Here is a 57,671-nt window from a genome sequence, read left to right as displayed (position 1 = left end):
ATTCAGCAGCTGGTGTCATTAAGCAAAGCCAAAGTTAAAGAAATGGCGAAAACGGTCAATGCGGCGTTGCAGGGGGATTTTTCCCAGGCTAACCGTATTATCGATTCAGACCGGGGGCTGGTGCTATACGACCGATTTGAGCGGGTATTTGAGGATATTGACCGCTCGGAGCGTATGGTCCAGGGGGAACACTTATCTAATCTGATGAAACTGCGCAGGGATTCGGTCAACACGCTTATTATTTCAGGTATTACTACCGCGTTTCTGATCATCTCTATTTTTGTGCTGATAAAAATGAACATGCGGGAAAATCTGCGGCATCAGCGCACCCTGGAGGGGGTTAACGAGGAGCTGGAATTTAAGATTAATCAGCGTACTCAGGAGCTCCAAATTTACTCCGATGAGTTGGCACGAAGTAATCGCGAGCTGGAAGATTTTGCTTTTGTCGCTTCTCATGATTTGCAGGAGCCATTACGTAAAATCCGGGCCTTTGGCAATCGCATTGATGATGGTTATGCCGACGTTATTGATGAGCGAGGCCGGGACTTTTTGAATCGTATGCTCAATGCTGCAGAACGTATGTCTATGCTTATCAGCGACTTGCTGGCCTTTTCACGGGTCTCTACCCGGGGCAAAGATTTTACCGAGGTTGATTTAGATGAAACGGTAAAATCGGTGTTAGACGATTTGGAAATTGCCATTGAAGAATCGCAGGCAACCGTGGAAGTTGACGCTTTACCGAGTATTCAGGCGGATAAATCCCAAGCCGAACAGCTATTTTTGAACTTGTTGTCAAATGCCCTGAAGTTCAAACACCCCGATACGCCTCCGCACATCAAAATTCTAAGCCGGGCCGCTGAAGCGGAAGAAATATCAACATTTCATCACAAAGACGACTTTGAGTGGGTTACAATTTGTGTACAAGACAATGGAATAGGCTTTGAACAATCTTTTGCCGAAAAGATTTTTGCACCTTTCCAGCGCTTACATGGTCGTAGTTCTTACAAGGGAACTGGTATCGGCCTGGCGGTTTGTCGCCGTATTGTGGAACGTCACAATGGTCAAATTCGCGCGTTCAGCGAACCTGGCAAAGGCGCCAGATTTGAAATCATATTACCGGTAAACGGCGAACCGTTTGCCAACCTGTCGAGTCAAGGAGTTGTAGAAAATGACCATTAAAGGACCGTTACCCATTAATATCCTTATGGCAGACGATGATGAAGACGATCGTCTATTAACATTGGATGCACTAAAAGAAAGCCGGGTACTGAATAATCTGTTCTGTGTGGAAGATGGCGTAGAACTGCTGGAGTTTTTGCGTCGTGAAGGCAAGTACGCAGATCCGAAAGATGCCCCTCGTCCCAGCCTGATATTGCTGGACCTGAACATGCCGCGAATGGATGGTCGTGAAGCATTACAGGAACTCAAAGCCGACCCGGCCTTGCGAGGAATACCAGTGGTCATTCTGACCACTTCCAAGGAAGAGGAAGACATGTTGCGTGGTTACGACTTAGGATGTGCTTCTTACATTACCAAGCCGGTTAATTTTGAAGGCCTGGTTGATCTAATGCGGACCTTAGGCCGTTATTGGATCGAGTTTGTAGAACTTCCCCACGACTAACCAGCCGAACTGAGACGTACTGTGAGTGACCTTATCCGTGTATTACTTATCGAGGACGATGAGGATGATTATTTTTTAACAGCCGACTACCTTTCACAGTGCAAGGAGCCCAGGTTTGACATTACCTGGGTGACTAACAGTTCGGAAGCGGTTGCCGCCTTCCGTTGTAAAATTTTTGATATCTGCTTACTGGATTATATTTTAGGCTCTGAGAACGCCCTTGATGTTCTCAATGTCATTAAGTCCAAAGGCATTAGCATTCCTGTGGTCATTTTAACCGGCCAAACCGATACCAAGGTTGATGAAATGGTTATGCGCGCAGGCGCGGCAGATTATCTTAATAAAAGCGAGATTGAGACACCCCGTTTTATGCGCACCATGCGCTACGCTATGGTCCGGCGTGAAATTGAAAACGAACGTATTGAACGGCATAAAGTCGAGCAGCAGAACAAAGCGAAAGATAAGTTTCTGGCTCATCTTGGCCACGAGCTTCGCACTCCCCTTACCTCAATTTTAGGCTACACCGAGTTATTGCTCGATGATGCCAATAATGAGCAAATTGACAACGAATTATCCATCATTCATACCAATGGCAAGCATCTGTTGAGCCTGTTGAATGACCTTTTGGATATGTCGCGGATTATGGCCAATAAGCTGGAGCTGTCGCCCAAAGATGTCGATTTAGCCGGCTTTATGACTGATGTTCATTCGCTTATGAATCTGGCAGCCAAAGATAAAGGGCTGCGGCTGTCGATAGATTGTCAGACCCCGGTTCCGGAAGTGATCCGCGCCGACCCCACCCGTTTGCGGCAGGTGTTAATAAACCTTATCAGCAATGCGGTGAAATTTACCGATGCCGGAAAGATCGAAATTGTTATCGATATGCTCCCTGCGTCAGCGCAAAAAAATCGAGAGATGCTGCGGTTTCAGGTCATTGATTCAGGCATTGGGATGCCTCCTGATAAACTCGACGATATTTTTCATCCATTCCAGCAAATTGAAGATGTGATGCGTGCCAACCATGGCGGCGCCGGTCTGGGACTGGCCATTTGCCGTGAATTAGTACACAAAATGGATGGGGAAATTAATGTTGAATCGTCTTTTGGCAAAGGCAGCACCTTTACCTTTGCGATAAATCCGGGCGATATTGCCAGCCAGCCCAGAGAATTGCTGAATCTTTCGGCTCCGGCGGCGCGCAACACCCCTGAGATGAATTTACATGTTTCCGGACGCGTTCTCATTGTGGACGACTTACGTGAACTGCGCCGCCTTACCGGGCATCTTGTGAGTCAGTGTCACGCCCAGGTTGCCTACGCAGAAAATGGCGTGAAGGCCTTAGAAGCGGTGCTGATAGCAGAGCAGGAAGGACACCCCTTCCATCTGGTGCTGATGGACATTCATATGCCGGTGATGAACGGCATTGATGCGTTAAAAGCGCTGCGCAAACACAACTGTCAAACCGCGGTGGTGGCGATCACCGCGGCAAGTCGCAAAGGCTTAAGACAATCATTATTGGATGAGGGGTTTGATGGTGTCCTGGGTAAACCCATCGAAAAAAATGCGCTGATGGAAGTTTTGGACCAGTACCTTATCCGTTCAGGCGGCGTCGAGGCCGATTTAATCGCTGGTCCTGTAGAAGATAACGGCTCCCCCTCATCTGAATCCGAAGAACCTGCTACGAGTGAGCCTGAGCCCATGCTGCAGACTCATACTTCGCCCATCCGTATTTTGGTTATCGAAGACGACACTGATGCGGCAGAACTGATGCAGTTGCTGCTTATTCATCAAGGCCATGAGGTCGAAGTAGCTCAAAACGGGGAAGATGCTTTGAAAATGCTTGATAACAACGGCTTTCAGCATGCCCTGCTTGATCTTAGTCTTCCCGATTATCATGGCCTGGAGCTGGCCCCAAGGTTGCGCGAAATTAATCCTGATTTGAATATTATTATTGTCAGCGGCCGGGAGCCTGATGCTCACAAATTGGAAGCTGTAGGTATAACTCAATCATTGTTGAAGCCGGTTAGTAAAGCCGACCTGACGGCATTATTTGCGAACCAGTAAATAGTTGCGAAAATCTTACAAGGACGTGCAGGAATTACCATTCCAATTCAGCTGAAAAGCTATAGCATTAAAAATAATTAATGTTTTTCAGTAAGTTATAAATTCGTAGCGAGTGGTATATGACTTGCAGACCTTCTTGTGCACACATTTGTTAATCAAGGAGATATGTATGGCTACACAAGCTCGCGCGACTACTGCAACGACAGCTAATACCGCAACAGACAAATCTAAGGCGGCCGACGACTCAACGCATCCTATGGTTGATAAAGTTCAGGAAACCTTGCATGCGTCGGTAGATAAACTGGCTTCATCAGCAAGCCGCGCAGAAGAGAACCTTCGCACCACAGCCGCTGACTCGGCTGAAAATATGTCAGCGCAAAAACGCCTGGCACAGAAAAAATGGTTAGCATCTCCCCTTCGCAGATATGCGATTGAAAACCCGGTAGCAACCGCAGGTATTGCATTTGCTGCAGGTATGTTAATCACATCACTTATGCGTAAGAAGTAACGCTTATGCCGGGTAAAATGTCACCTTCTGACTTTGCCAGGGCATCCTTCAGGCCAGAGCGGCCTGTTTCGTTCTGCCCAACCAGTGATACTGGTTGGGTAAGCGATTGCTCCAAAGACGTCTCTATCCATGACGATCCCACCTTCAGTGAAACCAAAGCTGCCATTGAAAATATGTTTGCCCATAAACGTGATCAATTCGATTCGTTTAAAACGGTATTGGGCGCTGAAACCGCATTAGTCAAAAAGTCGTTTATCATTACCGCAGTCGGACTGGCTGGTGTATTTATACTGGCGTGTTTTTGCTGGCTGATTGTTGGTGCTGCAATTGGTATCGGCCTTGACCGGGCAGGCACTCCTTTATGGGGTACCACGCTTATTTTGCTGGCAATTAATGGTGTGGGCATAGCGGTTTGCACTAAAGCGGTTAAAGAAAGTTATCGTCATGTCTCTTTTATGCCGATTCTGCAGGCCCTGACCGGTCATGCGGGAAAGAGCCAGAAGGAATAGTTCATGGGTTTGTTTTTATCTAATGAGCTGCGTCAGGTTGATGCGGCCCATAAAGAATATGCACTGGTAAAACAGCGTGCGGATTATATGCAAACGAGCGCTAAGCGAAGAGTTCAGCTATTATTTGGAAAACCTTCGGTATTGTTTGGTATATTCGCAGCAGGCGCATTCAAAGGCCTGACTACGGACAATCCAAAATCTAAGAGAAAAACAGCCATTAGTTCGTTTATTCGTACCGCGTTTTTCCAGATTATAACTTAAGGATATTGCTATGGCTGCTTGCAGCAGAACCTTTCGTCACGTCGCCGTGGCTGCCACGGCCCTGACGGCGATCCTGGGCTTAACAGCCTGTGCCACCTCCTCTTCGACTGAACCTACTCCCTACATCAAAGCAAAGTCAGCAAACGGCTATGGTTACTCGAGCATGGAGCTGAGCGAAAACGAATATCGCATCATGTTTAAAGCTACCGAGGCCACTGATGCTGCCAGGGTCCAAGAGTACTCCCTGTTTCGGGCAGCCGAACTGGCGAGTGCCCAGGGTTATGACTGGGTGGCAGTGGTCAAAACCGACGTGGAACGAAAGCTGCGTGATGGTAAAAAGATTGTTCGCGAGAGTAATAACACCGCACCGCCGGTGTTGCGCGAAGAGCAGTGCACCATGTCAGGTTGCTATGAGGCGGCCCAACCCTTTGAAACCAGCGATGCTGATATGCGGGTAGAGAAAACCCGCACAAAGGATATTTATTATTCTATTGTGGCACGTATGGCAAATAGTAAAACTGCTCTGGGCGAACGAGCCTTTCGCACTCAGGAAGTACTTTCCCGCCCTCCCGGCGAAGATAACTAAGGTTATGGGTAGCTGATATAGCCTAAGGGCTTCCTGCTACCTTTTTACATCAATCTGGCAAAATGTTCGCAGTCTTCTCCACCTACATTAAGAAACGCTCAGTTATATCCTTTGGAGTTTTTCTAAGCGACTATTTTTAAAACATTTTATTTTATTTATTAAGAAAGAAATAATTGCCTGACATTGGAATACCCTTTGCAATCTTTTTCTGGTAACCGATGAACAGTTTGGCATAACTATCTGCAACAGGAGCGGTAAGATGAATCAGCTACCCGCTAATATCGACAAGATTTCCGATATTATCAAAGTTCTTAATGGTGGCATTGAGTTTTATAAAGACGGAATCAAGAAAGTAGCTGGTCACAATATCCAGGCCATGTTCAATCGCATGCTAGAAGAAAAGCAGCAAGCGGTACTGACTTTACAGGCTTATCTTCCTGAACAAAAAAGTGCGAAGGTTAGTGGCAATACTGATTGGTCTATTGGTGTTAGAAATATGTACACCAAATTACTCGGGGCGCTGAATCCGATAAATGATCATAATTATGTCAAACAGCTGGAAAGTGTCGAAGATAAAGTTTTGGCAAAAATAAATGATGCATTAGAGGAAAAGCCACCACAGCAGTTTGCCTGCGAGTTGCGTCGTATCCGCTCACGTATGCAGCAATGTCGTGAAGAACTTGGGTCATTCCACCATGCAACAGCCATAGCGGGCTAATGCCCGCTGGCGTGGTTGCTCCCCTACCTCGCGGTTCTCTTTTAAAAGCTTTTTTCGGTTGCTACCCGTCTTAGTGACATGACTCAACTTTTCTCCCCCTCCCACCTTGCTCATCTCATGACAACAACCTAGCTTGCCGAACGCTGACGTTATCGACTGTGGCACTGCCGAAGATTCAAATAGCGCTTGTGCCTGTGCGGTAATCACATGATTTTTAAATTCGTGCCGCATGCCGGTATAGCTAATTCTCTGCAGATTATTTCCGGCAAAGCCTGAAATGTAATCTATTCTTAAATTTCAGTAATATATCTGTGTAAAAAGTGCAGAGTAACCCGTTCTGACAGTCCATTTTTGCTTCAATCATTTTTTATAGCGTAAAAAAGTTAACACTTTAACTATATTAATCAATAGCTTATATTTTTGGCACGGTTCGCGCATAACTTATAATGAAATTAAGGAAGCTAAACGAGGATGAAATTATGTTAGGTTGGGCAGTTACATTTTTTATAATCGCCATTATTGCAGCAGTTTTTGGCTTTGGCGGCATTGCCGGTGCAGCGACAGGCATTGCCCAATTCTTATTTTTCGTGTTTGTAGCATTGTTGGTCATTTCGTTAATCGCCAACGCGCTTCGTGGTAAATCACCGAAAGTATAAAAAATTTTATTAAAGGAGCAAGAACTATGATGTCGTACAAGAACTTACTGAAGACACTTTTGGTAGCTGGTTTTGCATTTTCTCTAAGCGCGTGTGATGACGGCGGTGCTGAAAATGCGGGTGAAAAAATTGATGAAGCAGTAAGCGAAGCAGGTAATGCAGTAGAAGATACCTGTGAAGATGTAAAAGAAGGTATGGAAGCAGAAGATAAAGACTGCTAATTACGTATCTTGAAAGATTTGGCGTGTAAGCCAACCATAAATGCCAGCCAGGGTAACTGACTGGCATTTTTTTATGGGAAATAACTGACCACCAGCGTCTTGTCCCACGCAGCCATCTGAGCAGTATCTGAATAGAATAACCCCACCCTCACCTGAGTCCCCCTCACATAATGCTTTCCAGCCTCATCCGCCTTTAGCTGTGACTCCAATACGAATTCGCTATTGTTATTCTGAGGGTTCTACCTCGCCATGGCCAGGGTTTGCTATCCGTTACCAGGCCTCAGCACTTCCTCTATACTCTTTTGCCAACCGGTTTGCTCTTAGTATGCCCTGCATGACAACTTATCTGTGTCTGACGATAATGGCTATCTGCGCAGCGAAGATTCGCTGTGCTTTCTGATGCAACTCTCTGGCGTAGCGTACCTTGGCCGATCACACCCATTGGTAGCGCGTTAAAACGGGATAAAGGCCAACACGGCCATGGGAAAAATATACCAGCGAGTGTTGTCGTTACGGATTTACATCACACTTTGCATGACACTTTACAAGATGCAGGGCCATTGCGGCTTTTTCCTATGAATAAGACAGCCGCTGTCTATTTGACGGTCTGCCTCTGGGCAAGTGTGTGGCTCATCTGTTTACCTAAGCTAGTTAAAAAAGCGAACCGTAGTTCCATTTTGCTGACAGGCCATCGGGCAATATGATGCTAGCTGCTGCAGATTCAAATTAGGTAGTGTCTTCGCAACCAGCGCATTGTCGCCCGCTTCAATGTTCATGTTGTGTAATGAGTAGTGGTTAGACAAAGAGCATGGCTGGAAGCCCGGGTTGCGCTGTTTATCTGACCAACACAAAAACACTGAAAGGTCGGGAAAACCGCGGTGCAAAGTTTTTTATTGTTACGGGTTTGGTTAGGTGATGGCCCGATATGCAACGTTATATACCACAAGTCACCCTGGCCTTATTGCAGCAAGCATGCAACGCCGGGCCGCTACCATGGTCCTTCGTCATTGGTTGGGTGGAAAGCGAAGGTGCCACGCTGACTCTGAGCCTGCCGCCTCACGGCTCTTCTCGTAAAGGAGACAAAAACACGACGCCATGGCATCGTGTTTTTGTTTGGTAATAAAGTGAAAATACCGATTATTCAGGCTTTGATTTAGCCACAAATTTATTAAGCAGGGCAGGCAGCAAGGTAATATCAGTCACTAATGCTATGATCATCGCCGTGGCGGTAAGCAGCCCAAAATTAACACTGGGGATAAAGTCTGAGAAGCCGAACAATGAAAACCCTGATGCAATAATAAATGTAGTGAACAGAATCGCCAGGCCGGTATGACCAAAGGCTAAGCGCCCTGCACGTTCGGCCAGACTAGAATTGTTAACATCATTGCCTGGTGCATGCGACTCGTTGTCCGATCTCATCCCTTTTAAGTAGGCATGCAAAAAGTGGATAGTGTCATCCACCGCAATACCCATAGCGATGGCGGCAATGGTGATAGTCATGATATCAAGGGGGATCCCGAGCCAGCCGATGATGCCCAGAATGCCTAATGTGGTCAGAATATTGGGTAACAGCGCAATCAGGGCTATTTTCAGGGAGCGAAAAATCGCCAGCAGTACCAGCCCCAGAACCACATAGACAATACCCAGTGTTTTAATTTGCGAATCAAAAAGCCGGCTTAAAATATCCTGGTACAGCACGAATAGGCCGGTAAAGCTGACCTTATCGGCTGACATGCCCACAGTCTCAATATCCTGCTTTAAATCCTCAAGAAACTGAGCACGATCCAGGCCTGCCGTCGTATCCTGAATTCGGACAGCGATGCGCATTTGCTCATCGCTGGCAGAAAAATAAGAACCAATCAGTTGATTCACCACTTTTTTGTCGAGCAAATGATAGATGGTGGTCAGTTCATACTCGGTAAGCGGCCGGTTGTCGTTTAACTGTCGGGCAAGCTGAGTGAAATTAACAATGGAGGTAACACTACCGGTTGCGTCAAATGCATTAACCGCGGCCTGAACCAGCTGTAGCTGGTTTACACTGCTGGCATCCAGCACCAGTTGGTCGTCCTGTGAGCTGGCGTCAGTTTGTAAAATAATGTCCAGCGGCGTTGAACCTCCGAACTGTTTATCGATAAAAGCCAGCTCCTGATATACCCGGGTATCCTTTGCAAAATAATCAATAAAAGAGTTTTCGACGTTTAATCGGGTGATACCTGCAGCCAGTCCTGCAAAAAGCGCCAGCATCACCACACTAATAGTCACCGGCCGTTTAAGATTCAGCCGTCGCATCGCATCAAAAAAACGGGTGACAAACTGATACTCGCTGGTTTCTTCTCGCGCCCGCAACAGCGATAACACCGCCGGAAACAACAGCAGGCTTACCAGCATAGTAATAACCATGGCTATCAGCATCATATAGCCGAATACCATTACCGGCTGCAGACCACTAAAGATGAGCGCGCCAAAACCTACTGAGGTGGTCAGCGTGGCAAAAAAGCATGGGGCCAGCTTATCGTTCAACGTGGCAACAATTCGCTGATGTTTATCCAACGCCGGATCATCCCGGCTGATTTCCCGATAGGCACCAATGAGGTGAATCATGACGGCCAGGGTCAGAATAAGCTGCAAAGCTACAAAGTTAGCGGAAATAACCGTGGTGCGTAAATCCAGAAACCCAAATAACCCCATCGTTAAAACCACACTGATGGCGCACGCCGCCAGCGGAAACACCACCCAGCGCACGGTGCGATACAGCACCAGTAATAACAAAGCTATTACCCCCGCAATGGCGCTACCAAAGGTTTGCAGATCGGACTTTATAATATCGATTAAGTGCTGCCCAACCACATACGAGCCGCCCATATAGGTATTGGCCCGTCCATCAACCTGAGCAGCAATGGTACTTAGCTGTTCAATTTCTTGCTGGCGCTGCTGGTTAAGCTGTTCACGAATTGGCTCAGCCTGTTGTTCCAGTTGGGCTAACTGTTGCTGTTGTTTATCACTGAATTCGCCGTTTAACAGATTAGCCTGAATGTCGGTTATCTGGGTTTCCAGTTCACGTAATGCAGGGTTGTCTTTGAAAACAATCTGTATGGCGGTGGCGGTATTTTTCTTGTTAACTAATAAATCGGTGAAAATAGGATGACCTGCGATCAGAGATTTCATCTGAACGGGCGAGTAGCGCTGCGACTCCCAGGTAAGGTTGCTTACCTGCGTCCCCGAAGTTAATACACTTTTATCCTGAATCAGGGGCACGGTCAGAATGGAGGTAACAGCCCCCACCCGCTCCAGTTTTTTAATTTCCTGCGACAACCGCTGCAAGTCTTCGAAGGTCTGATTGGAAAATAACGCATGGTCAGTAGGCTCATAGGCCAGCAGAATAAATTCATCCGGGGCAAACACCTGATTAGCCAGCTGGCTTTTAATATATAACGCGTTGTCTTTAACCAGCAGGGTATCGGCCGAAGCGTCAATCTTGAATTTTGATAACTGACTTATCGCTAACGCTAAGGCAACGGCAAATACGCCCATCACCGCCCAGCGGGCCCCTACAATCCATTGGGCCATTTTATTCTTCATCCTGCTGCCCTTGATACTGGAAATATTCGTCGCGACGTTGGCCCTGAATATACTGATTACGGAAATACAAATAGGGATCGTCTGCTTGCTTATACAGATTTTGGTAGGTTTCTGCCTGTCCCGAAAAGTCATCAAAACCGTCAAAAGCCCGTAAAAAATAAGATTCGGGTGAATCGGTCAGTTGATTTATCGGATGGATAATCCCCTCGGTGACAGTCGAAAATGCGCCACGGGAATCGCTGGGCCCCAAAAATGGCAGCACCAGATAAGGGCCCGAATCTATATCGTAATAAAACAGAGTGTCGGCAATAGTTTGCTTTTGTGCGCCAATATTGAACCAGTGTGTCGCCGGGTCAAACAGCCCGAATAAGCCCAGGGTACTATTGATGAAAAAACGACTTAAATTCGCCCCGGCCTGTCTGAATTCACCAGCCAGTGCATTGTTCAGCAGGTTCAGTGGCTCCCGGATATTTTCAAATGCATTGCCAATTTTGTCCCGGGCCGCCGCGGGGACGAGCCAACGATAGCCGTCAGCGGCAGGAATCAGGACATACTGATACAGCTGATGGTTAAAGCCAAATATTGTGCGGTTGAAGCTTTCCCACGGATCGTTGTAAAACACCTCGCCGGCGAGTTGGTTGGTATCATTGCCGGCCTGTGCGTCAGTTATGGCTACTACCGTGGGCTCGACATTGATTTTTCCCTGACTGGTCTCAACCGATATCGATTCGCCGGCATTGAGCCGGTCGACATCAGACGGTGTTTCAGACTGGGATTGTTGCTTCTCAGAAGAGGTAACAGCTGGATGCTGAGGTGGCGCCGAATTGCTGCAGCCGGTCACAAGTATTGCGCAAAGCCACCACAGACCAAGGCTGAATCGTGTCGAAGTCATCACAAACAAAATTCCCTATTGCAGATTCTGGGGATTGTCTGACATTTTTAGTTACGCCAGACGGATTTAACATCCTGATTCATACGCTAATTATCAATACTATGATCGATATATTTTTTTGGCTTTCACCGGTCTGGTATATCTTTGCCTAATCCATTATAGAAAGGATTAATTAACAAATGTAGAGGAAGGTGTGAGGTATTGCCGACAAGTTCTGATAACAACTTTTCCTGGTCTGGTCACAGAGTTGGCATTAATTTGCGCATCACGCTGTAACCAGGTATCAGGAATTATCGGCCCGACAGACAATGAATTACTCGCCTACCCGCTTCGCAATCCAGCTGACACTGCTGCTGGTATCGTTGCGTATTGGTGCCTCATAGGCTTTTTTGTCTTCGTAACGATCAAACCAGTTAAATACAGGCTGACTTTGCAGGTATTGCTGAAAACGATTCTCAGGCTTCGTAAAGCGCTTGGTTCTTAACAGTTTCATAGAATTTCCTTCAATACTTATTCTATCGATCCTTGAGTCGCTATACCGCTGTTCAGTACAGTGGGACTCTGGTTTCCTTTAACCATTCAACTATTGAACCAAGTTTGCAAAAATTTAATAAAATCGCTGTAAGCCTTATACATCAAGTACTACATAAAAAGTTGCAGTTTTGTGACAGCTGCTACTGCATATGCAAGTGGGCATTATTCAAAACGCACCGGGAAATTTTTACAGGATGTGGGTACCTCAGGTAAGATTTGCAGATGCCGGCTGACCGAAACTGTAGCAATCAGCCACAAAAAAGCGGCGTGATAACGCCGCTTGAATATGTCTTGTCTATGGCCTGAGACCGTCCACCTTTAGTTCATGGTTTCCGGAGTCTCTATTTCCAGGTTGTCTTCAACATTTTTCACGTCCGTGGCATTTTGTGCAATCTCAACGGCCAGCTGCCGCTCGGCATCGGATTTCACCGTACCGGTTAAAGTAACATTGCCTTCTTCCACATCCACATCAATATCAAATCCAGAAATATCCGAGTCCATGAGTAATCGGGTCTTGATTACGGTAGCAATCTTCGCATCGGTAAGCTCACTGGTGGCTTTTTTGGACTTGCTTTTCATGCCCTCTTCCCTGTCACCACTGTTACCTTGTGTTGCCATCATGGCGTCTTTACCCATTACCACCAGCTGATTATCCACCGCGGTCACCCCGTCGATATCCACTACCAGCTCTTCCGCAAGTTTTTTATCTACTGAGTTTTTAACCTTGCCGGTTAGTACCACCGTGCCGTTTTTGACATCCGTATTGATATCAAAGGAGTTGAGGTTGCCATTAAATAGCAAGGTGGCTTCGGCTTTGCCATCAATCCAGGCGTCTTTCGCCCCCTTCTCCCATTTGTTTTCAGACTTCATGTCTGCCGCTACCGCGCCGGTACTTACCAGACCAGCCACCATCAATGATAGTAATGTGCGTTTCATTGCATACTCTCCTGTTAATATTACTTTAAGACTGATGCCAGAGTTGTGCCATCAAAATTTTCACCTAGTCTATTGTTTTTAAAGAAATATAAATGAAACCACTAGCAATCAGTAATGCCTAGCGTGCAAGGTTTACCAAAGTTCGGCAAAAAATTCACCTAATATGTTCAGTTGTTATACAAGTGCTGCTTTTGGGTGAACCTAAGCTTTTCGGGGTCGTAAAGAGTATAATTATTATGTACCCCTCTACTACATACACCGCCGAGGCACGATTGCTGTTATAGGAAACATTCCATGTTTGAAGTCTTAAGTTTACTGAGTTTAGCGATGATCTTTACCACCATCGCCCCTCACCTCCCTGGCGAACACTGGCTAATCAGAGTCTGGGAATTTCCTCGTGTACAGCAGATCTTTATTATTGCCGCCATCGAACTGGGATGGGTTGCATATATAACCGCGATAGGGCCCACCATCGCCAGCATCGTCTTTGCGGGGCTGCTGTTACTGGCGCTGGGGTATCAGATAAGCTGGGTCTACCCTTACACTTTAATTGGCCCTAGAGAAGTCACCCGGGTAAAGCAACCTCAGCAAGACCGGGTTTTCAGCATTATGACCAGCAATGTTTATATGCATAACGATAACTATCGGGGGCTGATTGACCTGGTTAACCAGCATAAACCGGATATGCTGGTGACCCTTGAAAGTAACAAAGACTGGGAAAACGCGATGACCCCGATACATGAAGATTACCCGTATCGTCTGGCGTGTCCCCTTGAAAATCTCTACGGCATGCATCTTTATAGTCGGTTGCCCTTTAAAGAGGAAGAGATTCGCTACATCATTGAGGACGATGTACCTTCAATGCAGGTCACAATTGAAATTGAAAATGAGCCTGTAGTGGTTTATTTACTGCATCCAAAGCCGCCAAGCCCCACCGAAAATAAAAGTGCCGGCCCTCGTGACGAGGAGCTGACATTAGTGGGTCAGGAAATTGTTGATGAGGATCGGCCGGTGATTATCGCCGGAGATCTGAATGATGTGGCCTGGTCTCCCACTACCCGCAATTTCCGGAAACATAGCCGGGCCAGAGATCCCCGTCTGGGTCGCGGCTTTTACAATACCTTTCATGCGAAGCATCCACTGGTACGCTGGCCATTAGATCATGTGTTTCATTCTGACCACTTTGATTTGGTCAAAATCCAGCGCTTGCCAGGTTATGGTTCCGACCACTTTCCGCTATTCACTTCGTTACAGCTTACCCGCAACAGCGAACATTGTGAATCCTCTTCGGCGCCCGAGACCAGCGACACCAGTCCCGACGCCAACCGGTCTTAATCAGGCACTGATTGCTACTGCGCTGGCTGCGGCCAGCGTCTGGCAGCGGCTGACGATATCTCTGGTGTCCGTGGCATCAGGCACAAAGTCATCACCCGGCAGCAGCTGAATATCGGTGGTTTTATCGCTGATAGCATTAATCAGCAGCACTGGTAAATTTGAACCATATTGTTGTTTGAGCTGCTCGTAAACCCGTGTCCCGGCAACATCCGGCAGTGTTACATCAAGCAATACCACATCATACTGTTGTTTTTTCTGTAGCTTCTGTGCGGCCCTGCCACTGGCGGCAAAGTCAACCTGCCAGCCCAACCCGGTCATAACACTGGTGATCACACTGGCCGTTACCGGTTCATTTTCGACCACCAGAATTCGCAGCGCTACTTTCTTATGCGTATTATTTCCCGCCGATGATGTCATATTCTTGCTCTCCTTTCGCGAGACAGACGCATGTATTTATAAACGTAATCTTAGGTAAGCATTGGTATAAGCACAAGGCAGGCCAAGATCTCTCAGCTTTTGCATAAAAGCGTCGATTATTCCTTAAAAATTAGAGAATTAAGAAAAAGCGAATATAAAAAACCCGTTATAATGTATTTGTAAGTTATTAACAAGCTTATGATTTTTAATTAACGTGGCGGATAATCTTAGAAAACTTTGTTAATCGGGTAGCACCTTATGCTTCGTTGGGAGTGATTCACTAAGCGCGGATGAGCCGGATCTATTAACAATAGTGCTGTCGGCAATGACGGACAAGAAAATAACGCATACGCAATATTTACCCCATTATGTTACCTGATGGCGTATAAAGGCATTTAGGTTTTCACAGGCTTTATCCCGACTGATGAAGTGAGCTAAAGCCAACAGCCGGTCTTCCCGGGGCCACACGGCCTGATTAAGCATATTGATATCTTCCTGGGCCAGCTGCTCAGTGTGCAATACCAATGCAATTGCTTTTTTATTAGGTTTGATTAGAGTGCCTTCGACATGAGCCACCAGCTCAGGCGATAAGCGAAAAAACTCACGCTTATAAGGATCGCGCACCACATGCAGCTTATCATCTTCTACTAAAACCGCCGGCCAACCTTCCCCTACCCGGCTTTGAGCAAACATCGCAATCGTGAAAACCACCAGCACCAAGGCAGTGCTAAGAATAAAGGTACTGCTGAGGCCCGGCGCAAACATAACCAGAATCCATACCAAAATCGCGAAGATCACCCAGGTGCTGAAAACCCGCCGCATTGCTTTGGGGCTGATTCCGGAAAACACTTTTGCATGGCGAATTTGTGATTTTTGTAACTTCACTAGTTCTATGTGAGTAGAGCTCTTCAATACTACAGTTCCTGATCTCGGCGATGTCATCTGGTTTAACCGCTGCGCTGTAACAATACATCTGTAAATGAGGTGGCGGGCAAAATAGTCACTTGCAGATAAAGACAGCAAACAACACTTTGACTAAGTCTACACAAATTTTGTAATGCATTGATATATAAATCAACACCAAACCCGGTCAAAAAGGATCATTCCGTTAAAATGCACACCAATGTGCTTAAAAACCCCTCACCAACACCCTTTGCAGGTTGCCCTTTCCAATAGTCATCCGCATATCTTTAAAAACGACGTTAACTTAAAGGTGAAGCATGACTGCAATAACAATCGATTTGGTCTCTGATATTGCCTGCCCCTGGTGCGCGATTGGCTATGGCCGGCTTCAACAGGCTTTGAACACGCTTCCACAGATAGAAGCCACGCTTACCTGGCGGGCTTTTGAGCTCAATCCCGATCCGGACGCGCAGCCCGAGCCTATTGTTCCGGCGCTGTGTCGTAAATACAACACCACCAAAGAGCAAATTGATGCATCTCAACAGCAGATGATGGCCATTGCGGCTGATTTGGGTCTCAATTTTGAAAAAATGGAAAGCCGCTATACTACCAATACCTTTGATGCGCACCGCTTGGTTAAATGGGCGCACCAGTTCGATAAGCAAACGGCAATGAAGCAGGCATTATTTGATGCCTATTTTGGTGAAGCCCGCTCCATACAGGATCAAGAGGTGTTATTAGACTGTGTTGAACAAGCCGGTTTGGATCACGAGAAGGCCCGGCAGGTGCTCAATGGCGACGACTTTGCCGATCAGGTCCGCCAGGAAGAGCAGCAATACCAGCAAGCCGGGGTGACCTCGGTGCCAGCCTTTGTAATTAATCAAAAGTACCTGATTTCAGGGGCTCAGGAACCGCAGCAGCTGGCCCAGGCGCTCACACAAATCGCTGAAGAAGATAACGCTTAACGCACTCATTCAGGCAGACCAGGATGGCACCGTGGCTATGGTCTGTCTGTTTTGATGCTGCGTATTCAAGTCACATTATCCCAGGAGGCTATCATGTCAAAAAATACCGAAATTCTGTTAAAACAACGCCCCGATGACGGCAAAATTGGTGAGCATCTATTTGAAGTTGTTGAAAATGAAATCCCTGCTCCAGGGGAAAACGAGATACTGGTAAAACAAACCTATATGTCGCTGGACCCGGCCATGCTGGGTTGGATGACGGCCGATGAAGAAAGCTATATCCCCCGGTAGCGCTTAATGACGTAATGCGTTCCAGTGGTGTGGGAAAAGTGGTTGAGTCAAATCATCCGGACTTTGCGCCAGGCGACCTGGTTATGGGCATGATGGGATGGCGCGAATATGCAGTGGCCGATGGTCAGAGCCTGACCAAACTTCAGGAAGGTATCGATGAAGAAACTGCGTTGTGTGTGTTTGGTTTACCCGGGCTTACCGCCACTCAGGGGCTGATGAATATTGGCAAACCTCAGTCAGGTGAAACCCTGGTGGTTACCGGCGCAGCAGGGTCTGTGGGTTCGATTGTCGGTCAGATTGCCAAAGCTAACGGATTACGTGTTATCGGCGTAGTGGGCAGCGACGAAAAAGCCGACTGGATCACCAATGAACTTGATTTTGATGGTGCCATTAATTATAAAACCGATGATTTGGAACAAAAGCTTGAAGAGCTGACGCCGGACAGAATAAATCTTTACTTTGAAAACACCGGGGGCGAAATTCAGCATCATGTGATGAACCGCATGGCTGAGCATGCTCGGGTGGTCGTATGCGGAATGATTGCGGATTATCAGAAAGACAAGCCCTCTGCGGGTCCCAACTGGTTGCCGCTAATCAAAAAGCGGGTAATGATTCAAGGCTTTGCCATGCCTGACCACTTGCACAAATCTAAGGAGCTTACTCAGCAGCTTGCCCCTTATGTGCAAAAAGGTCAGATCAAATACCGCTCACACATTATCGAAGGCCTCACCAGCGCCATGGAGGGTCTGAACCTGCTTTTCGATGGTAAGAATAAAGGCAAACTGATGGTCAAACTGTAACACGTTACGTAAATCTATTTTCATCATGCCGGTCCAGGTTATTCTGGGCTGGCATTTTTTTGTGTTTACTCTACGACACAACCCCTTGCTTTAGGTTTGCCTGTAGCCTCCCATCTGCTTCCTGCTGTTGCCGTTCTCCCCCCGCAGTGTTATAGCAACTGGAAACCGCCTTTTGGCAGGCAGCTTGGTGAGTAATTGCTTTGCGAGCCCGGTTAACTATGTGTGGGGTAATAATGTGCGGGGTGACTACATCCGCGTTAAGTAAGCCCCAGCAATTAAATCGCCGGTAAATAAGCCCCGGGGAAATGGAGCGGCAAACCCACCAGGTTATTAATCCAGGTGTAACGCTAACACCAATGTCAGTCTGGCGCAGATGACTTAATCCCGTGCAGGAAAGAATTATATGGAAATGCTATTACCGTTCGCCTTACTGTGCCTGCTAATGGCCATTCACATCGTAATTTTTAAACGACTTTGCACCTACCTGGCTGGGATCTATCCCGAAAAATGGCAATAGCTTGTCCGCCCGAAGGCGGTATGCCCTCCCACCCAGCCATGAATGCCGGCTTAAAACATGCTTTAGAATCAGGGCATTTTTCAGGCCTTGCAGCCCGCACTATTGAGCGCTTCAAACTGTTACGAACCATCAATTCTGCATGCATAGTAGCGGTAATATTGTTCGGCTTTCTTCAGGCCCTAATCTACTGACCACAAATTGTTAGCGTAAACGCTTGTCAACGGCGTTGAGCTGAACTTCCCCGGCCAACACCCAAAGCGCTCCGTAATCTTTTTAAAACCACGGCGTGTGTACGCCCGCCATATTTATGCCCGTAGTTGCTACCGGTGATTGCGTACCCATCAGCCCTGGTTCAGGCCCGCTCATCCTTGGCAGAGTCCATAACCACATGGGTGGTTATGGTGCTGACCTGCACAATCGCGCCCAGTACATCTGCGTGAAATTGTTTATAGGCCTGAATATCGCTGGTTTCTACCCGCAGCAGATATTCAAAGGCGCCGGTAATATTATGGCATTCGCGTACTTCGCGGCTTAAGGCCACCGCGTTTTCGAACGCCCGCTGCGAGGCAGTAGTATGCTCATTAAGACCCACACTGACATAGGCCACAAAGCCTCGTCCCAGTTTCGCCTGGTTAACAACCGCCCGATACCCACTGATGACTTTGCTACGCTCCATCTCCTGTACCCGACGTAAACAGGCAGAAGCTGACAAGCCGATGCGCTCGGCCAGCTCAGTATTACTGATACGGCCATCTTTTTGCAGAATTTGCAATATCTGGTCTGTATAATGGTCATATTTCATAAATAATTGCGCATCCCATCGATTAATTATTTAATTTTGCACACTATGCGCGAAATAATCGAGTTAAAATTGCATTAATACTTAATGAAGTCCCTCCTGTTATGAACTTTGAATTTCTGTATCCGCTGACCCTGTTTGCGCTGGTCTCGTCAATCACCCCCGGCCCGAATAATCTGATGCTGATGAGCTCCGGAGTGAACTTCGGGTTGCGCGCGACTATGCCCCATATGTTTGGTGTAGCGATTGGCTTTACCCTGATGATTTTGGGGGTGGGCCTGGGCGTAACCCAGCTGTTTCAGTTTTATCCTGAAGCCTTTGTGGTATTGCGTGTAGTGTGTGGGGTATACCTGGTGTATCTGGCCTGGAAAATTGCGACCTCTGCCTCCAGAGTAAAAAGTACCGAGAATGCTTCTCCCCTTACCTTTATGCAGGCCGCACTATTTCAATGGGTTAACCCGAAAGCCTGGGCAATGGCCATCACCGCTACCAGCATCTATGCTGCTGACACGACCCTAGCCAGTGTACTGTTTGTGGCCATTGTATTTGGTACGGTTAATTTGCCCTGTATCGGGGTATGGGTAGGAATGGGCCATCACCTGGCGGGTTTTCTTAACAACATACAACGCTTACGCATCTTCAATATGGCCATGGCGGTGCTGCTCATGGCGTCGGTTCTTCCTGCCTTGTTGCGAGGGCAAGGCTGACCCAGGGTTTTGACTAACTTATTCCCCCCGCCGAACCGGATAAAAACACTAAAAATATCTTTTGTGCGTAAAAGCCTGCATTCTATATTTGAATTTTTAACCTTAAGATACAGGCCCTTTTTCTATGAGCGACTATTTTCTACAGGCGTTTATTTATCTTTTAGCGGCGGTGATCGCCGTACCGGTAGCAAAAAGGTTGGGACTGGGTTCGGTATTAGGCTACCTGGTGGCCGGCGTTATCATTGGCCCAGTATTAGGCGTGGTGGGTGACGAAACCGTGACCATTCAGCATTTTGCCGAATTTGGGGTGGCGATGATGTTGTTTTTAGTCGGTCTGGAACTGGAGCCAAAAGCTCTATGGGCCATGAAAAGCCGTTTGCTGGGATTAGGCGGGTTACAGGTCTTCCTGACACTTCTGGCGGTCACAGGGCTTGCGATTGCGTTTAACCAACGCTGGTCAGTGGGCATCGCCATCGGTTTTGTGCTGGCTTTATCTTCGACTGCCATTGTATTGCAAACCTTGCAGGAAAAAGGCTTACAAAAAACCGATGGGGGCAAAAGTGCTTTTTCGGTTCTTCTGTTTCAGGATATTGCGGTGATTTTTATGCTGGCGATTATTCCTTTGCTGGCGTTGCCCGATAGCAGCGCAGCCGATACCGGCGCCCACAGTGTCAGTCTGGTGGCTGATTTACCGGCCTGGGCACATGCTCTGGTCATTCTGGTGTCGGTGGCGGCCGTCATCAGTGCGGGCCACTACCTTAGTCGTCCTCTATTCAGATTTGTGGCTTCCAGCGGCTTAAAAGAAGTGTTTACTGCCACCGCTCTGATGCTGGTCATCGGCATCGCCGCGTTAATGAATATGGTGGGTCTATCGGCTGCCCTGGGCACCTTTTTAGCCGGGGTGGTATTGGCAAATAGTGAATTTCGGCATGAACTGGAGTCCAGCGTCGCGCCTTTGAAAGGGCTGCTTCTGGGCTTGTTTTTTATTACGGTGGGCGCCGGTATCAATATGCAGGTTCTGAATAATAGCCCATGGCTTATCATCGGTCTTACGCTTGCGGTGATGCTAATTAAAGCGTTGATTCTGTTTGGAATTGGAGGTTTTTTCGGTATCCACGGAACCGACCGCTGGTTGCTTACCCTGAGTCTGGCTCAGACCGGTGAATTCGGCTTTGTGCTGTTAAGTTACTCAGAACAAAATCAGGTTATTCCTGGTTCGCTGGCAGAGGTGCTGGCGCTGGTGGTGGCCTTGTCGATGTTCTTAACCCCAGCCTTGTTCATTTTATTTGACAGGGTCATTTTGCCCCGTTATCGCCATCATTCTAATCAGCGTGTGGCCGACCCTATCGACGAGCAGGGTACGGTGATTATAGCCGGTATTGGCCGGGTCGGACAGATTGTCAATCGCTTGCTAATGGCCAATGGCATCAAAACCGTGGTGTTGGATATCAGAGCGGAGCAAGTCGAATTGATGCGACGAATTAGCACTAAAGCCTACTTTGGTGACGCCACCCAGCACGATATTCTGGCTACCGCAGGCATTGAAAAGGCAGCAATGCTGGTGGTGGCCATCGACAATCAGCAGGCCGCTATTGAAATGGTACGCTATGTTAAGCGGACCTACCCCAAGGTCAATATCATGGCCGCGCGTTTGATCGCGGCCACAGTTACCGGTTACGTCACGCCGGGGCCAATGTCTCGGTGTCAGAAACGTATTACTCGGCTCTGGAGCTAGGGGCTCAGGCCTTGCACTGCAGTGGCTTTTCGCCTGAGGAAGTAAGCCGACAAACCACAGCTTACCAGAACATCGAACAGGAGCAGTCAGATACATTGTACCGGGCATGGGTGGATGAAAAAGCGGGTAAACATCTGGATAATGATTACCTGACGCTGTTTATGCAACTGGAGGGGTTAATTGAGCAGGCTTTACAACAGGAACGCACTGCTGAGCCCCCGTCCCCACAATCAAACCGAGCCACCCGAGGTCAAGCAGCCTTAAAATGTGCGGCTATAACGGTTCCGGGCACATGGCTGACGCGGTACTTCAATGGCTTAAACACCGGTGCACACTATGTGTGCGGTAAGGTTGTTACAGGCAGGGTGAGGGCAAAGTAAAATTGCGAATAAGAAACCACCCGTGGCAGATGACCGCAATGGGTGGTTCTCTTTAACCGGTAATTTAACTTAGTTTGCTAAGTAGGATCGTTAACATGCGACGTAAGGGCTCGGCTGCGCCCCATAACAGCTGATCACCAACGGTGAAGGCGGAAATGTATTGCGGCCCCATAGCCAGTTTGCGAATCCGGCCTATAGGGATAGACAGGCTTCCGGTCACACTGGCCGGGGTCAGTTCGCGCATAGACTGCTCACGATCATTAGCAATCACTTTCACCCACTCGTTGTGAGATTCAAGAAGATCTTCAATTTCATCCAGCGGCAAGTCTTCTTTAAGTTTAATGGTTAACGCCTGACTGTGGCTTCGCATCGCGCCTACCCTTACGCACAAACCATCAATAGGCACCGGCGTGTCCATCCGTTGTAGAATTTTATTGGCTTCAGCACCGGCCTTATATTCTTCGCGGCTCTGCCCGGAAGGCATCTGACTATCAATATAAGGGATCAGGCTGCCCGCTAAAGGAACGCCAAACTGGTCGCAGGGATAGTCTTCACTGCGAATAAAATCGGCCACCTGCCGGTCAATATCCAGAATCGCACTGGCCGGGTCCTCCAGCGACTCGGTTACCGAGGTATGAATAGCGCCCATCTGACTGATAAGTTCACGCATATGTTTGGCGCCCGAGCCCGACGCCGCCTGATAGGTCATAGGCGAAACCCATTCCACCAAATCTTTGGCGAATAACCCGCCTAATGCCAGCAGCATCAGGGAGACCGTGCAATTCCCGCCAACAAAGGTTTTGGTACCACTGTCTATAGCATTATCGATGTGCGTACGATTTACCGGGTCTAATACGATGACGGCATCGTCGTTCATTCGCAGCGCTGAGGCCGCATCAATCCAGTAGCCATTCCATCCCTGCTCCCGCAGGTCCTGGTACACTTGCTTAGTATAGTCGCCACCCTGGCAGGTAACAATAATATCCTGTTGCGCCAGGCTATTGAAATCAAAGGCATCTTCAAGCTGGCCAGCGTCTGTCTGACCAAACTGGGGGGCCGGCTGGCCCGCCTGGGAGGTGGTAAAAAAGGTCGCGGCAATATGCTCGAAGTCATTCTGCTCCTGCATGCGCTGCATCAACACTGAGCCAACCATACCTCGCCAGCCAACAAACCCGACTTTTTTCTGTGTCATAATAAACCTGAATGTGTAAATGGGTGAATACTGCGGATAATCGGCTATCGGCAGCCGAGTCTCTGTCGTTTTATTGTTATTATGAGGCCATCGAGTGTAGGCAGATTTAGCGGCAAACACCAGACCCGTTTAACCTGCATCGCCGCCCGGTTACCTTATCAGGGGGCTGGTTCAGGCACTGAACCGGCCGGTCTCACGAGCACTGATGTCAGCCCACGGGCTTATACCGGCTGACTCGTCGCGGCTACACCATCATCGCTACCACTGGCGGCAGATAGGTTAGCTTCAGCAGTGTACTGGCCCAGCAACGGATGTTGTTGAAGATACGCCTTTAACTGCGCTTCTCTGGCCGTTGAAAAATGCAGCCCCTGTTTGGTCCGGCGCCACAAAATATCATCCGTGCTGACCGCCCACTCCCGTTCCACCAGATAGTCTACCTCGGCGGCAAATAATTGTGAGCCGAAGTCTTCACCCATATCCGATAGTGCGGTTTTATGTTGCAGGAATTCCTCACATAACGTGCCGTACTGGCGGGTATAGCGTCTGGCCAGGGTTTCTGGCAACCAGTCAAAGCGGCGTTGAAGCTGTCTTGCGTAGGTGCGCGGATCGGAAAAATCGCCACCAGGCAGTGTTGCTTTCGCGGTCCACGGCCCTTGAGTAAGGTTATAACAGGCGGCCAGTTTATCGACCGCCTGTTCAGCCAGCTTTCGATACGTTGTTATCTTGCCACCAAAAATATTCATCAGCAGCGGCTCGTTGTCTTCATTACGCAGTTCGACCTTATAATCACGGGTCAATTCCTGTGCTGAGGCATTTTTTTCTTCCAGCAATGGCCGTACACCACTGTAACTGTGAACAATATCCGGCTCACCGATGTCAGTTTTGAAATAAGATTTTACGACTTTAAGTAAGTATTCGGTCTCTGCGACCGAGATGCTCGCCGCTTGCGGATCACCGGTATAATTTTCATCCGTGGTGCCCACCAGGGAAAAATCATTCTCGTAAGGAATGACAAATACAATCCGCCCGTCTTCATTTTGCAGAATATAGGCTTCCTCGCCCTCGTACAAACGAGGCACCACCAAATGGCTGCCTTTAACCATCCGCATGGTGCCAGGAATATCGGTGTTTTCCATCCGTTCTAAAAACGAGGTTGCCCAGGGGCCGGTCGCATTCACCAGGGCCCGGGCGCTCACTGTAAACGTTTTACCTTCTGGCCCGCGCAAAGTGACGAGCCAGTAATTAGCCTGTTTTCTGGCGCTGATACATTCAGTGCGCACCCGAATATCCGCGCCTTTGTCGCGGGCGGCCATCGCGTTTAACACCACCAGACGGGCATCATCCACCCAGCCATCTGAATATTCAAAACAGGTGGATATTTGCGGTACCAGCGGGCTGTCCTTCTGCATTGTTAATTTCTTTGAACCCGGTAGCACATTTCTTTTAGCCAGTGAGTCATATAAAAACAGGCCAGCCCGCAGCATCCACGCTGGTCTGAGGTGTTTTTGATGTGGCAGGCGAAAACGTAACGGCCACATGATATGAGGGCTTTATTAAGCAAAACTTCCCGTTCGGATAAGGCTTCTTTGACTAACCGGAATTCGTAATGTTCAAGGTAACGCAATCCACCATGAATCAGTTTGCTACTGGCAGAGGAAGTGGCCCCGGCCAGGTCGCCTTTTTCACAGAGCATTACCTGCAAACCGCGCCCCGCTGCATCCAGCGCTATGCCGACGCCATTCACCCCGCCCCGATAACCAGCAGGTCGGTCTCGTGATCAGGTTGTTGGGTTTGATTTGCCATAATGGGCCCCTTGAGTATGGTTGTAGAAATGCTATTTCAACGGTATTGACCGCGCAAGTCAACACAAAACGAACATTATCGAAAACAAACGAAAATGCATATTGAGGTTTTATATTGCTTATCAGGCCTCAATAAAGCCAATCTCATGCTCGTCAATGATGGTCATGATCTGATCCGGAGGTCTTTGATCACACACCAGAAAATCAACCTGAGATAAATGCCCCTGCTCCACCATCGCGCGCCGCTCAAATTTGCTGTAATCCGCAGCCAGAATGGTGGTTTCGGTATTTTGGATAATCGCCTGAGACACCTTTACTTCCCGAAAATCAAAGTCCAGCAGCGCGCCATCTGCCGAAATCCCGCTGATACCTATAATGCCGTAGTCCATCCGGAACTGACTGATAAAATCACAGGTGGCCTCGCCGATAATCCCGCCATCTCGATAGCGTACCTCACCGGCCGCGATGATTACCGAAAAGTCTTCTTTCGAGGAAAGCAGTGTGGCCACATGAATATTATTGGTGACCACATGTAGATTTTTGTGATTCAGTAAATGCTGAGCAATCAGTTCGGTGGTGGTGCCAATGTTAATAAACAATGAGGCTCCATCGGGGATCATCTGCGCCACCGCTTTGGCAATACGGTTTTTAACCCCTTCGTTTTGTGCTTTACGCTGCTGATACGGGGTGTTTTCCCAGCTCCGGTTCAAACCGGCGCCGCCATGGTAACGACTAAGGACATTGGCCTCGGCCATCTGATTCAGATCGCGGCGAATGGTTTGTGGGGTTACCGCACATGCTGTGACCAGATCGTCAATCGACATAAAACCATGCTGCTTCAATAAACCGACAATCTTTTCGTGGCGCTGGGTCTGATTCATAACTACTCCTGACTTTTCTACCTTCAGTATACGGTTTAAAACTCACTGCGCCTATGCCGATATGTTGCAACTATGTTCGTTATCGAAAACAACCATTGTTAATTGTCTGTGAATAATGCAAACTCATTAAAAAAGCGTGCTAAGGAGTGATATTTTGACCCAGCATTTACTGGCTATCGACCAGGGGACCACCAGTTCCCGCAGTATTGTTTTTGCCGATGACGGTTCTATTATTGCCATGTCTCAGCAAGAATTTACGCAGCATTACCCCAAAGATGGCTGGGTGGAACATCAGCCTGACGATATCTGGAACAGCGTAACCCACACATTACGTGACGTGTTGCAAAAGTCGCAAATCGATGCCGGTGATATTGCTGCGCTGGGCATCACCAATCAGCGCGAAACCACACTGGTATGGGATAAACATACCGGAGCGACTGTGTACCCGGCTATTGTCTGGCAGGACCGCCGCACTGCGCCCTACTGTCGGGAATTGAGCCAGAATGAACAGCTGGTGAATTATATTACCGACAATACCGGCTTATTGCTGGACCCTTACTTTTCGGCCACTAAGCTCAACTGGATTCTGAATAATGTTGAAGGAGCCCGGGCGCGGGCTGAAGCCGGTGAGTTACTTTTCGGGACGGTAGATACCTATTTAATCTGGAAACTGACGGACGGCGCATCACATAAAACCGATGCCACCAACGCCTCGCGTACTATGCTATTTAATATTCACACTCAGCAGTGGGATACAGAACTGCTTAAAGCCTTTGATATTCCAGCCGCGATGCTACCAGAGGTTATGGATTGTGCCGCCGACTTCGGAAATACTTCTGCGGAGCTGACAGGAAAACGTATACCCATCAGCGGGGTGGCCGGTGATCAGCAAGCGGCGCTTATCGGCCAGGCCTGTTTTGAAAAAGGCATGGCAAAGAGCACGTATGGCACCGGGTGTTTTATGATTTTAAACACCGGAGATACCCCCCTGGTGTCTAAAAACCGCCTGCTGACCACCGTTGGTTATCGGCTTAACGGCCACACAACTTATGCGCTGGAAGGCAGCATCTTTATGGCCGGCGCGACCGTGCAATGGCTGCGGGACGGTTTAAAGCTTATCGACAATGCGGCCGAAACCGAAGCCTTGGCAGCCCGGGCTCGCGAAGACAATGGTGTCTATCTGGTGCCCGCCTTTACCGGCTTAGGCGCACCGTACTGGGATCCAGATGCCCGCGGCGCTATGTTAGGCTTAACCCGTGATACCGGCATTAATGAAATTGTGGCGGCGGGGTTACAGTCGGTTTGTTACCAAACCAAAGATTTACAAAAAGCCATGGAAAGTGATGGCGCGCGCCCGGTCTCACTGCGGGTGGATGGGGGGATGGCCAACAATGACTGGGTAATGGGCTTTTTAGCCGACATTTTGGGCGCTGAAGTAAAACGCCCTGCGGTCACAGAAACCACCGCCGTCGGGGCCGCTTTTCTGGCTGGCTTACAACAGGGGATCTTTACCGACCTGGATACTCTGACTCAATGCTGGCAATGCGACAGCGTATTTGAGCCGCGTCTCACCAAAGCACAGCGCGACACCGCATACGCAGGCTGGCAAGAAGCGGTGACCCGAATTCGCTGTAGTTAAGCCCTCCGTTTTTCACCACGCCGTGTCTGATATTTCCTGAAGCGCAGTTTACACTGCGCTTTTTATGTAAAAAAACTTTACAAGTCTGTCACATTATATTTTTTTTATGATAGGATAATTTTCAGTTAGGAAAACGTTTCACCTTTCTTAACCTGGTTTGCCCTCAAAAAATATCTATCGCCCCGGGTTGTATAGGCGGTTTGCTGGTAAACGAAGGCAATGTTAACGCGCTGACGATTTCCCTCCCTACTAAAATGATTAAGGGAGTCGTTAGGTTAATAAATCCATATGGAGAGAATACCGTGACAAATCATAAGCACACATTCAAACTCGTACCCGCAACAAAGCGTACGCTCCTGGGTATCGCTGTCGCCTCTGCCCTTCACTCGCCCATTTCGTTTGCCCAGGAAGCCCAATCTGGTCCCGCAGATGCAAATGCGGACGTCGAAGTTATCGAAGTAAGAGGTATCGTAAGCAGCCTGAAGCAGGCCATGACGAATAAGAAGGAAGCCCTGGCGGTTTCTGATGGCATTGCTGCAGAGGATTTAGGTAAGTTTCCGGACCTGAACGTAGCAGAGTCGCTGCAACGTATCACCGGCGTTTCAATCGACCGCAGCGGTGGCGAAGGACAACAGGTTACGGTTCGAGGCTTTGGACCTCAGTTTAATACGGTACTGGTTAATGGCAGACAAATAGCTACGGATTCAGACGGCCGGGCATTTAATTTCGACGTGCTGGCAGCCGACCAAATCACTGGTGCAAATATTTTTAAAAGCGGTGTGGCCAGTATGCAGTCAGGCGGGATTGGCTCTACCATTAACATAACCACCGCACGCCCCTTCGATTATGATGGTTTGCAGTTGGTAGGAACCGTAAAAGGCGTGTATGAAAGCTTGTCTGAAGAAACCTCTCCCCAGGCTTCTTTTTTAGCCAGTAATACTTTTGCTGACGATAAGCTTGGGTTGTTACTTGCGGTATCGCATCAGGAACGTGATGTACAAATCAACAGGATCCAGACCGCTGGCTGGCGTCCAGGTCTGACTCTTTCAAATCGCAACGATGGCGTTATTGCTGACAATGTTTACTTCCCCCGTAACTGGGACCAGATCGTTGACCAGCAGGAAAGAACACGAACCAATGCCTCTTTGGTTGCTCAGTATGCGCCATCGGATGAGGTGACGATTACCCTTGATGGGTTTGTTTCTAAGTTTGAAGTTGACTCGCAGGTGACCGACTTAGCCTCCTGGTTTGAGCCCGATCGCGTAGGCTCTGCCACTATCAATCCTGATACCAATACTGCCACCCAGTTCACCCAGGAAATCGATTTGCATCAGGGTAGCGGTAACCCGGCATCAGATTTTGTATCAAGTACCCGCAATATTCGTGAAGTGACCAATAACGGGTTCGGACTGAACATTGATTGGCAAATAAACGAGGCGCTGGTAGCAAAATTCGATGTTTCCCACTCCACCGCTGAAAATGATATCGCGGGTGATGCCCGCTTTAATGTTATCGGCATTATAAATAATTACGAATTTGATGGCTCTGGTGAGACACCCACCGTATTACATGATGGTTTTAATGATGGCGAGTTACCTGATGTATCGTTAAACCGTCTGCATTACAACGAGCTAGGTAACCCACGGGCGTCAGAAGACGAAATCACCGAGTATAAGGCTGATTTCACCTACCTGTCTGATTCAATTGTCTTTCGAAAAGCCGATTTCGGCATTCTTTACTCTGAGCGTGAAAAGTACAGTTACCAGCTTTTTGCTTCCCAGTGTGGCTTTTGTGGATATAACGAAGCTGCGCCGGTAGATACGCTGAACATTCGTCCTTTCACCGCCAACAACTATTTTGATGGCCTGATCGACACCTGGTATACCTATGATGGCGACGCGTACCTGGATTATCTGGCTTCAGAAGGTTTTCCGGTCGTCCCCACGCTTCAGCCGAATCATTATACCGTAAACGAAGATGTTACCGCCTTGTATGCTCAGTTTGAGTTTGGCTATGACATCGGTGATATGCCGCTGACGATGAACGTGGGAGCAAGATACGAAGAAACCGATGTCGAAGTTGCCGCGGTCCAGGCTTTCGTATCCGATATTGTGCCTACCTCAGATTTAACTCTGTTCGCTAACCAGTTTGGGCCCGAACAAGATATTACGGGCTCAACCTCCTACAGTAATTTGCTGCCAAGTGTAAATGTCAAACTTGAGCTTAAAGATGACATGATTCTGCGTTTTTCACGCTACGATTCAATCACCCGTCCTACCATGTCACAAATGTCCCCGGCCACCACCTTTGGTGAGCCGCGCCGCCAGAACCTGCAGGCCAGCGGCGGTAATCCCGGATTAGAACCCTTCCAGGCTGAAAACTGGGATTTGTCTTTTGAGTGGTACTACAGTGACGTGTCGGTTTTCTCGTTCGCTGTATTTAACAAAGAAGTCGAGAACTTCATTGTTACGCTTTCTGGTGAAGAAACTTACTCTTTGAGTGCCCGCAGTGCGGATAACGGCTATCGCTGTACTGATGCGGCGTGTGCTACCGACGTATCATTAGATCCGCAAAATCCGGATACCGATGTGGTCGCCAGTACTGAAGAGTTAAACGGCGAAAGCGAAGTGTATACGGTTTCGCGTCCACAAAATGGTGAAACGGCGACCGTGAACGGTTTTGAAGTCGCATTAACGCATATCTGGGACAATGGCTTTGGTATTACCGCTAATGCCACTGTGGTCAATAGCGATGCTGAAGTCTCTGGCGATACCAGTCAGGCTTTCGCGTTGGAAGGATTAGGCGACTCTCAAAACCTAATCGTTTTTTACGAACGCGATGCATTTCAGGCCCGGGTGGCGTTTAACAACCGCGAAGCATTCCTGTTTGCTTTGGATAATACCTCCGTGGGCGGCGCTACCGCAGAACCGGTAACCACCGAAACCTATGGTCAGTGGGATATGAGCGCCAGTTACGACATTAATGAGAATCTGTCAGTATTTGTTGAAGGTATTAATGTAACCGATGAAGAGCTCAGACAGGTTGGCCGCTTTGCCGACCAGGTCTACTCCATTGAAGATAACGGCTCGCGTTACTCAGTTGGCTTGCGCGGTACATTTTGACAGGCGCTGATGATTAGTAATTTGATGGCAGGCTCATACCTGCCATTTATGCATAGCTTTAATAGGCATCTTGTTGAATCTATGCATAAATGTAGTCAACTTTTAAAATAATAGATGAACCGGGTTTATGATACATACCGAACAGGCATCGGCGAAACAACGCATTGTAATCGTAGGCGGTGGTACCGCGGGCTGGCTTACCGCAGCCATAGTGGCGGCCAAACATCGAATAGGCAAAGGCGAGTGCGGGATAGACATCACGCTGATCGAGTCTGATGCTATACCAACCGTAGGTGTGGGCGAAGGCACCTGGCCGACGATGCGCAATACGTTACATGATATCGGGCTATCTGAAAAAGAAGTCTTCAGACGCTGCAATGCTGCATTTAAACAAGGCGGGAAGTTCGTAAACTGGGTTTCAGCAAACGGCGATACTTACTATCACCCTTTCACTGTGCCATTAGGCTACGGACGGATTGAGCTTGCCCCTTACCTGGATAATATTACCGACTTTGCTAACTCAGGTAATTTTCAACAACATATTTGTGAGCAAAATCTTGCCCCCCGCTCGTTAAGTGAAGATGAATACAGCAGCGCCCAGTCTAACTATGCCTATCATCTGGATGCCGGTGCGTTTGCGGAGCTTTTAAAAGAATATTGCCTAGAGCATCTTGGCGTCACTCATAAAGTGGCCACAGTTAAAGCGGTAAATGTGCTCAGCGATACCCAGATTTGCGATTTGATATTGGATGATGACACCGCCATCAGTGCTGATTTATTTGTGGATTGTTCCGGCTTTCGGGCACGATTACTTGGTGAAGCATTAGGGTCGTCGTTAACCCGGACCAATGATGTGTTGTTTAATAATGCCGCACTTGCGTTGCAGGTTCCTTATCAGGGCGACTATGAAATCAAACCCTACACGCAGGCCACCGCACAATCAGCCGGCTGGATATGGGATATTGGTTTAACCTCGCGCCGAGGTGTAGGACATGTCTACTCCACTGACTTTATGTCCGATGACGAAGCTGAATCTGTACTAAGAGATTATGTTGGTTCGGCCGCTGATAACCTTTCTCCAAAGGTGATCAAGTTTGACTCCGGCTACCGAAAAACGGCCTGGAAAGGAAATTGTGTGGGGTGGGATTAGCGGCAGGCTTTGTCGAACCACTTGAAGCCACGGCCCTGATGTTAATCGAAATTTCAGCCCGCTATATTGCTGAGCAGATGCCGGCGCCCAAATCTGCCATGACAATTATCGGCCAGCGGTTTAATCAACAGATGCAATACCGATGGCAGCGTATTATCGACTTTTTAAAGTTACATTATATTTTTAGTCAGCGCAGCGAACCTTACTGGCAAGCTATCAGAGCCGAAAGTACCCTGCCGGAAAGCCTTAAAGAAGATTTAGCCATCTGGCAATACCGGGGCCCCCAGATTTCAGACTTTTCAGCCTCTGTTGAGCTTTTTCCTGCCGCCAGCTATCAATATGTTCTTTACGGTATGGGCTTCTCACCAGACTTCTCACTGCAGTCACATCGATACACTCAGACGTCTGTAGCGCACTCACTTATCAGACAAAATCAGTTGATAACACAACAAAAATTAAATGACCTGCCTAATCACCGCGATTATATTTCGCAGTGGCTGGCAAGCTAACGGAACAGACATAATGGCAGATTATCAACGCCTTGACCCCGCTAAACATAGTGATTTTCGAATTGACGAGGAGCAGCGCACGGCTCTTTTTGCTGAACGCCATATGGTCAACATTGAATTAAAGGAAGTCGTGCAGGCAGCGGCTGATTTTCCTCTTTTTATCAGTAAGATCTCAGACAGTTCACAGTGGGCAGTGTCGGCATTGTGCGGGCTGGCCCCGCCGAGAATGTTTTTTTTCACAATAATCAGTGGCTGGCGCAATACACGCCGTTAAGTCTTCAGACTTTGCCATTTATTCTGCAAAGACAGGGGTCGGCAAGTGAAGCCGACATGCTGATAGATTGCCATTGTCCGGCGCTGTCAAAAAGCCAGGGCGAGGCTCTGTATTTGTCCTCTGGCCGCGCCACTGTGTATCTGAACAATAAGAAAAAGCTGTTGACCGAAAGGGTAACGGCGATGACTCAAACCACGGATTTGTTGCACGAAATGGCGAACCTAGGCCTTTTCAGACCGGTAGATCTTGTACTGCTCTTTACCGATGGCAGTCGCCAAAGAATAGGTGGATTGTACGGTGTTGATGAACACGCTTTACACGCTTTGTCTGCAGATGATTTAAAAATGTTAAACACCAACAATACGCTGGCCGCATTATTCAATATTCTCGGTTCTGTGTTTCAGGTCAATCGTCTGATTCGCTTACATAACCAAAAATTCCCGAATCGTGCTGTTAGTAACATTAAGCTCGAAACTAACAAGCAGTAATTTATCACCTAAGGAGCATCTCAATGTCGTCCAGCACTATTCAGGTGTCTGTTTTTGTTTTCGTAACCGCCCTTATCGGCTTCTTAACGTACTTAAGCTGCCGGGGCCACAACCGCAATGCTAACAATCAGAATCGTGAATACTTTTTGGCAGGCGGCGGCCTGGCCTGGTACTTTGTGGCAGGCAGTATTACCTTAACCAACTTAAGTACTGACCAACTGGTAGGCATGAACGGCAACCAGATGGCACTGCTGGCTTTGTGGGAATTTTCGGCCGTCGTGGGATTGTTTGTATTAGCAAAGGTTTTTTTGCCTGTCTATTATCGCTTCAAGTGCACTACCACCACTCAGTTGCTGGAACAGCGTTATCACAACAAACATATCAGAGCCGTAATCAGCGCGTTGTTCTTTCTGGGCAGCGCCCTTATTTTTTGCCCCGCTGTCATTTATTCTGGCGCTTTGTTTATGAAATCTATGTTCAATGTTGAAATGCCGATCATGTACATTTCGGTTATGTTCATCATTGTTGGAGCGCTATACGCCATTTTCGGAGGCCTTAGAGCGGTCGCGGTGTCAGATACTTATTCAGGGGTACTGCTGCTGACCATGGCAATTATTGTGGTAATTTTAGCGCTTCAGGCTATCGATTTTAATTTTGATGGTATTCCGGCAGAACGATTAACCCTTATTGGCGACGACCAATCCCCCATTCCATGGCATACCCTGTTGACCGGTATGATATTTATACAGATGTTTTACTGGGGCACAAACCAGGTTATCACCCAGCGTGCCATGGCCGCGCCGTCTTTAAAAGAGGCACAAAAAGGCGTGTTCGCAGCAGCCGGGATCCGGTTGTTAATTGTGCCCTCAATCATTGTTATTCCAGGAATCGTTTCGTACAAACTGTTTGGTGATGTCGGTGACAGTGCTTACGGCATGATCGTTGCCCAGTTGCTGCCGGACTGGCTATCAGGGATTTTTGCGGCGGCGATGGCAGCGGCAGTGTTAACAACATTCAATAGTAACCTTAACTCGGCCACCGCCTTATACGTGTGTGATATTCACGAGGCTTACATAAATAAAGCCCCTAATGTTCCTGTGTTAAGTGGGTTTGTCACTGTAGTGCTGTGTTTCCTCGCGCTTGCGCTCATTCCGGTTTATCAGCAGGCGGAAAGTATTATCAACCTTATACAGGAACTGTACGGACTGTTAAGTATGCCGATCCTATCAGTGTTTATCGTCGGTATTTTGTTCAGAAATGTTCATGCGAATGCTGCTATTGCAGCTGTGATCTTTGGGGTAACCCTGTATGCCTCAATGGCATTTAAGTTCTCACCGCTTTATGCCCCTTTGGTTTGCACTATATCCATTTGATGTTTATTACACTTATTGCCTGCATTGTATTTGCGCTAACCGTGAATCGAATGTTATTTGGGCAGAAAGCGCAATTCTCGCTAGCCATTGACGCGGACGAAGAAGTGGTATCGTCACCCGGTGTTGCCGATTAACCTGGTTTAAGTGTCATTATCAGAGTTTGTTTTTATCAGTAAAAAGCCTCGGGCGGCTCTATCTTCAGAGCCGCCGGCCCATTTTTCTTACTATTTTACTGCGAATTTTTGACAACATCAGCGGTACGAGATGTACGCTCGGGGATAGCTATCTGTCAGGGTAGCACTACCAACTGACCGTAGTCTTACCTTCAAATTTACTACCATCATGGCCCCTATCGCTTTAGGTGAGAACAGTTTTTGGTGAGTACAATTTTAGGTAAGTACAGTCTTAGGTGAGTACAGTTTCAGGCCAACAAGGCATTTTGCCGGAACCGGTTTCTTATTCCGGCAAAATGCAAGTCATCAGGCTAGCCTCTCTTCATAACTGCGTAGCTATAGCCAGGCAACTCATTACTGCCGATCACAAACTCACGGTCTTCAAAACCATCTACCCGCACCGCGTCGGCGCTATAATTAAACAACAGTCGATATTCGCCCCGGGCCACGGTCCGCACATCTTCAGGCAATGTGAAGGTAGTCAGGCCAGCGGCCTTAGCCAGCATTTCAAGCAGTGCACGGGTAAAGTCGGCGCATCCCAGTGTACCTACATAAACGCGGTTGCCAGCCTGCACTACTGCCGGCGAGTGGTCATGATAGGTGGCCAGTACCTTGGTACTGTCACTGGCACCTAGCTCTTCGCGCCAACGATTGCTGTGAAAGGTTTCGCCTTCATAGTGCAAGGTTTCACTGATATCGCCACGCAGAGTTTCCACCGACAACACCTGCACCGGTATCAGTTGCTGTAGCTTACCCGGTGCAAGGTTCGACGGGGTCTGAAATTCATCGGTTTTACTGCCACTGCGCGGGCCGAAGACAAGGGTTGCGGTGGTCTGTTTGCAGTTTTCAATAAAAGCATCGCTGATCACCGGCATGGTGGGCACCACCACCAGCGCATAGTCGGCTAACGAGGCCTCCGGCGACACAAATGCAACATTAAGACCCAGCATTCTTAATGCGTGGTAATACTCAAATTCTACCTGCTGATGCTGATAGCTTTGTCCCTGCTGTTCTATTTCGGTGACCCACTGATTCGTAGTGCTACTGACAATAGCCACCTCATAATGCAGTGGGTCGTCAGCCTTAATATTGAGTTTGTCCAGTTCGGCTTTAACCTGCTGAACTTGTGCATAAGCGGCTGACGGCGAGTTATCAGTACGCTTTAACCCCGCATGCATTTGTTCCTGGGCAAACGGCGCCTGCCGCCAGCGAAAATAACATACTGTATCAGCACCATGGCCAAAGGCGACCCACGACCATAACGCTATCATACCCGGCGCCGGGCGCGGATTATGAACCGCCCAGTTTACCGGCCCAGGCTGCTGTTCCATTACCCAGAAATTTTTCTGGCATAACCCCGGGTCTGATCAAAATAATAGCTGGAAAAATCAGGATGACCGGTTCGCATATAGCGCTTAAATTGTGTGGTGTCCGCGTCTGCAAAAAATAAGTCCGTGCGGCCTAGCGGGTAATTGTCGTAGGCAGCAAAATCCAGATCCCGGGCCAGCGCATAATTATCGGTCTGGGTGTCTGCCATGGGTATAAAGTTATGCGTAACAAAACGCCCCGGGGCATGCTGGCGGATGATAGCCACCATATCATCATGAAATGCAATCACCTGATCAGAGCTAAAGCGTCGAAATGCCAGCTGATGGGCCGGATTGGTTTCGGTAACCGCAAAATAAGGGGCGCCAATGCTGTCAAACGAGGGGTATTCCATCGACCAGAACACATTGCCCCAATCTTCATTTAACTTTTCGATGGTTTGATAACGGGCTTTACACCACTGCTGAAAGGCTTTGACCGCACTCGCCGAGGCGCTTGGCGTCGTATCGTGACAGGCCAGTTCATTGTCGGTTTGCCAGCCCACCACCGCCGGATGTTCTCCATAACGCTTGGCCAGTACTTCGCTAATACGCATTGCCTCACGGTGATAATCGCTACTGGAGAAATCATAATGCCGACGCGAACCAAACCCGCGGGTATGGCCGGTGTTAACATCAACTGCGAGCGCTTCTGGGTAAGCTTCTATCAACCATTTGGGAGGCGTAGCAGTTGGTGTGCACATGACCACCTTTAGCCCGCGTCTGCCAGGGTATCAATGGCCCGGTCCAGCCAGTCAAATGTATATTGCCCGGGTTCGGCTTCAAGACGTGACCAGGCGAACTCGGCAATACGGACATAGGTCAGCCCCAGCTCGCGCATTTCCTGAGCATCACTGGCCCATTGCAATTCAGGCCAGTGTTCAGGGTAATAACAAATTCCTAGCATGGTTTCTCCGGCGTACATACAGGTTTAAAGTAACAAAAAATCAGGTTATGATAACAAAAAGTAAAACGTTTACCCTTCTACTTTACACATAGGAGTGAAATGTTTGTTAACCATAACAGGCGCTGCGGGTTTTCGCACGCTCAAACCTATACATAAGGCTGATATGACTGACTTTGCGAAATTTATCACATTGCAAAACCCGTACACCTGTTTGGTTTTTGACTGTAGCCGTCAGACGCCATCGCTGCTTTATTACGGCAAACCATTACCGTCCTCGACAACCCCACAGATGTTAAAATTGTTGGGCACCCGCCAAGAAGCAAAATGCGCCCCGGCTATTGAATCGCCGGTATCGTTAGTGCCGACTCATGGTGAAGGTTTTACCGGCGCCCCTGGCTTGGAGGTCTTTGGTCTGGCAGATGAATGGGCAGCAGGCTTTTCGCTGGCCCATGTCGAAGCAGATGAGCTACAGGTTCGCTTTGAGCTGAAAGATACCCGTCGCCAGCTGTATCTGACCTTACAGATAAGCCTGGACACCCACACCAGTATTTGTACCTTCTCCAGTAGTCTGAAAAACATTGCATCAACGCCGGTAAACCTGAATTATCTGAATGCAGCCACCTTAGAGCTGCCTGCCCATGTTGATACGATCCGGGCCTTTGAAGGTCGCTGGTCAAATGAATTTCAGACTCAGGATCATGCTCTGTTTATGGGCAGCTATGTGCGGGAAAACCGTCGTGGCAAAACCTCTCACGATACCTTTCCGGGTTTACTGGCCTTTAGCGAGCCCACCCGTGAAAACAGCGGCGAATGCTATGGGTTCCATCTGGGGGCTTCGGCCAACCACAAGCTACGCGCCGAAATGATGGCCGACGGACGCCGGTATGTGCAATTTGGCGAACTGCTGTTTCCAGGCGAGGTAGTACTGGAACCACAGCAATCCTATTACTCGCCGGTGTTGTACTGTGGCTATTCGGACCAGGGTTTTTCCGGCCTCTCTCAACAGTTTCATGAGTACATCAGAACCCGGGTGCTTCGCGATGCGATGCGTAACAAGCCCCGGCCGGTACACTACAATACCTGGGAAGGCATTTATTTTAATCACAGTACCGAGACGCTATGCGAACTTGCCGATACTGTGGCGACGCTGGGTGTAGAGCGGTTTGTACTGGATGATGGCTGGTTCAAAGGCCGCCGGGGCGATAACGCAGGGCTGGGTGACTGGCAGGTAGATGAAGCCATTTATCCTGAAGGTCTGGATGAGCTCATTGGTCATGTGACAAATCTGGGGATGGAGTTTGGTATCTGGTTTGAACCCGAGATGGTCAACCCTGATTCAGATTTGTACCGTGCTCATCCGGAATGGGTGTTGCAAACAGCGAACAACCCCCAGGTCCCGTTTCGTAACCAGTATGTCCTTGATCTGACCAACCCGGAAGTCGTGGAATATTTGTACAAGGCCATCGACGCCCTGTTGCAGCGCTATCCGCAGATAAGCTACATAAAATGGGATATGAACCGTGATGTCAATCATCCGGGAAATCTGTCCGGACGCCCGGCCATGGTGGCCCAGACCCGGGCGTTGTATAAGTTGATAGGCGCCATTCGACACGCTCACCCTCAGCTTGAAATTGAAAGCTGCTGTTCCGGTGGTGGCCGGGTGGATCTGGGTATATTACAGCACACCGATCGTTTCTGGACCTCAGACTCCAATGACGCCCTCGACCGGCTTGCGATCCAGCGCGGCTTTTCGTTCTTTTTCCCTAACGACGTTATGGGGGCCCATGTAGGCCCACGGGATTGCCATATTACCGGCCGCACGCTTAGCGCCGAGTTACGGTGCGCCGTCGCAATATTTGGACATATGGGCATTGAGATGGATCCGCGGGAACTGACTGCCCACGAACAGTCTGTTATTAAAGAGGCCATTGCCCTGTACAAGCAATTTCGCGACTTACTTCATAGTGCTGAGCTGTATCGCCTGGACCCGGACGGCCTCAGTATCTGCTTTGGCTATGTGGCTAAAGATAAGCAACAAGCCCTGTTTGCTTATAACAGCATAAAAGAAACGCCTCGCACTACCCCGGGTCGATTCTATTTTACCGGACTCAATCCGGAGTTAACCTACACCCTGAGCCGAGTGTGGCCGCAAAAATTAGATGAATATTCTGAGTCTGTTTTGCAAGCGGTGGAGAAACAACAATTTAGTGGGCAGGCACTGATGCAGATAGGTATGCAGTTACCCGTATTATTTCCGCAAACCAGTCTGATATTTCATCTTACGGGTAAATAGACAAACTTTTAACCATCACCCTGGGTGCCCATAAGGCAATGACGGCCTCAGGAAGATCCCACCGCTGGTTTTTACTGCCAGCGGTGCTTTATCCGGCTCCGGCGTTATTTGTGCTCCATGCTCATGCCTACTGAGTAGCGGTTATCAAAACCCGTCCAGGGCTCGGGGTCTTATCATTTTGGGATGTCTGATTACTATTGCCCGCCACCTCCAGCATTTGGCAATCCTGCGGCTGCTCTTTGATATGACAATTCATCATCGCCAGCACAAAATGTTTGGTTATGTTGTTAAGCGTTTGGGTATCCCACGCGGGCTCATAATAATGACCGATATCCATTTCATTGCTTCGCGCATTGGCCGGCGCCGGGTGGCCAGCAATATTATGACGGGCATTGTGAATGGTCAGTAACTGGCTACCGGCACTGCCGGTATGGTGAAATAACCATCGAATTCCATCATATCCGGAGATATCATCCTGGTCTCCGGCTACATACAAAACAGGTGTTGTGATGCTATTTAGTGAAGACTTACTGACAACCTTATCCTGTCCGCCCCAGGGGGCAAGCGCCACCCCGGCGGCCCAGCGTTTATCCGGCTTTGCTTCGGCATTCTGACCGGCAGCGCAGGTATTCAGACGTGTTGCCACCGTAGCAGCCCGAGCTGGATCCTGAATTCCGGTAAAGCGACCCGCGGCTTCGGCGGAGAAGTTGAAGCACCCGCCCAGGGTACTGAGCAATCCGTACCCGCCCATCGAATACCCCACCAGGCCCGCTTTGCCTTTGGCAAGATAAGCAACAAAGAACTCATGGTTGGCCATTGCATCCAGCGTAAATTGCTGGTCACGAGCGCGGTTGTACAAGGTCGACGGAAAACCGGCATAGGGCGCGCGGGCAAAGTCGATTTCCTGATTGGTGGAATCGGTATGATCAACCGCTGCTACAATATAGCCATGACTGGCCAGATGCTCCCCCAGATAAAACATCAGATGCCGATAGCCCGTATAGCCGTGCGACAAAATTACCAGTGGATACTGACCTTTGGCAATTGCCGTGTCCCGGCTCGCCTGTCCTTCAATTCGAAACTCATTGTGACTGCGGGTCACATTCTCATACACAGCGCGTTCGCCTTTCTCTATGGCCGGATACCAGATTTCAAGGGTCAGTAAACGCGATGTGGTCTTTGCTGACAATAATTGCGGGTGCTGCCTTGATACCACGGTTATAGTTTTGACGCCTACAGGATGGGACCCGGATGCGCTTAGCTGCGGGGTAACCTCAGCTGGCAAGGGCTGATACAAAGCCTGCTGGGCCTGCGCGGTGGTCCCATAAAACCATAGTATTGTCGCATACAACAAAAGGTTAAACGTTTTCATATTTAGGTCTGCTGATAGACGATGGTTTGATAGACGATAATTGGATAATAACAGGTTATGGTGAGCAAACAATAACCAGCCCCTGCCATTATCTTATTGGTCTATCCCTGGTTCGCAGCTGACCAGCGAATACAAAAAAAGCAGCCTGAGCTGCTTTTTTTATCCCAACAACCGCTTTAGAAGCTGGTGTTAACCTGCACACTGAAAATATGTGCATTAGCAGACTGGGTACCACTTACATTGGACGTCAAAGCCCCGATTTCGCGGGTTTTGTCTACCACTGCTTCGCGACCTTTCAAATACGCATAGCCTACATCGATATCAGTGCTATCAGTAACAGAATGCGTCAGACCTGCCGTTACCCAGTGGCGATCCGTATCTGGAATACTCAGCGAACGGTTTTCGCGGGTAACCGCGCCGTCATCATACGCATAGCCCGCCCGCAAGGTCATGTCGTTGTCTACCTTGTAGGTAACGCCGAACGCCCCGCGCCAGGTATCTTCAAAGTTTTCCTGCTTAATCAGAAAATCGTCGCCGCTTTGCAGGTTCGCTTCCAGTTTATCGAACGTGCTCCAGTCGGTATAAACCACGCTGGCTTGCAATGACCACTGCCTATCCAGTCTGTGGTTTACCGCCAGTTCGGTAATGGCGGCCAGGTTTAGATCAACCTTACCAGGCTGATTCAGATCCGGCTGAATTTGTGAGCTCACCTCACCCTCCAGTTCCAGTTCGGTTTCGGCGCGATAAGACAGGGCAATATCGGTGCTGTCAGTAGCCTGCCAGAAGACCCCGGCATTCCAGCCATAGCCCCAGTCATCACCTTCCAGCTTAAATAATGAAGCATTGGCAGGTAGCTGTTGCTGTAGCGCCTGAGATAAAACCGGTCTCAGAGAATTAGAGATTGCTGAGCTGATTTCCGCTTCAGCATACGTTGCGCTCACCCCAAAGCCCAGACGCAGAGTCTCGGTCAGCTTGTAAGATACAGCCGGATTGATGGTAAAGGATTTTACTTCGGCGGTATCCGCAAAGTGCAGTGCTTCGAAGTCCTGACTATAATCGGTACGCAAACCATAGGTGGTGAAGCCACCCACACCTACTGACCACTTGTCATTAACAGGTGTGGTGTAAAATAAGGCCGGAACCAGTGCGGTATCCGCAATATCATCTTCACTGGACTCGGCAGAGGCGACCGGCACATTGCCCTGTTCAGTCATAAGTGAGGTGTTAGCCTGTGCGCTTACATCCACATTAGGATCGATAAAGCTTACCGCACCGCTGAATTCCGATTTTTTAAACAACCCGATAGCAGCCGGGTTAGTCGCTAAAATAGACGCATTTTCAGGCGTGGCAGCCTGACCTGCAAACGCGCGGCCCAGACCGTTAGCGCTATGCTCATTCACCTGGAAACCGGCAGCCATTACCGAAGAAGACAGGCAGGACACAGCCATACCTACAGATACGAATAATTTTGAATGTCTAAACATGAAGCTCTCTGGTTTTTATAAATGTAAATAAACGGCACTCAGCATTGCAGCGATTTTTGATGCCTGCAGTTGTCTGCCGGGCGCATACTAAGGCAGAGATTACGGCGAAGTGGTACGACCTGCAACCTATCTATCGCTGACTGCCGACAAAATAAACAAACAAGCTGTGAATCTTTTATTTAAGAACATTTAACAAACATTTAGCTAACAAATTTAACATTTTAGGCGAACTTAAGATTCGTCAACCCTTATATATTCAGCCTGTATTTCAGCCTATTTGAGACTCCCGATATAGTTTTGTCAGCCAGAACTTTGCCGCCTCCAGCGCACTGTCCTGACAAACTGGACAGCTATGCATTAAGCCTTCGCGAATAAGCAGCAAATGATGGTCGGCTGCCTGGCTATCGGGAGTGCGGGGGCCGCTATTCCTTCGGGCTGGCCCGCCACGCTGGTTGTCTTGATTGCAGCGCCTCAGCTAATTGCGACCGTCGCTCTTGCAGGTCCGGCGTTGAAACAAGGTGTGGCTAAGCTGCCATGGCTGGGATTGGGGGTCGGCTTTATCGGGGTGGCCGTTTCGGTGGCCGGCAACCTTGAAAAAGCCTCTGCCCTGGGCTTTGGCCTGACCCTGCAGAGTATGCTGTGTTTGGTGGCCGGTACGCTTCTTACAAAGCGGGTTAAATTTGCCCCCTCATTAGGCAGTTCCATGATCATCCAAAGCTTTACCACCGCAATATTGTTCGCACTGTTAGCCCTGTACATCGATAACACCCTGTTGTTTCCAATGGAAATCGGGTTCTGGAAAGCAGTAATGTGGTTCGTATTATTTTCCACCTTAGCCGCCTATGGTCTTTACTGGGGCTGTCTAGAACGGATAGGCGCCGTTAATATTGCCTGTCTGATTTACTTGTCGCCACCGGTCACAACCTTGTGCGTCCGGGTTATGTTCGGGGAAGCGATTGCCACGGCGACCATCGCAGGGGTTGTGATAAGCGTGGCAGGTATCATGCTGTCGCAAGAAAACAGTAACCATGCCTCTGGGGCCAGTGGCTATGAAGGCGAAGATTGCCGAGCAAACGAAGCACCCTCAGGCTCTCACCAGAATTGCTAAAAACATCCCGCTGCGGCCATATGTAGCTGGTCAAACCTTAACCAAAAGTATAAGCCTATGGTCGCATTGTTAACCATTTGTGACAAATTTACACTGCGTGCATTACATTCAATTACGAGGTGCGCTGTGTCTCAGGAAAATTCACAACAATATGCGTCGTTATCACGACCACGAGCAGAGTTTCCCAGCCGCGAGGCTTACTTAGAACACGAATTACAGGTTATGTCGCCCCGGCGCTGGCGACCCAATCTGCCCATGCGGGACTACCGGTTTGAATGGGAAGACCTGGTCCCGGGCATGGCCGCCACCATTGGTAAGATTGTAATGGTGGCCGCTATTGTGGGCGCCTTCGCCGGCCCATTGGGGCTGTCTCAGGAATTTGTGATTGAGAATGTGCGCTTTGAGTTACTTATTGCTGCCGTGTTGTTTGTTATTCTGATTTCAGGCTTTTTAAATCCGTCAGCGAATCTGGCCGGGACCCATGGTCCGCTGATACCGCTGGTGCCATTAATCGTCGCCTCAGGGGGTCATCCCATGGCCCTTGGATTATTAATCGGGGTGTTTGGTTTCTTGCTCGGGGTAACCCGCGGGGGCAGCTTACTGGCAAAGCTCACCAGTAACGGGGTCTGCGGGGGCTGTTACTGTATCTTGGGTTTATTGGCATTACCGGTCAGGTGCAAAAACTGTTTACCTGGGCGGAAAGCTTTGGCATGTCCTACATTGCCTTTGTGGTGCTTATCGCCACCATTATCATGTACGCCTGGCTGGAGCATATTCAAAAACGCTGGCTGGCAATTCCGTTGGGCGCGGGCATGGCGGCCGTTATTTCGCTGGCGTTGGGCGCCCCATTTGAATTTACCACCAGCCCCGGCATGCCTAATCTGAGCCCGGCTTACTGGTGGGGTGAAAGCACCGGCTGGCAGCTGGGCTGGCCAGACTGGTCGCACTTTGTAGCCGTCATGCCTTTCGCGGTTTTGGCAGTAGCCATGTGGTCGCCTGACTTTCTTGGCCACAAGGTATTCCAACAGCTCAGCTACCCCAAAAAGACCCAAAAAGTACAGATGAACATTGACGATACCATGATGGCAGCTTCAGCCCGACAGGCAGTTGGCAGCTTTTTAGGCGGCGGCAATATATCATCTTCCTGGGGGACGTATATTATTCCGGCGTCTATTGCCCGTCGACCCATTCCTGCCGGGCCATTGTTACCGGTATCCTGTGTATTGTGGCGGCATTATGGGGCTACCCGATGGATTTGGCGGTATGGCCCCCGGTATTAAGCGTAGCGCTATTGGTCGGTGTATTTCTACCGCTGATGGAAGCTGGTATGCAAATGACCCGCGAAGGCAAAACTGCGCAGTCTGCCGCCATGGTGGTGATCTCGTCGGTACTGGTTAACCCTGTGTTTGGCTGGTCGCTAACCCTGCTGATGGACAATCTTGGCCTGGTAGGTTGTAAAGAACGTGCCGAGCAGCTGGGTAAAGCCGGTCGCTGGATCATCCCCGGCATTGCGTTTGTGGTGCTGTGTACCGTGATGGCGATTATCGGCATGTTCCCCGGCGTTCCGGCCCTGGTCGATACCTTCAACTAATCCCCAACCCTAAACACACTCGTGTGTTATCGCCCCGGCAGCTTGTCGGGGCGTTTTTATTTGTGGCTCCGGGCCTTTGATTGTAAAGCAGCCCCACTCTGCCCTTATAAGAAAGTTACTGTTGAGGCCTTATAAACGACCAGCCATTTTGGCTATCCCCGCTGCGATGAAAACCCTCAGGTGAGCGACACTTGTGACTATGAAAACGCCAGCTACATTAAGAAAAAACCTAACCGGCACTACGTTCCCAATCTTTTGCAATTTTGGTGCTGGTCCATAAAAACACCAGAATAGAAAGGCCATAGGGTATTAGCAGATACATCAACGCCTGACGCAAAGCCTCGGTTTCGCCCAGCGCAGGCACCAACGCCTGACTGACAATCCCGGTCAGCGTCGGCCCGCCTCCCAGGGCAATAATATTGAGCACAAAAAAGAACAGCGCGGTAGACATAGCTCTGATATTACCCGGTGCCAGCGTTTGCGCCATGGCAAAACACGGTCCCAGATACGAGCCGCTGGTAAACAGTAAAAAGGTAAGCAGCCCCACCGACAGCCACAAGTCCTGCACCTGCAGTGAAAAATAAAAAGCCGGTACCCCAATCATTAGTGCCAGGGCCGGCAACAGCGCATAGGCACGTTTGTTATATCGTCCCCACCTGTCGGCAACTACCCCGCCAAGCCATACACCCAGCGCATAGGCGGTGCCGTTGATAATCCCAAACACTATCAGCAGTTGTGTTATATCCAGCCCCGCAAACGCCCGTACATAGTAATCGATGATCCAGGTTGAGATGGCGTAATTGCCAAACGAACCAAAGGAAATTCCCAAAGCCATGCCCCACCATGTGGGTATTTTTAAAAGGGCCCGGATTGAAGTAAATGCGGCCGGTTGCAGCGCTGCCGTGGTCGGTGATGTTTGTGCTGCGCTGCGGGCAGGTTCTTTGACTGTAAACTTTAGCAATACTGCCAGCATAACCCCGGGTAAACCGACGCTTATCATAACGGTTCGCCAGTCAGCCGTACCGCCCTGTAGAAAAAACGCCGAAGCAAAGAATGCCAGCATGATACCAAACGGGATCCCCAGTGAATAAATAGCCAGCGCACCGGCCCGTTTTTCTTTAGGGAAAAGATCAGCAATGATGCTATGCGACGGCGGGCTACCACCCGCCTCACCTATCCCAACACCAATTCGTGCTACTGCCAGCTGCAGGTAATTGGTCGCCAGTCCGGACGCAGCGGTAAACCCGCTCCACAAGGTCAGCGATACGGCAATAATATTTACTCTGGAATAGCGGTCTGCGAGCCAGGCGATGGGAATGCCCACCAGGGTGTACAGCAGAGCAAAGTAAATCCCCTTAAGCCAACCAAGCTGGGCATCATCCAGCCCCAGATCGGCCTTAATAAATGGCGATAAGATTCCCACAACCTGCCTATCTATAAAGTTGAAGGCATACACCAGCGTCAATATAAACAGGACATAATTTCGATAGTAGCGGGAACTGTCGCAGGTATGTTGAATAGTATCCGGCTGCGCCTTCGAATGTGAAAGTGCCATAGCACCGCCTGTGCAAAGCTCGTTAGATTGCTCAGTTTATGCACAGTAGGGCACCGGCCACCACTCAATGCTATTTATTTATTAACATAACACTGAGTGTTGAAAGCGTCCGCCAGTTCGGGCGGCCTACATTATCCGGCTTGGGGCTGTTTCTACGATGGTTTTTTCAGACGGTTTCTACGGACGGTCTTTAGGGCCGCTGCTTTTTGCCGCCCAGTTTAAGGGTATTACGCGAGCGGGTCTCGGCTTTGGGCTTATTGCCTGGTTTGATATCAATACGTTTTTTCGGCTGTCCTTTCGGCTTGGGCCGGGTGTTGCGATGATTGGCGGGCGCTTCCTTGGAGGAATGCTCTACCGATTTCAAAAGCGTACTTAATTCCTCTCTGGTGAGCTGACGCCATGCGCCGGTTTTTAAGCCGCGCAGATCAACATTCATGATCCTGACGCGCTCCAGCTTTTTCACTTCATAATCAAAATACTGACACATACGCCGTATCTGCCGATTTAATCCCTGAACCAAAGTGATGCGAAACTCCAGACGACTTTCTTTTACCACTTTACACTTTTTGGTTACCGTGCCAAGAATCGGTACACCGGCGCGCATGCCATGAATAAATTCATCGGTAATGGGTTTATTTACCCGCACCACATATTCTTTTTCGTGATTGTTACCCGCTCGCAGGACTTTATTTACTAAGTCGCCATCATTGGTTAAAAATATCAGCCCCTGGGAGTCTTTATCCAGTCGGCCAATAGGAAAAATCCGCTCTTTATAACGTACATAATTGACGATATTGGCCCGCTCAGCACTATCGGTGGTGCTTACCACCCCTACCGGCTTATTCAGTGCCAACACCACAAAAGCATCTTTATTGGCAGGTTTTATCAGCTTGCCGTTTACCTTCACAATGTCGCCGGGCATAACTTTGGTCCCAACCTCGGCGCGCTGACCATTTAACTGAACACTCCCCTGCTCGATAAATTTATCGGCATCGCGCCGCGAACAAAACCCACTTTCGCTGATAAATTTGTTTAATCGGGTCGAGCTGGCGGTTTCCATAACATCTCATTTTGACAAAAGCGCTAAGACAAACACAACACGCTAAGCGCGGGTCGCAGGTTATGCGGGTAATTATCTCTGGCCTCGAACGAAATCTCAAGCCGGCATTCTATGATATGCCCGTTATCCTGGCTTTTGGGTGGACCTGGCCGTGGTCACCCATAGGTTTAGTACCAACACCCTGATTATTAACCTTGGAACGCTATTAATTTCACAAACATTAAATTACTTCAGACAATCAAAAAAAGCGGTCAAGATGCTCCCGCCAGTGCCGATACGCGGTCTCGGGTTCACCAGGTTTGATGCCCGTATTTAAATTCACTTTTGGGCTGTGCATGCGTTTTTCCTAAGCCAGCCAGCTAATTTACATTCGTTATAAACAGGGCCGCTCATTCCATGAAAAAAAGTTTGTCACTTTCCTTAAAACTGATGTCAGTTGTGGGAGTGTTATTCACACTGCTTGCCACAGTGTTTATTTTTGTCAGCTATCTGCTACTTGAGGATGCCGAAGAAAATATTAATCAGCATGTCAGCCAAGAAGTAACAACTCAGATTGAAGCTACCGTGTCTGCCAAAGCCGCCCAGTACGCTGCTCAGACGCAGTCATTAATAAATGCAGCACATCAGCTTCCTAATACGCTGGCAACGCAATTATCTGCAAGCATTGCGGCGGCTGATGCAGTGTCGTTGGATCGCGACCAGACGCAGCGTTTGGTCGAGGGTATGCTAGATACCGGCTTAACCTCCAGTATGTACGCTCAGTTTGAGACAAATCAATTCGACGGACGCGCGGATGAGTTCACCAATGGCCCGAGGCACTCGGTACCTGGCACCGGTAGCCTTGAGGTCTATTTTGTGCGCAATGCGGACGGTCGTATTCAACAGGTGCCCATTGTGGATGCCGGGGTCAAACATGATAACACCCTAGATGAGTTTGGCTTTCGTGCAGCCGAATGGTATTTGTGCAACAAAGAAAAAATGAAACCGTGTATTTCAAACCCCTATCAGTATGAAATTCGCCCAGGCTATTCCGAATTAATGACCAGCCTGACGGTGCCGGTTATTGCCAATGGCAGATTCAGGGGTGTAGTCGGCACCGATCTCAATCTGCCTATTTTGCAAAAACAGGCCAACGCTCTGAAAGCGTCGTTATATCAGGGCCAGGCCGAAGTTTATATTGTCAGTCAAAATGGCCTGGCGGTCGCCGCCACTAACGCCAGTGACAAACTGGCCCGCCCTTTTTCAGAAATCTTTGCTCAGGACAATGCCAGCCAGGAGCTTCTGGCTATTTCCGGGCAATCCAGCTCGGTGATGCTTAACAATATGCTGTATGTAACCCGACCCATTCATCTGCCCTTACCCGGCGTGCAGTGGCAAATGGTGGTGGGGGTTAATGTAGAGTCGGCCCTGGCCCCGGTTACCACCATTGAAATGGTGATTTCCCAGGCGATCACTTCTTTGCTCACCACTCAATTTGTGGTGGCTGTTATCGCGACCGTAATTGCCTTGCTGTTCATTTACTTTTTCACCCGCAGTATTATTCAGCCGGTTAAACAGGTGGCTGAGCGTATGGAAGAGTTGGCTGGTCAGGGTGGCGATCTGACCCAGGATCTTCACATTGAATCCCATGCCGAGCTTATCCAGCTAAGTCAGGCTTTTAATCACTTCAAAGATAAAGTGCGTGAGCTGCTGGAACAGGCCAAGGGCTCTTGCCGGCAGGTCATTGAGCATAGCGGACAAACCCAGCATCATGCAGTGAACACCAATGAGCAAATCCAGGTTCAGCAAGCTGAAATTGATAGTGTGGTCACCGCCATCACCGAAATGTCGCAAACAGCCCAGGAAGTCGCGCACACCGCTGCCGATGCGGCGCATAATGCAGATAATGCGAATCAGTCGGTGAAACTAACCGAAGAGGAAATTTCACAATCGACCTCCACCGTTACCGAGTTATCTCACGAAATGCGCACCGCTTCGTCGGCGGTAATGGCGGTGTCGGAGCGAAGTACTGATATCAAGAAAATTCTGGATGTGATTGATGTTATCGCAGAGCAAACTAACCTGCTGGCCCTCAATGCCGCCATCGAAGCAGCCCGGGCGGGTGACAATGGCCGCGGGTTTAGCGTGGTGGCCGACGAAGTACGCTCACTGGCCTCAAAAACCGCCGATTCGGTAGGTGAAATTGGTAAAGTTATTACCGCCTTGCAAAGTGAAGTAGACAATACCGTTGATATTATCAGAAAAGGTAATGAGAAGGCCGAACAGGCATCGGTGAGCTCCCAGTCTGCGTTACAAAAAATGCAGCATACGGTCTCGCAGATTGATGAAATCAGTCAGCGTATGACCCAAATGGCCGCCGCCGCTGAAGAGCAAAGCCAGGTCAGCGAAGAGCTGAACCGTAATATGGTGATTATCGGCAATGCCACCGAAGAGGTATCAGCCAACTCGCAGGCCTCTGAGCAAAGCTCTAAGGAAATCTTCAACGCGGTCAACTCATTAAACGAATTACTGGCCAGGTTAAAAACCCGCTAATCAGTATCGGCCCTGAATTAAACGCGAGCCTGAGGTGCTCGCGTTTTGATTGTCTGGTACGTGCAACAAAGTCGCAAAGCGATTGCCCCTGGCAATCTGCGGCCGGCTATTTCTTCCCACCGTCCTAATCCACCGCAACAACCATTGCCACCAGCCCCGACAGCAGATGCGCATGAATAAGAGCAGACTTTTGCGGTCGCTCAATACGGCTCTTTGTGAGGCTCTTCATGCGACTCTTTGTGCACTCACCTCCCTTCAAATACTGCCCCAAAACCACAAAGTCACGCATTTATAGAAATGCTTGATTAATGACTCCTTGACTATCGTTAGCGGCCTACCTGCATTGTGGTCCTGGCTTTTTGAACACAAAAGCCAGTCGGCATTTTGCTGTTTCATCTAAACCCATCGCCTTCCCCAATGCATAGCCTGGTGCATCGCCCCTTAAATCCATGTAAGGCCGGTAACCATGGTAGCGCCCGCTATTGAAGCTCAGCCGGTACCAACTGATTACCGCCCGGGCCGCGCCTATAACGTTCCCGTCACTGTCACCGTTACTTTCACTCTGCAAAGAAAATATGCGCTGCAGCTATCGTTTTTATTGCTGCTATGTTGATCTCCGCACAGATTTTTTCATAACTATTCTTATGCAGCTTCCTAAGCTTTGCTGCCTTTGCTGATAAAGCAATAGAAGTATAGCGTTAGTAACACAACCGCGAACCTGTACCAGGTATCGGTTATCGGTTATCGGTTATCGGTTATCGGTTATCGATAAAATCCTGGTGTTAGTTTTTAGTCAAGCGCGCTACAGTAAAATCAGTTTTAACCACCTTATTCAAAGGAACCCCTATGACCCGTCTAACTTCGGCTTTTATATTAATCGTTGCCATGAGTCTGACCACTGTCCAGGCCGGTGAGTCTGCATTTAAGGCCGGGCCGGTATTCGAAAAATTTGGCAAGCACGCCGCAGTGCCGGGCGTAACGATAGCCCCTGAGCAATCCTTTAAGGTGGCCTTTGATGTGGCAGATGGCGCCCAAACCGGGGCATTAAATCAGCATTTTAATAAACTGGCCCGCTTCATAAATATGCATGTGGCCAATGGCGCCCGCCTGGAAAATCTGCAACTGGCGCTGGTTGTACACGGCTCTGCCACCTTGGATGTGGTAAACAATAAGTATTATAAAAAACGCACCGGCGAAAAAAATGCTAATGCTGAATTGCTAAAAGCCTTACAGGAAAAAGGGGTGAGAGTCATTGTGTGCGGACAGTCTTCGGCCAAACATGGGGTCTCCAAAGACATGCTTATCGAAGGCGTTGAAATGGACTTGTCAGCCATGACTGCTCATGCCCGACTGGCCCAGGAAGGCTATACCACGAATCCATTCTAGTTTGCTGAAATTATCCTGTCGGTGCGCCTTTGGTCTGTTCTTGCCGAAAGGCGCCCTTCGCAAAACCTATGCTGGTGAATTTGGATATCGATGCCCTCTTTTTTGCGATGTCGATGGGATCAAATTTACTGTAATTCGCTGTCCGCGCCCATCTAAAATTACCGCTGGTTCCCATTCAGTGGTGTGCGTAGCGTGTTTGCTTACACTCTAGCTATGACGCTCTAGCTATGATTCTTTATCTATAGCGTTCTTCTGACGTTGAACAAATCTCATCCAAACAGGCTGCTACGCGTACACAATAATTATTGCCGTCTAACGCGCTAATGGTTCACCATTAACACTTCAGGGAGAATAAATATGACATTTCAGGGCGAAAAGAACGAGCGTCCCGACTATGACCAGATAATCCAGGATATTGCCGATTATGTAATGCGCGACGATATCGCCTCCCCCGAAGCCATGGAAACTGCCCGTTACTGTTTGATGGACACGCTTGGCTGTGGCGTACTGGCGCTGAGGTTTCCCGAATGCACCAAACATCTGGGTCCGCTCGTGGAAGGCACGGTGGTGCCAAACGGGGCGCGGGTACCTGGCACGCAGCTGCGTCTGGATCCGGTAAAAGCGGCCTGGGATATCGGCTGTATTATTCGGTGGCTGGATTACAATGATACCTGGCTGGCCGCCGAATGGGGTCATCCCTCAGACAATCTGGGTGGCATCCTGGCCACGGCCGATTATTTGTCGCAGATACGCCGCGCCCAGGGCAAAGCGCCTCTGACTATGGATGATGTGTTACTGGCGATGGTCAAAGCCCATGAAATTCAGGGCGTACTGGCACTTGAGAACAGCTTCAATCGAGTAGGCCTGTGTCATGTCCTGTTAGTACGCGTTGCCACTACCGCAGTTGTCACACAATTGATGGGCGGAACCCGGGAGCAAATTATGGCGGCCGTCTCCCATGCCTGGGTAGACGGTTCGGCGCTGCGCACCTATCGGCATGCCCCCAACGCCGGTTCCCGTAAGTCCTGGGCCGCAGGCGATGCAACTTCAAGAGGGGTAAGGCTTGCTGATATAGCCCTTCGCGGCGAAATGGGTATCCCGGCGGTGTTAACCACCCCGCAATGGGGCTTTTATGATGTGGCCTTTAGCCACACCAACAAAGATTTAAAGCAAAAGCCGACAGAGCAAAGACAATTTTCCCTGCCCCGTCGCTACGGCAGCTATGTGATGGAAAATATTCTTTTCAAGCTAAACTTTCCGGCTGAGTTTCATGCACAAACCGCCTGTGAAGCTGCGGTCACCCTGCATGAAGCAGTAAAAGATCGTATCGACGACATCACTAAGATTGAGCTGACCACCCACGAATCTGCAATCCGGATTATTTCGAAGCAAGGTACGCTGGCTAATCCGGCAGACCGGGATCACTGTTTGCAATACATGACCGCAGTGCCGTTACTGTTTGGCGAGCTGAATGCAGAGCATTATGAAGATGCTTTTCACGCGGCAAATCCCGCCATTGATACCTTGCGTGAAAAAATGCATATCACCGAAAACGCCGACTATACTCAGGCATATCATGATCCGGATAAGCGCGCTATCGCCAACGCCGTTCAGGTGTTTTTTAATGATGGTACCGCCACTGAAAAAGTTGAAGTGCTTTACCCTGTTGGGCATCGCCGCAGACGAGAAGAAGGCATTGAAGTATTAAAAAGCAAGTTTACCCAAAATCTGGCTACCCGGTTTCCGAGTCAGCGCTGCAAACAAATTGAGCAGTTATGTCAAAGTCCCTCTCAACTGGCCAATACCGGCGTAGACGATTTCATGGCACTTTGGGTAATTTAGCCGCAAAAGGATCAGGCAGACGCTGAGGTGGCCTGATCCAATATCATTACCAAAGCACTATGGTTTTTATTTTGCGATAAGGGACTGGAATTTACAGCCAATGATGCCGCTTTTAAATACGCTGCCTGGCTACCCTGAATAATACGAGAAAATTATGCACTTGCTGCTTAGCACCACCATTGCTGCCGCCCTTGAAACATGCTGGCAGACCATTACCGACATTGAGCATTGCGACCAATGGATTACTTCCATCCAGCAGATTGAGATTCTCACAAAGCCGGAGCAAGGAATAGTTGGATTAAAATGGACAGAAACCAGGATGATGTTTGGCAAGCCAGCTACAGAAGTCATGCAGATAACTCAAAGCCAGCCACAACAATACTACCAGGTGCAAAGCGAGAGTTGCGGCACCCTGTTTGACAGTAAAATGGCCCTCAAACAGACTGATAATGGTGTTGAATTATCAATGCAAATAGATACTAAACCACTCACTTACAGCGCTAAAATTGCCTCATTCTTGCTAAGCTGGATGATGAAAGGTCAGTTTAAAAAAGCATTACAACAGGATTTGGATGATATCAAAAAACACTGCGAGAAAATTGAGACGCGCCAGACTGTGAGCTGATTCAAAAGTGGTCGCGGCTAATATGCATGAACCCGAGCGCTAAAGTAATCGTTCAAACTGCTTGTATGGTACTAAAAGATCTGAGAAGAAGATTGGATTATATACGAATTGGTTCGCAACAAAGGCTATGTGCTGCCTTGGTCAATAAACCAACCAGGCTCGACCCAAAGGAGGATAATTTCACAGATGAACCGTGCATTTCAGTGGGGATTGCTGAAAGCGAGAGAGAGATTGGTCGGTGTGAGAGGATTTGAACCTCCGACCCCTGACACCCCATGACAGTGCGCTACCAAGCTGCGCCACACACCGACCGAAAGAGCGGACAAGTCTACTTATTTTTTCGGTTATTGCAATCCGATTAGGCCATTATTTTGTTTCCGGACGTCTGTTCGGCGATTTTTTCGCCGCATTATGTTCCAAGGCTCTTCTCTTCACATTTAACTGCTCAAATACTGTCCGATTTCTTTACACCTTTGGCTTCAATTAATTTAGCCTTCGACCAAAAACATTGAAATCTAAATGAGTTTTGCAACTGGCCTGTAATTTGATACATCAAGATTGACAGCGACTTCTATACTTATCAGTAAAGCCACTGCCAAATCACGCCGCTTTCTATTTGTGATCGGGAGATCATTATGAAAATGCAATGTCGTTTTTTACTCGCAACTCTTATTACTGTATGCAGCCTGCAAGCCCACGCCGCGGTTATTTCATGGACAGATTGGATAAGCTCAGATTCTGGCACTAGTGCCATGGGCGAATTAGATGTCGATGGTACTACTGTTGATGTCGAATTTTCCGCCACCGCCCCTTACGCCTTTATTCAAACCGGCACCGGCATCAATTACTGGACCGGCTCAGCCTACACCATGGGCGATGTGGATAATGCGCCCACACCCTCAGAACTAATTGCTTTAAATGCCGCAAGTACCGTGACTCTGACCTTCAGTGAAGCGATTGAAGATATCTACATCGCAATGAATAGCTGGAATGGTAATGTCGTCGAATTTGACACTGACATCGAAATCGATAGCTTTGGGCCAGGCTATTGGGGCAGCGGCACGGCCGTGCCAAATGGTGATGGCGATGGGTTTACCGGAGCGGGGGAGTTTCACGGGGTAATTTTTGCCCAGGGAGAATTTACCAGTATCTCTTTTACCCATACCAGCGAAAACTGGCACGGTTTTACCCTGGGCGTCGCGGCTCTGGCTGATCCTCCATCCGACGTACCGGCACCGGCAACACTTGGCCTGTTTGCGGGCTTACTGGTTCTGTTAGCCAGAAGAAAACTGTGGTAAAACACGCGACTCAGCAGGCCGCCCGGTCTGGGTGCCAGCCTGCTGATGTTTTCATGTCACCGGCATAACCTCACCCACATTATTTGCCAGTACCAGTTAATTCTCTTCGCCCTTTTCATCGGCGCTAATACGACTGGCGTCGGCCCCCATCTGGCCTTTGTACTTGGCATCCAGCCTCGCGTTATAAGGCTTCTCAGCTGCCTGAGACAATAATTCAAAGCTCAATGCACCTATTTTCATCATCGGCTTAAGTGCCAGCGGCAACTTACCGCTGTTGAAAAATTCCAGAACAATATTACCTGACCAGCCCGGGTCGATACGGTGGGCGGTGACATGTACCATCAAACCGAGGCGGGCTAGCGAGGAACGCCCGTCCAGCCAACCCACAATGTTGTCGGGCAATGTTACCGACTCGTGCGTAATTGCCAGCGCCAGCTGTCCCGGGTGCAGAAAAAATGCTTTATCTTCAGGTAATACAATTTCATCACTCATGACCGAGTTCAGCGCTTCCTGCACTTCTGCCTTAGGGCCACTTAGATCAATATACGGTGCCTGGTGCTCTTCAAACACGCGAAATTTATTTCCTAGTCGAATGTCGACGGTCACACCACTGATCTGATCGTAGTCGGGCATGGGATGGATGCTGATCTTGCCAGATTGCAAGTGGTCAAAGATATCACGATCGCACAAACGCATTTTTAGGTCCTGACGAGTATAAAATGGTCGCTATTATGCTTGCTAGCTGCGCCCTGCACAACCGGTCTTCGCGCTTATATAGCATCACCGGATATGCCTTGTTTGGAATCTTCGGCCAAAGCCTCTAGTTTTGTATGCAGAGCATCCAGTTTGTGGATAATGGCATGCAATAGAACACTAAACAAAGACAGCGCTCCGAAGATAAGATAAGTGGCATACAGGCTCTTATCATTGCCCCCGGCAAATACCACAACCACTAAAAGTATAAACAGGATATAGCCCACTCTGAAGATATCGATTCATGTCATAGTCGGTGCCTGCCCTGAACCTCGCGGTCATTACATTTTAATTTAAAAAAATGCTGCCGGCTTATCTGCCCGCGACTGGTGCCTTTTTAGGGATGGGCGTAGTAGCCAATAGCCAGCATAGAACCCCCAACTGCGAGACCGAACAATGCGGTTGCAGGTCCGCCTGCAAAACCGAGTCCGATGACGGCTAACCCACCACTGTCCCAATCCAACCGGCCCCCATTGCCATGGTTAACCTCTGCCTCTATTAATTGCTGCATATAAAGTTTCCCTCTTTGAATGTGTTAATAGATGAATCTGGAACTTTGTTACCATTGCAGCTTGCCACAAGCTTGTCGCCGCACTTTCGGACAGTTTTGGCAAACTTTTTATCTGGGTAAACCGCCATGGTCAATACAGGCCCACCTAGACCGACTTAAAACCAATCGGGTCGCCTTTAATGTGATCGCTGGCATCGGCAGCGGGCACGCTCAAAGCCAGATTTATCGACAGCGCCCGGGCTATCTCCCGATAGGTTTGCGTCATCGCATCATCGGGCTCAGTTACTACTAATGGTGTGCCGGCATCACTGTGCTCACGCAACCGGGTATTTAGCGGAAGTTGCCCCAGTAACGGCAGTTGGTATTTTTCGGCCAGAGATTCGCCGCCGTGCTCAGCAAATATCGGATCGATATGCCCGCACTGCGTACACTGGTAGTAACTCATGTTTTCAATAAGGCCTAACACCGGCACCTCCACTTTATTAAACATGGTGATACCTTTTTGCGCATCAGCCAGTGCCATATCCTGAGGCGTGGTGACAATGACCGCGCCGGTGACCGGCACCTGTTGGGCCATGGTTAGCTGAATGTCGCCGGTGCCCGGCGGCATATCCACAATCAGATAATCCAGCACCGGCCATAAGGTTTCATCCAGTATTTGCTTGAGGGCGCGACTTGCCATGGGCCCACGCCAGACCGCTGCATCTTCAGCCGGTACCAGATAACCGATAGAATTGGCCACCAGCCCCCACGCCTGGGGCGGTTCCATATGTTTTTCATCCTGACTTTGTGGTCGTGCCTCAGGATTACCCAGCATCATCGGAACAGACGGGCCGTAGATATCCGCATCCAATATCCCGACTTTGGCCCCTTCCTGCATCAGTGCGTACGCCAGATTCACTGCCGTCGTGGACTTGCCCACGCCGCCTTTGCCCGAGGCCACGGCCACAATATTTTTTATATTTTTTACCGGCGCCAGGGTGGTTTTGGCACTATGTACTTGGGTGTTCAGCGTTATCTGTGAGGCGGTCAGGCCCTGATGCTGCAATTCATCCTGAAGGTAACCGGTTAGGGCAGTATGTTGCGACATCACACAAAATGGCAGTGTAATCGTGATCTCGGCGTCGTGAACCTGCACCCAGGGTTGGGTGGTGTCTTCGGTAATGCTGAAATAATGCGCCAGAGCGCTTGCCGCGCTATGATGAAGTTTGTTGCTTTTGCGGTTAAAAAACATAGGCAGCCTTTGATGTATGGGTTCGATGTAATTACGTAATGCAAAATTGACCAATATCAGCTAGTATTTGCAGCCATTTTGTAACGCTTGAGAACAGTAAAAGTCATTATGTCAGAAAACACCTCGTCTTCTGCTGCACCAGCCACTGCGGACGCCCGCCGTATACTGGTTACCAGTGCTCTGCCCTATGCCAACGGGTCTATTCATTTGGGTCACTTGCTG

At 49.0% G+C, this 57,671-nt stretch carries 39 protein-coding genes, 1 tRNA gene and 8 pseudogenes (2 of these 48 only partly in view); 29 read left to right on the top strand and 19 right to left on the bottom strand.

Going from position 1 to position 57,671, the window contains the following annotated elements:
* The 10 genes from IT774_RS06255 to IT774_RS06210 form a co-directional block, all read left to right on the top strand.
* Positions 1–1,179, top strand: the 3' portion of a protein-coding gene (locus IT774_RS06255; protein ID WP_195811814.1) for a sensor histidine kinase. The gene continues 336 nt to the left of window position 1, outside the view; only the last 1,179 of its 1,515 coding nucleotides appear in the window; the start codon falls outside the window, past its left edge; the stop codon is at positions 1,177–1,179.
* A complete protein-coding gene (locus IT774_RS06250) occupies positions 1,169–1,621 on the top strand; it encodes a response regulator (protein ID WP_195811813.1) in 453 nt (150 codons plus the stop codon). Before IT774_RS06255 ends, IT774_RS06250 begins: the two co-directional genes overlap by 11 nt.
* A 21-nt stretch (positions 1,622–1,642) precedes the next feature.
* On the top strand, positions 1,643–3,682 hold the full coding sequence (locus IT774_RS06245) for a response regulator (protein WP_195811812.1): 2,040 nt from the start codon (positions 1,643–1,645) through the stop codon (positions 3,680–3,682).
* A 256-nt stretch (positions 3,683–3,938) separates the two neighbouring features.
* Entirely contained in the window at positions 3,939–4,190 is a 252-nt protein-coding gene (locus tag IT774_RS06240) for a DUF883 domain-containing protein (protein WP_408641210.1), read from the top strand.
* 5 nt (positions 4,191–4,195) lie between these two features.
* Positions 4,196–4,699 carry a hypothetical protein gene (locus IT774_RS06235; protein ID WP_195811810.1) on the top strand — a complete coding sequence of 168 codons (504 nt, stop codon included), beginning with the start codon at positions 4,196–4,198 and terminating at the stop codon, positions 4,697–4,699.
* 3 nt (positions 4,700–4,702) lie between these two features.
* Positions 4,703–4,960, top strand: a complete 258-nt coding sequence (locus IT774_RS06230; protein ID WP_195811809.1) for a hypothetical protein — start codon at positions 4,703–4,705, stop codon at positions 4,958–4,960.
* Between the two features lie 10 nt (positions 4,961–4,970).
* The gene (locus IT774_RS06225; protein WP_195811808.1) at positions 4,971–5,546 is read left to right on the top strand and encodes a CC0125/CC1285 family lipoprotein; all 576 of its coding nucleotides are present in this window, start codon (positions 4,971–4,973) and stop codon (positions 5,544–5,546) included.
* Positions 5,547–5,805: 259 nt separating this feature from the next.
* The gene (locus tag IT774_RS06220; RefSeq protein ID WP_195811807.1) at positions 5,806–6,264 is read left to right on the top strand and encodes a DUF2383 domain-containing protein; all 459 of its coding nucleotides are present in this window, start codon (positions 5,806–5,808) and stop codon (positions 6,262–6,264) included.
* A 479-nt stretch (positions 6,265–6,743) separates the two neighbouring features.
* Positions 6,744–6,920 carry a DUF1328 domain-containing protein gene (locus IT774_RS06215; protein ID WP_195811806.1) on the top strand — a complete coding sequence of 59 codons (177 nt, stop codon included), beginning with the start codon at positions 6,744–6,746 and terminating at the stop codon, positions 6,918–6,920.
* A 26-nt stretch (positions 6,921–6,946) separates the two neighbouring features.
* Positions 6,947–7,141, top strand: coding sequence for a hypothetical protein (locus tag IT774_RS06210; protein WP_195811805.1), 195 nt, complete (start codon positions 6,947–6,949; stop codon positions 7,139–7,141).
* A 1,137-nt stretch (positions 7,142–8,278) separates the two neighbouring features.
* Here IT774_RS06210 and IT774_RS06205 read toward each other — a convergent pair.
* The 4 genes from IT774_RS06205 to IT774_RS06190 all read right to left on the bottom strand — a co-directional run bounded on the left by IT774_RS06205 (position 8,279) and on the right by IT774_RS06190 (position 13,082).
* Entirely contained in the window at positions 8,279–10,720 is a 2,442-nt protein-coding gene (locus IT774_RS06205; protein WP_195811804.1) for an efflux RND transporter permease subunit, read from the bottom strand.
* Positions 10,710–11,561, bottom strand: coding sequence for an MlaA family lipoprotein (locus IT774_RS06200; protein WP_218958952.1), 852 nt, complete (start codon positions 11,559–11,561; stop codon positions 10,710–10,712). Before IT774_RS06200 ends, IT774_RS06205 begins: the two co-directional genes overlap by 11 nt.
* A gap of 364 nt (positions 11,562–11,925) precedes the next feature.
* Positions 11,926–12,105 (bottom strand): hypothetical protein, encoded by a 180-nt coding sequence (locus tag IT774_RS06195; protein ID WP_195811802.1) that lies wholly within the window; start codon positions 12,103–12,105, stop codon positions 11,926–11,928.
* Between the two features lie 359 nt (positions 12,106–12,464).
* The gene (locus IT774_RS06190) at positions 12,465–13,082 is read right to left on the bottom strand and encodes a BON domain-containing protein (RefSeq protein ID WP_195811801.1); all 618 of its coding nucleotides are present in this window, start codon (positions 13,080–13,082) and stop codon (positions 12,465–12,467) included.
* Between the two features lie 294 nt (positions 13,083–13,376).
* Here IT774_RS06190 and IT774_RS06185 point away from each other — a divergent pair, with 294 nt between their 5' ends.
* On the top strand, positions 13,377–14,417 hold the full coding sequence (locus IT774_RS06185; protein WP_195811800.1) for an endonuclease/exonuclease/phosphatase family protein: 1,041 nt from the start codon (positions 13,377–13,379) through the stop codon (positions 14,415–14,417).
* Here IT774_RS06185 and IT774_RS06180 read toward each other — a convergent pair whose 3' ends face one another.
* Positions 14,418–14,834 carry a response regulator transcription factor gene (locus tag IT774_RS06180; protein WP_195811799.1) on the bottom strand — a complete coding sequence of 139 codons (417 nt, stop codon included), beginning with the start codon at positions 14,832–14,834 and terminating at the stop codon, positions 14,418–14,420. It abuts the gene before it with no gap.
* Positions 14,835–15,200: 366 nt separating this feature from the next.
* Positions 15,201–15,746, bottom strand: a complete 546-nt coding sequence (locus IT774_RS06175) for a hypothetical protein (RefSeq protein WP_195811798.1) — start codon at positions 15,744–15,746, stop codon at positions 15,201–15,203.
* Positions 15,747–16,054: 308 nt separating this feature from the next.
* On the opposite strand from IT774_RS06175, the gene IT774_RS06170 reads away from it, so the two are divergent.
* Together IT774_RS06170 and IT774_RS06165 are read left to right on the top strand one after the other, a co-directional pair.
* Positions 16,055–16,702: a DsbA family oxidoreductase gene (locus IT774_RS06170; protein ID WP_195811797.1), complete on the top strand. Its 648-nt coding sequence runs from the start codon at positions 16,055–16,057 to the stop codon at positions 16,700–16,702.
* 93 nt (positions 16,703–16,795) lie between these two features.
* A pseudogene (locus tag IT774_RS06165) lies at positions 16,796–17,793 on the top strand (NADP-dependent oxidoreductase).
* A gap of 869 nt (positions 17,794–18,662) precedes the next feature.
* On the opposite strand, the gene IT774_RS06160 reads toward IT774_RS06165, so the two are convergent.
* Positions 18,663–19,112 carry an Lrp/AsnC family transcriptional regulator gene (locus IT774_RS06160; protein ID WP_195811796.1) on the bottom strand — a complete coding sequence of 150 codons (450 nt, stop codon included), beginning with the start codon at positions 19,110–19,112 and terminating at the stop codon, positions 18,663–18,665.
* 101 nt (positions 19,113–19,213) lie between these two features.
* On the opposite strand from IT774_RS06160, the gene IT774_RS06155 reads away from it, so the two are divergent.
* Both IT774_RS06155 and IT774_RS06150 read left to right on the top strand, forming a co-directional pair.
* A complete protein-coding gene (locus IT774_RS06155) occupies positions 19,214–19,816 on the top strand; it encodes a LysE family translocator (RefSeq protein WP_195811795.1) in 603 nt (200 codons plus the stop codon).
* 124 nt (positions 19,817–19,940) lie between these two features.
* A pseudogene (locus tag IT774_RS06150) lies at positions 19,941–21,931 on the top strand (monovalent cation:proton antiporter-2 (CPA2) family protein).
* Positions 21,932–21,995: 64 nt separating this feature from the next.
* Here IT774_RS06150 and asd read toward each other — a convergent pair.
* The 3 genes and pseudogenes from asd to IT774_RS06135 all read right to left on the bottom strand — a co-directional run bounded on the left by asd (position 21,996) and on the right by IT774_RS06135 (position 25,806).
* Positions 21,996–23,123 carry an aspartate-semialdehyde dehydrogenase gene (gene asd / locus IT774_RS06145; protein ID WP_195811794.1) on the bottom strand — a complete coding sequence of 376 codons (1,128 nt, stop codon included), beginning with the start codon at positions 23,121–23,123 and terminating at the stop codon, positions 21,996–21,998.
* Between the two features lie 221 nt (positions 23,124–23,344).
* Positions 23,345–24,926, bottom strand: a pseudogene (gene glpD / locus IT774_RS06140) (glycerol-3-phosphate dehydrogenase).
* Between the two features lie 121 nt (positions 24,927–25,047).
* Complete coding sequence (locus IT774_RS06135; protein ID WP_195811793.1) at positions 25,048–25,806, bottom strand: DeoR/GlpR family transcriptional regulator; 759 nt, start codon at positions 25,804–25,806, stop codon at positions 25,048–25,050.
* Between the two features lie 154 nt (positions 25,807–25,960).
* Between IT774_RS06135 and glpK the strand changes: the two genes are divergently transcribed.
* The 5 genes and pseudogenes from glpK to IT774_RS06105 all read left to right on the top strand — a co-directional run bounded on the left by glpK (position 25,961) and on the right by IT774_RS06105 (position 34,495).
* Positions 25,961–27,445: a glycerol kinase GlpK gene (glpK, locus tag IT774_RS06130; RefSeq protein WP_195811792.1), complete on the top strand. Its 1,485-nt coding sequence runs from the start codon at positions 25,961–25,963 to the stop codon at positions 27,443–27,445.
* A 254-nt stretch (positions 27,446–27,699) separates the two neighbouring features.
* Complete coding sequence (locus tag IT774_RS06125) at positions 27,700–30,567, top strand: TonB-dependent receptor (RefSeq protein WP_195812222.1); 2,868 nt, start codon at positions 27,700–27,702, stop codon at positions 30,565–30,567.
* A 127-nt stretch (positions 30,568–30,694) separates the two neighbouring features.
* A pseudogene (locus IT774_RS06120) lies at positions 30,695–32,226 on the top strand (tryptophan halogenase family protein).
* Positions 32,177–32,988: pseudogene (locus IT774_RS06110) on the top strand (SapC family protein). The pseudogenes IT774_RS06120 and IT774_RS06110 overlap by 50 nt, the downstream one beginning before the upstream one ends.
* A 23-nt stretch (positions 32,989–33,011) precedes the next feature.
* Positions 33,012–34,495, top strand: a pseudogene (locus IT774_RS06105) (SLC5 family protein).
* A gap of 350 nt (positions 34,496–34,845) precedes the next feature.
* Here IT774_RS06105 and IT774_RS06100 read toward each other — a convergent pair.
* On the bottom strand, positions 34,846–35,865 hold the full coding sequence (locus IT774_RS06100; RefSeq protein WP_195811789.1) for a beta-galactosidase: 1,020 nt from the start codon (positions 35,863–35,865) through the stop codon (positions 34,846–34,848).
* Positions 35,865–36,739: pseudogene (locus IT774_RS06095) on the bottom strand (beta-galactosidase). The gene IT774_RS06100 and the pseudogene IT774_RS06095 overlap by 1 nt, the downstream one beginning before the upstream one ends.
* 229 nt (positions 36,740–36,968) lie before the next feature.
* Here IT774_RS06095 and IT774_RS06085 point away from each other — a divergent pair.
* On the top strand, positions 36,969–39,098 hold the full coding sequence (locus IT774_RS06085; protein WP_195811786.1) for an alpha-galactosidase: 2,130 nt from the start codon (positions 36,969–36,971) through the stop codon (positions 39,096–39,098).
* Positions 39,099–39,225: 127 nt separating this feature from the next.
* Here IT774_RS06085 and IT774_RS06080 read toward each other — a convergent pair whose 3' ends face one another.
* Positions 39,226–40,470, bottom strand: a complete 1,245-nt coding sequence (locus IT774_RS06080; RefSeq protein ID WP_232365141.1) for an alpha/beta hydrolase family protein — start codon at positions 40,468–40,470, stop codon at positions 39,226–39,228.
* Between the two features lie 176 nt (positions 40,471–40,646).
* Positions 40,647–41,918: an OmpP1/FadL family transporter gene (locus IT774_RS06075; RefSeq protein WP_232365180.1), complete on the bottom strand. Its 1,272-nt coding sequence runs from the start codon at positions 41,916–41,918 to the stop codon at positions 40,647–40,649.
* Positions 41,919–42,336: 418 nt separating this feature from the next.
* Here IT774_RS06075 and IT774_RS06070 point away from each other — a divergent pair, with 418 nt between their 5' ends.
* Positions 42,337–43,062: a DMT family transporter gene (locus IT774_RS06070; protein ID WP_195811784.1), complete on the top strand. Its 726-nt coding sequence runs from the start codon at positions 42,337–42,339 to the stop codon at positions 43,060–43,062.
* Between the two features lie 57 nt (positions 43,063–43,119).
* Positions 43,120–44,653, top strand: a pseudogene (locus IT774_RS06065) (DUF3360 family protein).
* A 229-nt stretch (positions 44,654–44,882) separates the two neighbouring features.
* Here the strand turns inward: IT774_RS06065 and IT774_RS06060 are convergent.
* Positions 44,883–46,208: a spinster family MFS transporter gene (locus IT774_RS06060; protein ID WP_195811783.1), complete on the bottom strand. Its 1,326-nt coding sequence runs from the start codon at positions 46,206–46,208 to the stop codon at positions 44,883–44,885.
* Between the two features lie 190 nt (positions 46,209–46,398).
* A complete protein-coding gene (gene rluF, locus IT774_RS06055; RefSeq protein ID WP_195811782.1) occupies positions 46,399–47,268 on the bottom strand; it encodes a 23S rRNA pseudouridine(2604) synthase RluF in 870 nt (289 codons plus the stop codon).
* A gap of 396 nt (positions 47,269–47,664) precedes the next feature.
* Between rluF and IT774_RS06050 the strand changes: the two genes are divergently transcribed.
* From IT774_RS06050 to IT774_RS06035, 4 genes are all read left to right on the top strand, one after another.
* Positions 47,665–49,800, top strand: a complete 2,136-nt coding sequence (locus tag IT774_RS06050; protein WP_195811781.1) for a methyl-accepting chemotaxis protein — start codon at positions 47,665–47,667, stop codon at positions 49,798–49,800.
* 846 nt (positions 49,801–50,646) lie between these two features.
* Positions 50,647–51,186, top strand: coding sequence for a DsrE family protein (locus tag IT774_RS06045; RefSeq protein WP_195811780.1), 540 nt, complete (start codon positions 50,647–50,649; stop codon positions 51,184–51,186).
* A 357-nt stretch (positions 51,187–51,543) separates the two neighbouring features.
* Positions 51,544–53,028 carry a bifunctional 2-methylcitrate dehydratase/aconitate hydratase gene (locus IT774_RS06040; protein ID WP_195811779.1) on the top strand — a complete coding sequence of 495 codons (1,485 nt, stop codon included), beginning with the start codon at positions 51,544–51,546 and terminating at the stop codon, positions 53,026–53,028.
* Positions 53,029–53,188: 160 nt separating this feature from the next.
* Positions 53,189–53,653, top strand: coding sequence for an SRPBCC family protein (locus IT774_RS06035; RefSeq protein WP_195811778.1), 465 nt, complete (start codon positions 53,189–53,191; stop codon positions 53,651–53,653).
* Positions 53,654–53,885: 232 nt separating this feature from the next.
* Here the strand turns inward: IT774_RS06035 and IT774_RS06030 are convergent.
* Positions 53,886–53,962 (bottom strand) — tRNA-Pro (locus IT774_RS06030).
* Between the two features lie 326 nt (positions 53,963–54,288).
* Here IT774_RS06030 and IT774_RS06025 point away from each other — a divergent pair.
* Positions 54,289–54,951, top strand: a complete 663-nt coding sequence (locus tag IT774_RS06025) for a PEP-CTERM sorting domain-containing protein (protein WP_195811777.1) — start codon at positions 54,289–54,291, stop codon at positions 54,949–54,951.
* Between the two features lie 96 nt (positions 54,952–55,047).
* On the opposite strand, the gene dcd is transcribed toward IT774_RS06025, so the two are convergent.
* Positions 55,048–55,647: a dCTP deaminase gene (dcd, locus tag IT774_RS06020; protein ID WP_195811776.1), complete on the bottom strand. Its 600-nt coding sequence runs from the start codon at positions 55,645–55,647 to the stop codon at positions 55,048–55,050.
* Between the two features lie 713 nt (positions 55,648–56,360).
* Positions 56,361–57,449, bottom strand: coding sequence for an iron-sulfur cluster carrier protein ApbC (gene apbC / locus IT774_RS06015; RefSeq protein WP_195811775.1), 1,089 nt, complete (start codon positions 57,447–57,449; stop codon positions 56,361–56,363).
* A 108-nt stretch (positions 57,450–57,557) separates the two neighbouring features.
* Here apbC and metG point away from each other — a divergent pair, with 108 nt between their 5' ends.
* On the top strand, positions 57,558–57,671 hold the start of the coding sequence (metG, locus tag IT774_RS06010; RefSeq protein WP_195811774.1) for a methionine--tRNA ligase. 1,950 nt of this gene lie beyond the right edge of the window; only the first 114 of its 2,064 coding nucleotides appear in the window; it begins with the start codon at positions 57,558–57,560; its stop codon lies beyond the right edge, outside the window.

The sequence above is a fragment of the Salinimonas marina genome (genome assembly GCF_015644725.1).
Classification (GTDB): Bacteria; Pseudomonadota; Gammaproteobacteria; order Enterobacterales; family Alteromonadaceae; genus Alteromonas.
This window is presented reverse-complemented; position numbering and strand designations above follow the sequence as displayed.

Bases quoted from the DNA above. Each gene is read 5' to 3' on its own strand.
- IT774_RS06250 (WP_195811813.1), top strand. From the start codon at position 1,169: ATGACCATTAAAGGACCGTTACCCATTAATATCCTTATGGCAGACGAT.
- IT774_RS06025 (WP_195811777.1), top strand. From the start codon at position 54,289: ATGAAAATGCAATGTCGTTTTTTACTCGCAACTCTTATTACTGTATGC.
- IT774_RS06210 (WP_195811805.1), top strand. From the start codon at position 6,947: ATGATGTCGTACAAGAACTTACTGAAGACACTTTTGGTAGCTGGTTTT.
- IT774_RS06205 (WP_195811804.1), bottom strand. From the start codon at position 10,720: ATGAAGAATAAAATGGCCCAATGGATTGTAGGGGCCCGCTGGGCGGTG.
- IT774_RS06045 (WP_195811780.1), top strand. From the start codon at position 50,647: ATGACCCGTCTAACTTCGGCTTTTATATTAATCGTTGCCATGAGTCTG.
- IT774_RS06180 (WP_195811799.1), bottom strand. From the start codon at position 14,834: ATGACATCATCGGCGGGAAATAATACGCATAAGAAAGTAGCGCTGCGA.
- IT774_RS06160 (WP_195811796.1), bottom strand. From the start codon at position 19,112: ATGAAATATGACCATTATACAGACCAGATATTGCAAATTCTGCAAAAA.
- IT774_RS06070 (WP_195811784.1), top strand. From the start codon at position 42,337: ATGATGGTCGGCTGCCTGGCTATCGGGAGTGCGGGGGCCGCTATTCCT.
- IT774_RS06215 (WP_195811806.1), top strand. From the start codon at position 6,744: ATGTTAGGTTGGGCAGTTACATTTTTTATAATCGCCATTATTGCAGCA.
- dcd (WP_195811776.1), bottom strand. From the start codon at position 55,647: ATGCGTTTGTGCGATCGTGATATCTTTGACCACTTGCAATCTGGCAAG.
- IT774_RS06240 (WP_408641210.1), top strand. From the start codon at position 3,939: ATGGTTGATAAAGTTCAGGAAACCTTGCATGCGTCGGTAGATAAACTG.
- IT774_RS06100 (WP_195811789.1), bottom strand. From the start codon at position 35,865: ATGGAACAGCAGCCTGGGCCGGTAAACTGGGCGGTTCATAATCCGCGC.
- IT774_RS06135 (WP_195811793.1), bottom strand. From the start codon at position 25,806: ATGAATCAGACCCAGCGCCACGAAAAGATTGTCGGTTTATTGAAGCAG.
- IT774_RS06190 (WP_195811801.1), bottom strand. From the start codon at position 13,082: ATGAAACGCACATTACTATCATTGATGGTGGCTGGTCTGGTAAGTACC.
- IT774_RS06085 (WP_195811786.1), top strand. From the start codon at position 36,969: ATGACTGACTTTGCGAAATTTATCACATTGCAAAACCCGTACACCTGT.
- IT774_RS06195 (WP_195811802.1), bottom strand. From the start codon at position 12,105: ATGAAACTGTTAAGAACCAAGCGCTTTACGAAGCCTGAGAATCGTTTT.
- IT774_RS06050 (WP_195811781.1), top strand. From the start codon at position 47,665: ATGAAAAAAAGTTTGTCACTTTCCTTAAAACTGATGTCAGTTGTGGGA.
- IT774_RS06235 (WP_195811810.1), top strand. From the start codon at position 4,196: ATGCCGGGTAAAATGTCACCTTCTGACTTTGCCAGGGCATCCTTCAGG.
- IT774_RS06185 (WP_195811800.1), top strand. From the start codon at position 13,377: ATGTTTGAAGTCTTAAGTTTACTGAGTTTAGCGATGATCTTTACCACC.
- IT774_RS06155 (WP_195811795.1), top strand. From the start codon at position 19,214: ATGAACTTTGAATTTCTGTATCCGCTGACCCTGTTTGCGCTGGTCTCG.
- IT774_RS06125 (WP_195812222.1), top strand. From the start codon at position 27,700: ATGATTAAGGGAGTCGTTAGGTTAATAAATCCATATGGAGAGAATACC.
- IT774_RS06080 (WP_232365141.1), bottom strand. From the start codon at position 40,470: ATGAAAACGTTTAACCTTTTGTTGTATGCGACAATACTATGGTTTTAT.
- IT774_RS06060 (WP_195811783.1), bottom strand. From the start codon at position 46,208: ATGGCACTTTCACATTCGAAGGCGCAGCCGGATACTATTCAACATACC.
- IT774_RS06225 (WP_195811808.1), top strand. From the start codon at position 4,971: ATGGCTGCTTGCAGCAGAACCTTTCGTCACGTCGCCGTGGCTGCCACG.
- IT774_RS06040 (WP_195811779.1), top strand. From the start codon at position 51,544: ATGACATTTCAGGGCGAAAAGAACGAGCGTCCCGACTATGACCAGATA.
- IT774_RS06220 (WP_195811807.1), top strand. From the start codon at position 5,806: ATGAATCAGCTACCCGCTAATATCGACAAGATTTCCGATATTATCAAA.
- apbC (WP_195811775.1), bottom strand. From the start codon at position 57,449: ATGTTTTTTAACCGCAAAAGCAACAAACTTCATCATAGCGCGGCAAGC.
- asd (WP_195811794.1), bottom strand. From the start codon at position 23,123: ATGACACAGAAAAAAGTCGGGTTTGTTGGCTGGCGAGGTATGGTTGGC.
- IT774_RS06075 (WP_232365180.1), bottom strand. From the start codon at position 41,918: ATGGCTGTGTCCTGCCTGTCTTCTTCGGTAATGGCTGCCGGTTTCCAG.
- IT774_RS06170 (WP_195811797.1), top strand. From the start codon at position 16,055: ATGACTGCAATAACAATCGATTTGGTCTCTGATATTGCCTGCCCCTGG.
- IT774_RS06230 (WP_195811809.1), top strand. From the start codon at position 4,703: ATGGGTTTGTTTTTATCTAATGAGCTGCGTCAGGTTGATGCGGCCCAT.
- rluF (WP_195811782.1), bottom strand. From the start codon at position 47,268: ATGGAAACCGCCAGCTCGACCCGATTAAACAAATTTATCAGCGAAAGT.